At 39.9% G+C, this 57,671-nt stretch carries 49 protein-coding genes and 1 other annotated feature (1 of these 50 running past the window's edge); of the genes, 6 read left to right on the top strand and 43 right to left on the bottom strand.

Features of this window, described 5'->3' with window-relative positions; translation table 11 throughout:
• On the bottom strand, positions 1-1,848 hold the 5' portion of the coding sequence (locus HCB49_RS13745; protein ID WP_185605264.1) for a glycoside hydrolase family 94 protein. 1,413 nt of this gene lie to the left of the window's left edge; the window shows 1,848 of its 3,261 coding nt (coding positions 1-1,848); the start codon lies at positions 1,846-1,848; its stop codon lies off the left edge, out of view.
• The gene (gene bglX, locus HCB49_RS13740; protein WP_185605263.1) at positions 1,845-4,016 is read right to left on the bottom strand and encodes a beta-glucosidase BglX; all 2,172 of its coding nucleotides are present in this window, start codon (positions 4,014-4,016) and stop codon (positions 1,845-1,847) included. The genes HCB49_RS13745 and bglX overlap by 4 nt, the downstream gene beginning before the upstream one ends.
• Positions 4,017-4,445: 429 nt before the next feature.
• On the opposite strand from bglX, the gene HCB49_RS13735 reads away from it, so the two are divergent.
• From HCB49_RS13735 to HCB49_RS13725, 3 genes are all read left to right on the top strand, one after another.
• The gene (locus tag HCB49_RS13735) at positions 4,446-5,690 is read left to right on the top strand and encodes a sugar ABC transporter substrate-binding protein (RefSeq protein WP_185481447.1); all 1,245 of its coding nucleotides are present in this window, start codon (positions 4,446-4,448) and stop codon (positions 5,688-5,690) included.
• 61 nt (positions 5,691-5,751) lie between these two features.
• Entirely contained in the window at positions 5,752-6,645 is an 894-nt protein-coding gene (locus HCB49_RS13730; protein WP_185392668.1) for a carbohydrate ABC transporter permease, read from the top strand.
• A 16-nt stretch (positions 6,646-6,661) separates the two neighbouring features.
• Positions 6,662-7,492 carry a carbohydrate ABC transporter permease gene (locus tag HCB49_RS13725; RefSeq protein ID WP_003722209.1) on the top strand — a complete coding sequence of 277 codons (831 nt, stop codon included), beginning with the start codon at positions 6,662-6,664 and terminating at the stop codon, positions 7,490-7,492.
• A gap of 47 nt (positions 7,493-7,539) precedes the next feature.
• Here HCB49_RS13725 and HCB49_RS13720 read toward each other — a convergent pair whose 3' ends face one another.
• Both HCB49_RS13720 and gltB read right to left on the bottom strand, forming a co-directional pair.
• Positions 7,540-9,009 (bottom strand): glutamate synthase subunit beta, encoded by a 1,470-nt coding sequence (locus HCB49_RS13720; RefSeq protein ID WP_185605262.1) that lies wholly within the window; start codon positions 9,007-9,009, stop codon positions 7,540-7,542.
• Positions 9,010-9,023: 14 nt separating this feature from the next.
• Entirely contained in the window at positions 9,024-13,616 is a 4,593-nt protein-coding gene (gltB, locus tag HCB49_RS13715) for a glutamate synthase large subunit (RefSeq protein WP_185605261.1), read from the bottom strand.
• Between the two features lie 192 nt (positions 13,617-13,808).
• On the opposite strand from gltB, the gene gltC reads away from it, so the two are divergent.
• Positions 13,809-14,696, top strand: a complete 888-nt coding sequence (gene gltC / locus HCB49_RS13710) for a glutamate biosynthesis transcriptional regulator GltC (RefSeq protein WP_185503364.1) — start codon at positions 13,809-13,811, stop codon at positions 14,694-14,696.
• Here gltC and HCB49_RS13705 read toward each other — a convergent pair.
• The 13 genes from HCB49_RS13705 to HCB49_RS13645 all read right to left on the bottom strand — a co-directional run bounded on the left by HCB49_RS13705 (position 14,693) and on the right by HCB49_RS13645 (position 27,286).
• Entirely contained in the window at positions 14,693-15,211 is a 519-nt protein-coding gene (locus HCB49_RS13705; protein ID WP_185605260.1) for a GNAT family N-acetyltransferase, read from the bottom strand. The two genes, gltC and HCB49_RS13705, sit on opposite strands and share 4 nt — an antisense overlap.
• Positions 15,212-15,213: 2 nt before the next feature.
• Positions 15,214-16,320, bottom strand: coding sequence for an iron-containing alcohol dehydrogenase family protein (locus HCB49_RS13700; RefSeq protein ID WP_185605259.1), 1,107 nt, complete (start codon positions 16,318-16,320; stop codon positions 15,214-15,216).
• 91 nt (positions 16,321-16,411) lie between these two features.
• Positions 16,412-17,227, bottom strand: coding sequence for an amino acid ABC transporter substrate-binding protein (locus HCB49_RS13695; RefSeq protein WP_185605258.1), 816 nt, complete (start codon positions 17,225-17,227; stop codon positions 16,412-16,414).
• 1 nt (position 17,228) lies between these two features.
• The gene (locus HCB49_RS13690; RefSeq protein WP_185605257.1) at positions 17,229-17,876 is read right to left on the bottom strand and encodes an amino acid ABC transporter ATP-binding protein; all 648 of its coding nucleotides are present in this window, start codon (positions 17,874-17,876) and stop codon (positions 17,229-17,231) included.
• A gap of 10 nt (positions 17,877-17,886) precedes the next feature.
• Entirely contained in the window at positions 17,887-18,528 is a 642-nt protein-coding gene (locus HCB49_RS13685) for an amino acid ABC transporter permease (protein WP_003742371.1), read from the bottom strand.
• A gap of 57 nt (positions 18,529-18,585) precedes the next feature.
• Positions 18,586-18,826 (bottom strand) — a binding site (T-box leader).
• A 95-nt stretch (positions 18,827-18,921) separates the two neighbouring features.
• Positions 18,922-19,962, bottom strand: coding sequence for a sensor histidine kinase (locus HCB49_RS13680; protein ID WP_185605256.1), 1,041 nt, complete (start codon positions 19,960-19,962; stop codon positions 18,922-18,924).
• A 20-nt stretch (positions 19,963-19,982) separates the two neighbouring features.
• The gene (gene ade, locus HCB49_RS13675) at positions 19,983-21,725 is read right to left on the bottom strand and encodes an adenine deaminase (protein WP_185605255.1); all 1,743 of its coding nucleotides are present in this window, start codon (positions 21,723-21,725) and stop codon (positions 19,983-19,985) included.
• A 16-nt stretch (positions 21,726-21,741) separates the two neighbouring features.
• Positions 21,742-22,200, bottom strand: a complete 459-nt coding sequence (locus tag HCB49_RS13670) for a hypothetical protein (RefSeq protein WP_185605254.1) — start codon at positions 22,198-22,200, stop codon at positions 21,742-21,744.
• Positions 22,201-22,221: 21 nt separating this feature from the next.
• Entirely contained in the window at positions 22,222-23,097 is an 876-nt protein-coding gene (locus tag HCB49_RS13665) for an SDR family oxidoreductase (RefSeq protein ID WP_185605253.1), read from the bottom strand.
• Between the two features lie 70 nt (positions 23,098-23,167).
• Positions 23,168-23,845: a two-component system response regulator VirR gene (virR, locus tag HCB49_RS13660; protein WP_008948091.1), complete on the bottom strand. Its 678-nt coding sequence runs from the start codon at positions 23,843-23,845 to the stop codon at positions 23,168-23,170.
• A 61-nt stretch (positions 23,846-23,906) separates the two neighbouring features.
• The gene (locus HCB49_RS13655) at positions 23,907-25,886 is read right to left on the bottom strand and encodes an ABC transporter permease (protein ID WP_185481458.1); all 1,980 of its coding nucleotides are present in this window, start codon (positions 25,884-25,886) and stop codon (positions 23,907-23,909) included.
• Positions 25,876-26,643, bottom strand: a complete 768-nt coding sequence (virB, locus tag HCB49_RS13650; RefSeq protein ID WP_185605252.1) for an ABC transporter ATP-binding protein VirB — start codon at positions 26,641-26,643, stop codon at positions 25,876-25,878. Before virB ends, HCB49_RS13655 begins: the two co-directional genes overlap by 11 nt.
• A gap of 133 nt (positions 26,644-26,776) precedes the next feature.
• The gene (locus HCB49_RS13645) at positions 26,777-27,286 is read right to left on the bottom strand and encodes a hypothetical protein (RefSeq protein WP_185481460.1); all 510 of its coding nucleotides are present in this window, start codon (positions 27,284-27,286) and stop codon (positions 26,777-26,779) included.
• A 178-nt stretch (positions 27,287-27,464) separates the two neighbouring features.
• Here HCB49_RS13645 and HCB49_RS13640 point away from each other — a divergent pair, with 178 nt between their 5' ends.
• The gene (locus HCB49_RS13640) at positions 27,465-27,983 is read left to right on the top strand and encodes a shikimate kinase (protein ID WP_311174246.1); all 519 of its coding nucleotides are present in this window, start codon (positions 27,465-27,467) and stop codon (positions 27,981-27,983) included.
• Positions 27,984-28,016: 33 nt separating this feature from the next.
• Here HCB49_RS13640 and HCB49_RS13635 read toward each other — a convergent pair whose 3' ends face one another.
• From HCB49_RS13635 to pcrB, 11 genes are all read right to left on the bottom strand, one after another.
• Positions 28,017-28,571, bottom strand: coding sequence for a molybdate metabolism regulator (locus tag HCB49_RS13635; protein ID WP_185605290.1), 555 nt, complete (start codon positions 28,569-28,571; stop codon positions 28,017-28,019).
• A gap of 337 nt (positions 28,572-28,908) precedes the next feature.
• Positions 28,909-30,270: a 23S rRNA (uracil(1939)-C(5))-methyltransferase RlmD gene (gene rlmD / locus HCB49_RS13630; RefSeq protein ID WP_185605251.1), complete on the bottom strand. Its 1,362-nt coding sequence runs from the start codon at positions 30,268-30,270 to the stop codon at positions 28,909-28,911.
• Positions 30,271-30,293: 23 nt separating this feature from the next.
• Positions 30,294-31,049: a hypothetical protein gene (locus HCB49_RS13625; RefSeq protein ID WP_185605250.1), complete on the bottom strand. Its 756-nt coding sequence runs from the start codon at positions 31,047-31,049 to the stop codon at positions 30,294-30,296.
• Between the two features lie 148 nt (positions 31,050-31,197).
• Positions 31,198-32,130: a diacylglycerol kinase gene (locus HCB49_RS13620; protein WP_008948100.1), complete on the bottom strand. Its 933-nt coding sequence runs from the start codon at positions 32,128-32,130 to the stop codon at positions 31,198-31,200.
• A 142-nt stretch (positions 32,131-32,272) separates the two neighbouring features.
• Positions 32,273-33,703 (bottom strand): Asp-tRNA(Asn)/Glu-tRNA(Gln) amidotransferase subunit GatB, encoded by a 1,431-nt coding sequence (gene gatB, locus HCB49_RS13615; protein WP_185605249.1) that lies wholly within the window; start codon positions 33,701-33,703, stop codon positions 32,273-32,275.
• An 11-nt stretch (positions 33,704-33,714) separates the two neighbouring features.
• A complete protein-coding gene (gene gatA, locus HCB49_RS13610) occupies positions 33,715-35,166 on the bottom strand; it encodes an Asp-tRNA(Asn)/Glu-tRNA(Gln) amidotransferase subunit GatA (protein WP_185605248.1) in 1,452 nt (483 codons plus the stop codon).
• 24 nt (positions 35,167-35,190) lie between these two features.
• Entirely contained in the window at positions 35,191-35,484 is a 294-nt protein-coding gene (gene gatC, locus HCB49_RS13605) for an Asp-tRNA(Asn)/Glu-tRNA(Gln) amidotransferase subunit GatC (RefSeq protein ID WP_008948103.1), read from the bottom strand.
• A gap of 124 nt (positions 35,485-35,608) precedes the next feature.
• On the bottom strand, positions 35,609-36,724 hold the full coding sequence (locus tag HCB49_RS13600; protein WP_185392711.1) for a CamS family sex pheromone protein: 1,116 nt from the start codon (positions 36,722-36,724) through the stop codon (positions 35,609-35,611).
• Entirely contained in the window at positions 36,721-38,736 is a 2,016-nt protein-coding gene (gene ligA, locus HCB49_RS13595; protein ID WP_185605289.1) for an NAD-dependent DNA ligase LigA, read from the bottom strand. Before ligA ends, HCB49_RS13600 begins: the two co-directional genes overlap by 4 nt.
• Positions 38,737-38,761: 25 nt before the next feature.
• Complete coding sequence (gene pcrA, locus HCB49_RS13590) at positions 38,762-40,957, bottom strand: DNA helicase PcrA (RefSeq protein ID WP_185605247.1); 2,196 nt, start codon at positions 40,955-40,957, stop codon at positions 38,762-38,764.
• 64 nt (positions 40,958-41,021) lie between these two features.
• Positions 41,022-41,699: a heptaprenylglyceryl phosphate synthase gene (gene pcrB / locus HCB49_RS13585; protein WP_185605246.1), complete on the bottom strand. Its 678-nt coding sequence runs from the start codon at positions 41,697-41,699 to the stop codon at positions 41,022-41,024.
• A gap of 206 nt (positions 41,700-41,905) precedes the next feature.
• On the opposite strand from pcrB, the gene HCB49_RS13580 reads away from it, so the two are divergent.
• A complete protein-coding gene (locus HCB49_RS13580) occupies positions 41,906-43,261 on the top strand; it encodes a sodium-dependent transporter (protein ID WP_185605245.1) in 1,356 nt (451 codons plus the stop codon).
• Positions 43,262-43,301: 40 nt separating this feature from the next.
• On the opposite strand, the gene HCB49_RS13575 is transcribed toward HCB49_RS13580, so the two are convergent.
• From HCB49_RS13575 to HCB49_RS13505, 15 genes are all read right to left on the bottom strand, one after another.
• A complete protein-coding gene (locus tag HCB49_RS13575) occupies positions 43,302-43,556 on the bottom strand; it encodes a hypothetical protein (RefSeq protein ID WP_003722240.1) in 255 nt (84 codons plus the stop codon).
• A gap of 18 nt (positions 43,557-43,574) precedes the next feature.
• Entirely contained in the window at positions 43,575-43,871 is a 297-nt protein-coding gene (locus tag HCB49_RS13570; protein WP_003720075.1) for a YerC/YecD family TrpR-related protein, read from the bottom strand.
• 138 nt (positions 43,872-44,009) lie between these two features.
• The gene (gene purD / locus HCB49_RS13565) at positions 44,010-45,272 is read right to left on the bottom strand and encodes a phosphoribosylamine--glycine ligase (RefSeq protein ID WP_185481467.1); all 1,263 of its coding nucleotides are present in this window, start codon (positions 45,270-45,272) and stop codon (positions 44,010-44,012) included.
• Between the two features lie 26 nt (positions 45,273-45,298).
• Positions 45,299-46,828 carry a bifunctional phosphoribosylaminoimidazolecarboxamide formyltransferase/IMP cyclohydrolase gene (purH, locus tag HCB49_RS13560; RefSeq protein ID WP_185605244.1) on the bottom strand — a complete coding sequence of 510 codons (1,530 nt, stop codon included), beginning with the start codon at positions 46,826-46,828 and terminating at the stop codon, positions 45,299-45,301.
• A 5-nt stretch (positions 46,829-46,833) separates the two neighbouring features.
• Positions 46,834-47,400 (bottom strand): phosphoribosylglycinamide formyltransferase, encoded by a 567-nt coding sequence (purN, locus tag HCB49_RS13555; protein ID WP_185605243.1) that lies wholly within the window; start codon positions 47,398-47,400, stop codon positions 46,834-46,836.
• Positions 47,397-48,446 (bottom strand): phosphoribosylformylglycinamidine cyclo-ligase, encoded by a 1,050-nt coding sequence (gene purM / locus HCB49_RS13550; RefSeq protein ID WP_185605242.1) that lies wholly within the window; start codon positions 48,444-48,446, stop codon positions 47,397-47,399. The genes purN and purM overlap by 4 nt, the downstream gene beginning before the upstream one ends.
• 18 nt (positions 48,447-48,464) lie before the next feature.
• The gene (purF, locus tag HCB49_RS13545) at positions 48,465-49,892 is read right to left on the bottom strand and encodes an amidophosphoribosyltransferase (RefSeq protein ID WP_185392727.1); all 1,428 of its coding nucleotides are present in this window, start codon (positions 49,890-49,892) and stop codon (positions 48,465-48,467) included.
• On the bottom strand, positions 49,877-52,096 hold the full coding sequence (purL, locus tag HCB49_RS13540) for a phosphoribosylformylglycinamidine synthase subunit PurL (protein ID WP_185605241.1): 2,220 nt from the start codon (positions 52,094-52,096) through the stop codon (positions 49,877-49,879). The genes purF and purL overlap by 16 nt, the downstream gene beginning before the upstream one ends.
• Positions 52,089-52,772 carry a phosphoribosylformylglycinamidine synthase subunit PurQ gene (purQ, locus tag HCB49_RS13535; RefSeq protein ID WP_185605240.1) on the bottom strand — a complete coding sequence of 228 codons (684 nt, stop codon included), beginning with the start codon at positions 52,770-52,772 and terminating at the stop codon, positions 52,089-52,091. Before purQ ends, purL begins: the two co-directional genes overlap by 8 nt.
• Before the next feature lie 3 nt (positions 52,773-52,775).
• Complete coding sequence (gene purS / locus HCB49_RS13530) at positions 52,776-53,021, bottom strand: phosphoribosylformylglycinamidine synthase subunit PurS (protein WP_003722248.1); 246 nt, start codon at positions 53,019-53,021, stop codon at positions 52,776-52,778.
• Between the two features lie 11 nt (positions 53,022-53,032).
• Complete coding sequence (purC, locus tag HCB49_RS13525; protein WP_185605239.1) at positions 53,033-53,746, bottom strand: phosphoribosylaminoimidazolesuccinocarboxamide synthase; 714 nt, start codon at positions 53,744-53,746, stop codon at positions 53,033-53,035.
• An 80-nt stretch (positions 53,747-53,826) separates the two neighbouring features.
• On the bottom strand, positions 53,827-55,119 hold the full coding sequence (purB, locus tag HCB49_RS13520) for an adenylosuccinate lyase (protein ID WP_185554938.1): 1,293 nt from the start codon (positions 55,117-55,119) through the stop codon (positions 53,827-53,829).
• Between the two features lie 18 nt (positions 55,120-55,137).
• On the bottom strand, positions 55,138-56,262 hold the full coding sequence (purK, locus tag HCB49_RS13515) for a 5-(carboxyamino)imidazole ribonucleotide synthase (protein ID WP_185605238.1): 1,125 nt from the start codon (positions 56,260-56,262) through the stop codon (positions 55,138-55,140).
• Positions 56,255-56,743, bottom strand: a complete 489-nt coding sequence (gene purE, locus HCB49_RS13510) for a 5-(carboxyamino)imidazole ribonucleotide mutase (RefSeq protein WP_185392737.1) — start codon at positions 56,741-56,743, stop codon at positions 56,255-56,257. The genes purK and purE overlap by 8 nt, the downstream gene beginning before the upstream one ends.
• 205 nt (positions 56,744-56,948) lie before the next feature.
• The gene (locus HCB49_RS13505) at positions 56,949-57,473 is read right to left on the bottom strand and encodes a DUF2179 domain-containing protein (RefSeq protein ID WP_003762861.1); all 525 of its coding nucleotides are present in this window, start codon (positions 57,471-57,473) and stop codon (positions 56,949-56,951) included.
• Between the last annotated feature and the right edge of the window lie 198 nt (positions 57,474-57,671).

Here is a 57,671-nt window from a genome sequence, read left to right as displayed (position 1 = left end):
TGGTCCTTGACTTACGTCACGTGTTCCCCAAGCCGCCCCGCTATACTGTTCTAAACCGTGCGGCGATGCGTAATGAACGAGCATTTGGTGCGCATACCAATACACCGTTAAGTTTAGTTTTTCCGCCGTTGTACTTTGGTGGTTTAAATGAAATTGGGCGGTTAATTCGTCATAGCTAGTGCGAATTTCTTTTGTAGCTGCTTCTAAATCTGGCTGCTTTTCTGCAAATTCAGCGGTCAGTTTTGCTTGAACGTGGAATGTTGCGCTATCTGTTGGTTCAAATACGAAAACGTCTAATCCAGCTGTTCCGGCATAATCTTTCGCAAAATAACTTTCGTCTGTGATGTCGTTATAAGTACCGTCCACGCGGAATTGAAGTGCCGGGTAAGTATCTAAAATGGGTGAATCTGCTGATGGGAAATAAGTAACGACGCCAGCTTTTATTTCTTTTTTCACGGTTGTGTCGTATTCATTCGTGGCCATTGTGACTTGGTTAGTTAGTACCAATTTATATGGATGACCTTTTTTGGAATGGATGGTGACGAATGCCTCTTTGCTTGCAGCGGTTAAGGTCGTTTTGACAGTGATTAAATCATCATTCCACTGGTAATACCAAGTTGAATAGTTCGTGCTCGTTTCCCACACAGATGGTACGCCGAGTAGCCGTAGTTCACCATCTTCTTCAATATAAACTCTTACACCACTTGTTTGCAAAATGTTCAGCGGATTGCGCGCATGGCTATTCCATTTGTTCATATTTGTGTTCCCTGCAACCAATTGCGATAAAAATGCACCGTACATGTATGTTGTCGCCGAAAGAGTTGCTTCCGGGTTTAAAACATCCACTTTGTCTAGCAAAATGCTGCCATGTGGACGTTCTAATTCAGCCTCTTTTTCGCGCATCACAACATGTGCATAGCTTGGTGTGAAAAAGGATAGCAGTGCGCCGTTTTGTTTTTCTTCTTGAATTCTGTCTGGGAAGTTCGCTTGTAGCCATTTTTCGGAAATTGGTTCGCCCGTGATAGCTGTTCCGATGTTTTTGTCGCGGATCGCTTTTTTACTTGGCTGATAGGCTTGCTCCGGAATACTCGCTTTTATTTCGGCGATATTTTCAAATGGCGCGCCAGATGCTTTTGGTTGATTCTCGGTTGCATAGCCATAAAAAGTTGTTTCTGCGTGATTTGAAAATGCTTCTGTTTGTAAGGAGATTTGCGCGAATTCATATTGATATACACGATTTGGTAGTGATTTTTGCGCAAGTGCTGCTAGTTCACTCGTTATTTTATAATTGGTGCCATACATATCGAAACCATCTGTTGCATAGCCAATAATGTTCGTCAAAGCACCGATTTGGACTGCCGGAAAGCGATTGTTTTGTGGTTGATTTTGGCGAGCTTGAATCGTGAAACCAGTCGCACCTTCTGTCACATGATAATCAATGTATTGCGACATGTAAGCTTCATTTGTCCGCACTGCCGCTTGTTCTGCAAGGCCTAAATCTTGCAAATACACAAGATCAAAATTTCCTGCACCATCCACCGTTATATCATAAAACCAGCCACGCGAATGGAATTGCATTTGCACCGTGTATGCAAACGGCCCAACTGTCCCGCGATATTCAACCCCATGCTCATTAAAACCGACTTCTGCATCTGCGGTTAAAAGCGGATATGCCTTCACTTTATCAGCCAAATGCGCTCGTACATAGATTTGTGATAAGCGATTTTCTAACGGATTTTGAATGACTTGATTCAACATCAGATCCTTTAATTTCAACCAAGCAAGCTCCCCACTTGGATAAAACGCCGCCGATAAATCTGCTTTTTTAATTTCTTTTAATTTTGTCACAGATAGCCACCTACTTCCAGTTCAAAAACGTCTACATTTTCACTGCTCGTCCCAACAAAAACACGGTGAAGTCCCGGTTCCTGCACTTTTTCAAGTTGATGGTTGTAGAAAGAAAATGCTTCGCTCGTTAATTCAAATGAAACTGTTTTTTCTTCGCCAGCTAGAAGCGCCACTTTTTCAAAAGCTTTTAGTTCTTTGACAGGACGTGAAATGCTTGCTGTCACATCTTGCAAATACACTTGAATGACTTCTTTTCCAGCGATTTTACTCGTATTTTTAATTGTTACCTCCACATGAAGCGACTCACCTAGAGGCAATTCTTTCGGAATATCGGCCGTTGTTAATTCAAATTCGCTATAACTTTTTCCGTAACCAAATGGATAAAATGGTTCGTTCGGAATATCGAGATAATGCGATACATAGCGCTCACCTTTGTTTTCTGGTGTTTGTGGTCGACCAGTGCGTAAATGGTTATAGTAAACTGGAATTTGACCGGTCGTTTGCGGGAAGGACATCGCTAATTTTCCAGAAGGATTGCTCGCCCCACTTAATAAATCCGCAGTAACGCGGCCCGCTTCTGTACCCGGGAACCATAATTCGAGAAGCGCATCACTGGCTTCCGCTAATTCTTTAACTTCTAACGGTCTACCATTAAATAAAGTGATAACTACCGGTTTCCCAAGCGTTTGTACAAATTTGGCTAAGTCGTATTGTGCTTCTGGTAAACGAATGGTTGCGAGGCTTCCTGCTTCTCCGCCCCATTCATTTTTCTCACCTAGCGCAAGAACAATCACTTCTGCATGGCTCACGGCTTCCTCAATCGAAGCTTTATCTTCCTCGGTAAATTCTATATAATCCGTCGAGACAGTTGTGATTGTTTCAAACACCTCGCGTAAGCCCGTTTCCACATTGATGCCATCTTTCTCTTCGCCGTATACATTCCAACCACCGAGAATATCAGGTGATGTAGCAAGTGGACCAATTAGTGCCAATTTCGTCGTTTTAGCTAAAGGAAGTAAGTGATTTTTATTTTCTAATAAAACAGCTGACTCTACTCCAGCAGCGCGCGCTTTCAAGCGGCTTTCATCAGTTAAAATGTCTTCTGAACGATCGCTATTTTTCAAACCACGATACGGATCTTCAAAAAGTCCTAAATCATTTTTCAAATGCAACATCCGCAACACGGCTTCATCTAAAAGACTTTCAGCTAGTTTTCCTTCCTCAATCAAGCCTTTTAATTCATGAATATAGCAAGTCGTCATCATTTCCAAATCAACGCCTGCCTCCATCGAAAATTGCGCCGCCTCTTTCGGATTTCTGGCAGTTCCGTGGTTAATCACTTCAGCGACCGCACCCCAATCAGAAATAAGTACGCCATCGAAATTCATTTCACCGCGTAAAACATCACGATTCAGCCATTTGTTCATTGTCGCCGGAACCCCGTCCACCACATTAAATGCCGTCATAACTAATTTAGCTCCTGCTTGGATTGCTGCATTATAAGCAGGTAAATAATTTTGATATAGTTCGCGTGTAGACATATTGACCGTATTGTATTCCAGTCCAGCCTCCGCTGCCCCGTATGCCGCAAAATGTTTCACACAAGCAGCCATTCGCTCTTTGTTTTCAGCAAGTTCGCTCACATCACCTTGGTAACCAGCAACCATCGCTTTCCCAAGTTCGCTGTTTAAAAAGGGATCTTCACCAGTTGATTCCATTACACGACCCCATCTCGGATCCCGCACTAAATCAAGCATTGGGGAAAAAGTAACATGGTGCCCTTCCGCTGTTGCTTCAAATGCCGAAACTTCCGCCATCACTCGAACAGTTTCCCGGTCAAACGAACAACCGAGTGCAAGTGGAATTGGAAAAACAGTTTTATAACCATGTATAACGTCCGCCATAAAAACAAGCGGAATTCCTAGTCGATTTGTTTTTAAGTAAGCTTCTTGAATACCAATCATATCAAGCGCCGAACTTGATCCAAGTACCGAACCCGCATTTTCAGTCTGCGCATCCGTTAATTTCATTTCTTGAAGAAGTGGCCCTGTAAGTTCTGCATTTTTGTTTGTACCTTTAAAAAGAAAAGGGGAAAGTTGAAGACATTGGGCAATTTTTTCATCTAATGTCATTTGATTGACTAAATCTTGCACTTTTTCTTGTTTCATAGGAACCTCCTGAACACATTTTTCGAAACGTTTCTATTCAAATATAACAACAGTATAAGCGCTTTCTTTTCTTTAGTCAACCAAAAACGACATTCACATGGTTAAATGATTCGATTTCCACGTTTCTTCTATACTATCTCGTTTTCAATAAAATCCATTCAAAAAAAATTTATCAAGCATAAAGCGTTGATACATAACCAATAACCCTACTTATAAAAAAATAAAATTGCAATTCACTTGAAACCGATTACATAATATACTATAATAACCTTGTCGAAACGTTTCTATGAAATATTGTGTATGTGAATTAATTTTCACAATTTGCTTCATCCCGTACGGTGCACAAGTTCCGTACAACAGTTTTTATTCTTTAACAGCTTTTAGTTAGTCAAGTTGCTTTGAAAAAAACAAAAAAATGGAGGAAAAATCATGAAGAAAAAGATGTTTGTCGTTTTAGCTTTAGTGTTGTCGCTTAGTTTAGTATTAATGGCATGTGGCGGATCGAAGGATGATATGAATTCGAGCGATTCGAAAGTGTTAAACGTTTGGGCTATGGGAGATGAAGCCAAATCATTAAAAGAACTCGCACAAAAATTCACGAAAGACACTGGCATCGAAGTGAAAGTCCAAGTTATTCCTTGGGCAAATGCACATGATAAATTACTTACAGCAGTCGCTTCCAAATCCGGCCCCGATGTAGTCCAAATGGGAACTACTTGGATGCCTGAATTCGTCGAAGCTGGCGCATTACTTGATATTACAAAAGACGTAGAAAAAAGTAAAAATATGAACTCCGATTTATTTTTCCCTGGTTCGGTGAAAACAACGCAATTTGATGGTAAAACTTACGGTGTTCCGTGGTATGCAGAAACGCGCGTATTATTCTATCGTACCGATTTACTAAAAAAAGTTGGCTATAACGAAGCACCAAAAACATGGGATGAACTTTCCGATGCTGCGCTTAAACTTTCCAAACGCGGTAAAGACATGTACGGTTTTGCCATTGATCCAAATGAACAAACAACTGGTTTCATTTTCGGACGTCAAAATGGCTCCCCTCTTTTCGATAAAGATGGTACTCCTGTATTTAACAAAAAACCATTTGTTGATTCTGTCAGTTATTTAGAAAGCTTCATTAAAAACGGTTCTGCTCCAGACACTGACCTTGGTTTAGATGCGTCCCAAAGCTTTGGCGGCGACGGAATCGTGCCAATGTTCATGAGTGGTCCGTGGATGGTTAATACACTGAAAGACACTGCCCCTGATATTGACGGAAAATGGGCAACTGCAGTATTACCTAAAAAAGAAAATAACGAATCAAGTCTTGGTGGCGCTAACCTATCCATTTTCAAATATAGTAATAAAAAAGAGGATGCTCTGAAATTCATGGACTACATGAGCCAACCTGACGTGCAGTTATCTTGGTTGAAAGATACTAACTCGATGCCAGCTCGTATGGATGCTTGGGAAGATGATATGCTGAAAAACGATCCTTACTACAAAGTATTCGGCGAACAAATGAAAACGGCAGAACCAATGCCACTTATCCCGCAATTTGAAGAAATCGCTCAATTATACGGAAAATCTTGGGAACAAATTTATCGTGGTGGTGCAGATGTACAAACACAAATGGATACATTTAACGATCAAGTAGAAACCCTTCTTAAAAAATAACGAATAAAAAGGGCAAATGATTCTAGTCTGCCATTTGCCCTTTTAGAATGGAACTGATGTTATGAAACAATTTCTAAATAAAAACACGCCATATTTGTTTATTTCGCCAGCACTGTTTTTACTTCTTCTGTTTTCGTTACTTCCGATTTTGCTTGCTTTTGTTATTAGTTTTACAGATATCGATTTAGTCGGGCTTGCCGATTATTCTAAAATTAACTTTATTGGGATAGATAATTACGTCAATATTATGCAAGATCCGGTATTTTTAAAATCTATTTTTAACACCCTTTTCTATGTTATTATTGGCGTTCCACTTGTTATCGTTTGTTCGCTTGGGATTGCGCTGATGATTAACTTTTCGCAAGCGAAGATTTTCCAGTTTTTTCGGTTAATTTTCTATACGCCTTCGATTACAAACGTTGTCGCTGTGGCAGTTGTTTGGAGTTACTTATATAATCCACGGTTTGGTTTACTTAATTATTTACTTTCCTTTTTAGACCTTGGCCCTGTTCCTTGGCTACAAGATCCTACGATTGCGAAAATTTCACTGATTATCCTCGCTGTGTGGCGGGCTATCGGTGTGAATATGATTATTTTCTTAGCAGCTCTTCAAGGGATTCCGCGTGAATACTACGAAGCTGCATCGCTTGACGGTGCTAATAGTCGTCAACAATTGTTTAAAATTACTGTACCGATGCTTCGTTTTGCGATTTTCTTTGTAACTGTAACGACGATGATTGGTTGGTTGCAATTCTTCGAGGAACCGTTCGTCATGACGGAAGGCGGGCCGCTCGATAGCACGAACTCAGTCGCCCTCTTTATTTATCAAAACGGTTTCCAATTAAGTAAATTTGGTTATGCGGCGGCTGGATCATTTATCTTGTTTATCGCGATTATTATTATCACGATTATCCAATTCCGGATTCAGCGTAAAAATAATGGCGGGGATATTTAAGAGAGGAGTGTTATAAATGAATCAATATAGACAAAAATCACGTGGTGCTCAAATTGCCGTTATTACTATTTTAACGGTTGGCGGATTCTTTATGATTTTACCGTTCATTTGGATGGTTCTCTCCTCTTTGAAAACGGATGCTGAAATTTTAAAAATCCCACCTACTATTTGGCCAGAAACGTTCACACTAGATAATTTCACCAAACTATTCACTGAAATGGACTTTGCTATTTACTTAAAAAACACATTAATCATTGTATTCTTCTCGTTTTTCGGTTTATTTTTAAATGCGATGGCGGGTTACGGTTTTGCTAAATTTAAATTTAAAGGGAAAAACAAGTTGTTTTATCTCGTGCTTGCTACGATGATGATTCCCGGACAAGTAACGATGATTCCAGTTTATCTACTGCTTAATGCGGCCGGATTAACCAATACTATGACAGGGATTGTACTTCCAGGACTAGTTGGCGCCTTCGGGATTTTCTTATTCCGCCAATTTATGTCCACCATTTCCGACGATTTACTAGAAGCGGCAAGACTGGATGGCGCTAGCGAGTTTTACATTTTCTGGCGGATCGTTATTCCGATTTCCCGCCCAGTGCTTGCAGTCCAAGGAATTCTCACTTTTATCGCTGGTTGGAACTCATTCTTATGGCCGTTAATCATTGCCAACGACGAAAAATTCTACACCCTATCAGTAGGACTTCAACTTCTAAAAGGACAATACGGCAGCAACTACGCGTTACAAATGGCTGGTGCAACCTTTATGGTTATTCCAATTATCTTGATTTTTATGACTTTCCAAAAATACATTTTAAAAGGCTTCAATGTTTCAGGAATGAAATAATTGGTCAAAAAAAGAGCTTACCCTTTTGAGGATAAGCTCTTTTTCTATTAAGGTAAAAATGTTTCGCCCATCAAGTAAAAGTCTACTTCACGAGCCGCTTCTCTTCCTTCTGCAATTGCGGTTACGACTAAACTTTGACCGTGACGCGCATCTCCGCAAGCGAACACACCTTCTTCACTTGTACGATAGAATCCTTTAGCAGCATCAATCGTATGGCGGTCTGTTTTTCCTACGCCAAAATTTGTGAAAATATCTTCGGTTGTACCAGCAAAACCAATGGCGATTAAAACCATATCAACGTCAAAATACTTTTCGCTTCCTTCTACAGGTGTATACGTTCTAGCAGCCTTATCTTCCACTACTTCTACCGTATGAAGACCAACCAGATTCCCTGCTGCATCTTTTTCAAAAGAAGTAGTATTGATGAGATATTCACGTGGATCTCTTCCATAAACAGCCTCTGCTTCTTCGTGCGCATAATCCATTTTGAATACACGTGGATATTGTGGCCAAGGGTTTTCACCGTCGCGTAATTCTGGAAGTTTGTCTTGAATACCGAATTGATAAATACTCTTTGCACCTTGTCTTAATGCCGTTGCCACACAGTCAGCACCAGTATCACCGCCACCGATAATTACGACATTTTTGCCTTTAGCAGAAAGTGTTTGCACCCCGCCGTTGTCCAAATTGTCGCGCGTACTTTGTGTTAAATACGGCACAGCGAAGTGAATACCAGCTGCATCACGTCCAGCAAGTGGAATATCGCGTGCGTTACCAGCGCCTGTTGCAAGTACAATCGAATCATACTCTGTGCGTAGTTCTTCAAAAGTAATATCCGTACCAGCTGCAACGCCAGTCACAAATTCAACGCCTTCTTCTGCCATTAAATTCACTCGACGTGTTACTTGTTCTTTCTCGAGTTTCATTGTTGGAATGCCGTACATTAATAAGCCACCAACTCGGTCACTTTTTTCAATGACCGTTACGCTATGACCAGCTTTATTTAATTGATCGGCACAAGCAAGCCCCGCAGGACCAGAACCAATCACGGCAATTCGTTTACCTGTGCGCTTTTTAGGAGGAGCAGGTTTAATCCATCCCTCTTCAAAACCGCGGTCAATAATTGCTTTTTCAATTGATTTAATTCCTACTGCTGGTTCTGAAATTGCTACTGTACAGCCACCTTCACAAGGCGCTGGGCAAATACGACCAGTAAACTCTGGAAAGTTATTTGTTTTTAATAGTAGTTGTAACGCTTCATACCAGTCACCCCGATAAACTGCATCGTTCCACTCTGGAATTAAATTATGCAGCGGACAACCTGATACGCCATTTTTAATTTCCATCCCAACGCTACAAAACGGTACACCACAATCCATACAACGTGCAGCTTGTAACGTTAAGTCAGCTGCCGGCATTGGTAAACTATATTCATTCCAGTCACGCGTCCGACTTTTCGGATCGCGTCCGGGAGAAGGGATTCGGTCATATTCCATAAATCCAGTTGCTTTTCCCATGGTTTCACTCCTCTCTATTTCGCCGCTCCGGCAACTAATTTTCCATCTTTATGCTCATAAAAAGCTTGTAATTCTGCTTCATCGTGTGTTTTTCCAGTTTGTTCAAGCGTTGTGATTCTTGTTAGCATCATTTCATATTCATTTGGAATAACGAAAATGAAATTCGCTTGTTCCGCTTCCCAATTGCTGAGAATAGCTTGGGCAAACTCGCTTCCAGTAAGGCTTGCGTGTTGTTCGATTAGTTGCTTCAATTTAGCTAATTCAGATGCTTCTAATGTGGAACGACTATTAACAAGTTCATGATTGATTTTGGTAGTAGTTTCTTGTTTATTGTTCGTATAAATATAAGCCACTCCACCAGACATTCCGGCCGCAAAGTTCTCGCCAATTTCGCCGAGGATGACTACTGCACCACCTGTCATATATTCACAACCATTGTCGCCAATACCTTCAACAACCGCTGTCGCACCACTGTTACGAACGGCAAATCGTGCGCCAGCTTTTCCGTGCATATAAGCATATCCGCCAGTTGCACCGTATAACGTTACATTTCCGACAATCGCAGAATCATGTGGTTTGATTGGCGTTTTCGCATCTGGACTAACAATCAATTTACCACCAGAAAGCCCTTTGCCGAAGTAGTCATTGGCATCACCGTGAATTCGAAGTGTCATACCAAGTGGCGTATAAGCACCAAAGCTTTGACCCGCAGAACCAACAAAATCAAGTGAAATCGTATCTTCTGGCAAACCTTCTGCGCCGTACTTTTTACTAATAAAGGATCCAGCAATCGTCCCAATTGCACGGTCAATGTTGCGTACAGCGAAAGTTCCAGTTACTTTTTCGCCATTTTCAAGTGCTGGTTTAATTAATGGCACAATTTCACGCATATCGAGAGTTTGGTCAATTTTGTGGTCTTGTTGTTTTGTGCAGTATTGGACTTGATTTTTATAGAAATCATCACTGTAAAGCATATTCGAAAAATCGATGTATTTCGCTTTCCAATGTGCCTCTTTTTTCTCGTGAGTTGTTAGTAACTCTTTATGTCCAATAACTTCTGTCAAACTTCTGAAGCCAAGTTCCGCCATCATTTCACGCATTTCTGCCACGATAAAATGGAAGAAGTTTACAACATAGTCCGCAGAGCCGTTGAATTTTTTACGAAGTTCTGGATTTTGCGTTGCTACACCAACCGGACATGTATCTAAATGGCAAACGCGCATCATGACGCAACCAAGTGTTACAAGTGGTGCAGTAGCAAATCCGAATTCTTCCGCTCCTAGCATCGCGGCAACTAAGACATCTTTACCTGTCATAAGTTTTCCATCTGTTTCGACAACGACTTTATTTCTTAAGCCGTTTAAAAGTAATGTTTGGTGCGTTTCTGCTAAGCCGATTTCCCACGGTACACCCGCGTGACGGATACTCGTTCTTGCGGCAGCACCAGTTCCACCTTCATAACCACTTACCAAGATAACGTCGGCATTCCCTTTCGCAACCCCAGCTGCAATCGTACCAATACCAGTTTTCGAAACTAGCTTCACGTTAACGCGCGCATTTTGGTTCGCATTTTTTAAATCGAAAATCAGTTGCGATAAATCTTCAATCGAATAAATATCATGGTGTGGCGGTGGTGAAATCAGGCCGACACCTGTTGTTGAACCACGTGTTTTCGAAATCCATGGATACACTTTGTTCCCTGGCAAATGACCTCCCTCGCCTGGTTTTGCGCCTTGAGCCATTTTGATTTGCAATTCTTCTGCGTTAACCAAATAATGACTTGTTACGCCGAAACGACCAGAAGCGATTTGTTTGATTGCACTTCTGCGCCAGTCACCATTTTCGTCTGGAGTAAAGCGGTTCGGATTTTCTCCGCCCTCCCCACTATTACTTTTTCCGCCGATTCGATTCATCGCGATAGCAAGCGCCTCATGAGCTTCTTGGCTAATCGAACCATATGACATCGCACCTGACTTAAATCGTTTGAAAATAGCTTCTGCTGGCTCTACCTCGTCCAGTGGAATCGGCTTGCGATCACTTGTAAATGTTAGCAGCCCTCTTAAAAAGGCATTATTTTGATTTTGCATTAAATCTGAATATAAATTATATGTTTCGCGGTCATTTTCGCGCGTCGCTTGTTGTAAAGAATGAATTGCTAATGGATTGTACACATGGTATTCACCGTTTGAACGCCACTGATATTCGCCGCCAGTATTAAGCGTGAAACTTTGGTAGCCGATATCATGATAGGCTTCGCGGTGACGCAACCAAGCTTCTTGGGCAATTACTTCAAGTGGAATACCGCCAATTTGTGAAGCTGTACCTGGGAAATAGTTTTTAATCACATCATCGCCAATACCGATTGCTTCAAAAATCTGCGCACCACGGTAACTTTGGACAGTAGATATTCCCATTTTCGACATGATTTTCAAAATGCCGTCTGTAATTGCTTCAATATAACGACTTTCTGCCTCATCAAGCGTAAAACCTTTAATACGTCCTTCTTTAATTAAACCGTCAAATGTATCAATAGCTAGACTTGGGAATACGGCATCCGCCCCGTAGCCAATTAATAACGCACATTGGTGCACATCGCGCGCTTCCGCTGTTTTCACAATAATACTCACTTGTGTCCGCGTCCCCGCTTTAACTAAATGATGGTGCAAGCCACTTACAGCTAGCAATGAAGGAATGCCAATCCAATCCGCATCTACGCCATCATCTGTTAGCACAAGCAACTCGGCGCCACCTGCGATTTTTTTATCGGCTTCTATAAACAATGCTTCCAATCGCGCCTCTAAACTGTCACGTTCTTCTGCTTTAAATAAAATGGATAATGTTTCGGTTTGTTTCGCGAATTTCGTTTGCTGCGCAAGAGCCGCAAATTCTTTTCGTGATAAAATTGGTGTTTTCAAGCGAATTCGGTTCGCATTTTTCGCAGTAGGATTTAAAATATTCCCTTCATCCCCGAGCAGCGTCATCGCAGAAGTAACTGTTTCTTCGCGAATCCCATCAATCGGCGGGTTCGTAACTTGCGCAAAAAGTTGTTTGAAATAATTAAATAATACTTGCGGACGTTGACTTAAAACGGCAAGTGGCGCGTCATAACCCATTGCGCCCATTGGGTCTTTTTTCTCTGTTACCATCGGAATCAAAATTTTATTTAATTCATCTTGCGTGTAACCAAATGCACGTTGTTTTTTAAAGCGTTCGGACTTATCCATCGCTTCGTAATCTAAATCTGCTGATACTAAGTCAGCAATCTCCGTCATTTCCGCATTCAGCCATTCACGGTATGGTTTTTCGGTTGTCAGTTCTGCTTTTAACTCCGCGTCCGTCACAATGCGTCCTTCTTCTAAATCGATTAACAACATTGTTCCCGCGCCAACCGTTTCTTTGCGAATAATCTCACTCGAATCAACAGGTACAACGCCCGTTTCCGAAGAATAAATAATCGTATGGTCTTTCGTTTCATAATAACGCGCCGGACGTAAACCATTTCTATCCAAAATTGTCCCGATCACGCGACCATTCGTAAATGAAATCGAAGTCGGTCCATCCCAAGGCTCCATTAATGTACTATGATACTCGTAAAAAGCGCGTTTCGGGTCTGTCATGTGTGGATTTTTGTCCCAAGGTTCTGGAATAAGCATCATCGCCGCATGAGGTAACGAACGCCCTGCCTGCACTAAAAATTCTAGCGCATTATCTAAAGTCGCTGAATCACTACCACTTTCATCAATAATTGGTAGTAACTTCGCTAAATCGTCACCAAGTAAACCAGATTCTGCTCTTTTCTCCCGAGCTTTCATCCAGTTAACATTGCCTCGTTGCGTATTAATTTCACCGTTATGAATTAAATAACGATACGGATGCGCCCGCTCCCAACTCGGAAACGTATTCGTTGAAAAGCGCGAATGCACTAACGCAAAAGCCGATACATATGCTGGATCCGCTAAATCTAAATAATATTGATTGATTTGTTCTGGTAGTAACATTCCTTTAAAAATAACCGTTCGCGTTGATAAACTTGGAACGTAGAAAGTTTCTGTAATTTGTTCAGAAGTCTGAGCAAACTTTTCGACTTGTTTTCTAATTAAATAAAGTGCACGTTCAAATTCCGCTTCATCTAGCTCAGCATTTTTTTGAATAAATAGTTGATAAATTGCTGGTTCTGTTTCTCTTGCTCCCGCGCCAACTTTTGTTACATCGGTTGGTAATTCGCGCCAGCCAAGAAAAATTTGCCCTTCACTCGCAATCAATTTTTCTGTTTCTGCCATTAAGCATTCGCGTTCGGTTTTAGTTTGTGGGAAATTAAACATACCCACCGCATAATGATATTTTTCAGGCAAATTAATTCCTAATTTGCTACATTCACGTCGGAAGAACGAGTCAGAAATTTCAAGTAAAATACCAGCGCCATCGCCCGTATCCCCGCCAACTTCTCCGCCACGGTGCTTTAATTGGCAAAGCATATGAATACCTTGCTCAACAATTTTATGAGAAGAAATCTTTTTAATATTTGCTACGAAGCCAATTCCACAAGCATCGTGCTCATTTTCTGGATTGTATAGGCCATGTTTTTTTGGTAAATTAGTTTGTTTCATCCTAGTTCCTCCTCTTCAAAAACCGAATCTTTGTAGGTCTTTCTGGTAATTATTCAAATTAACTGATAATTAACCAGCGATTCAGCTTACCTTACATTTCTTGTAGTATCTATTTTATTCCTTTTCATTTATCGAAACAATATATATAATAGAATAAAACAATCTCATTTCGAGAACAATCGGAGGTAAGAAATGGAACTACGACAATTAAAGTATTTTATGGAAGTAGCCCGCGTCGAGCATATGACCAAAGCTAGTGAGAATTTGCACGTAGCCCAATCTGCCGTAAGTAGACAGATAACGAAACTAGAAGAAGAACTTGGTGTGCATTTATTTGATCGTGTTGGTAGAAATATGCAGCTCACAAGTGTCGGTCAAGAATTTCTTAAGCAATCCGCCATCGCTTTAAATGAATTGCAAAAAGCCGAAGCGCTCGTAACCGAATACACCGATCCTGCGAAAGGAACCGTCCGTGTTGGCTTGCCTAACTCACTTTCGACCAAAGTTTTGCCATCCGTCATTTCTACTTTTCGCGAAAAATACCCACAAATCACCTATAAATTTATGGAAGGAACCAATGAAGAGCTTACCGAAATGCTACTTAACGGCGCACTCGACATGACTTTCTTATCACCTGTTCCCGAATCTAGCGACCAAATCGAAGCCATTCGTTTCTTTGATGAAAAATTGAAGTTAATCGTTCCCGAGAACCATCCGCTTGCTGAAAACTTTAATGTTTCCTTAAAAGAACTTGCTTCCGAAAAATTCGTTCTTTACCCGGAAGACTTTGATTTATATAAAATTGTGACAAAAGCCGCCAATAAAAAAGGCTTCACGCCACAAATTGCTTTTCAAAGTAGAGATTTTTATACGATTCAAGGACTGGTCGGGGCTGGACTCGGTATTAGCATTTTGCCGGAAATGATTTTAGATGGGGCGATTTTTAAAGAAACGAAAAGTATTGCGCTACGTGACAAAGAGTTGCGCCGTTCGGTTGGGATTATTACGACAAAAAAACGGAACCTATCCCCTTCCGAGAATTTGTTCCGTTCATTTATTATTTCATTTTTTTCTAATTAAGCATTTACTGAAAAGGCTGCTGGATAATGAATAGTACCAGCTAAATTTTCTAAACTACCATCATACAGTTCTAAAAACATAAAGTATTCAGCCGGCACATCAAATGGTGCTGGAATCGCAAACTGCTCAGAAGGAATAAATCCAAATCGCGGATAATAATCAGCATGTCCAAGCACAGCAATGGCCGGATATGCTTTTTCGCGTGATAACCGGATACCTTCTTCCATTAGTCTGGAACCCACTCGCATCCCTTGATATTCAGGTAAAATAGCTAGTGGGGCAAGCGCCAAAATAAACCTACTGCGCCCAGCTGTCTCAAGCGAAATTTCGCTAAACATAATATAGCCAACAATGCGGCCATTCTCCGCTTCTGCTACAAGTGATAATCCCGGCTGATAATAATCAGATGCCCGAATGCTTTCAACTAAGTCGGCTTCCACACTACCTTTAAAAGCTTCCTCATTCACGTGACGAATCGCCTGATAATCTTGTGGTTGTTCTTTCCGAATAATCATTTTTACTTCGTCACTCGTTTCATTGCCATACTATCTTCCAGTTGTTTCATCGCATTTAACACGACTTCTGCCGTCATTTCACCTGGCATCATATGGATTGTTTCATGTGGTTCCGTGGCGCGCTTAGCAACTGCAATAAGCGTATCATCCGCAAGTGTCGCAAGCCCCATATCGTATAAACTCATTGGAAGACCTAGTTTGGAATAAAACGGTAATAGTTGTTCGATTTCATCCCAACGATTTTCAATAACTAATTGTACTAAAATTCCATACGCTACTTTATTACCATGCAATAAGTGATGCGTTTCTGGAACCATCGTTAGCGCGTCATGAATCGAATGCGCACCAGCACAACGACCATAATCGTCCCCAAAACCACCAACCATTCCACCAACTAAAATGTTTGTTTCGATAATTTTAACGAATGCTTCATTTAGCTCTTGTTTATCCATGGCAGCGAGTGCTTCTTCACTGAACTCTAACAAGTTATCACGACACATTTTCGCAGCAATGTGGGCAATTTCGATTTCAACAGATTTACTCGGTAAAGCGTTAATAATCACATCTGCTTCGTACCATTTTGCTAATGTATCACCAATTCCCGCAACAAGTAGTTCTTTTGGAGAATCTAAAATCATTTCTGGATCAATTAATAATAACGCATTGCTGCTAGCGAACACATCGTAACGAATCATCGCACCCGCTTCGTCATACATCACACTAAGCGGTGTATAGGCAGCGCAAGTAGATGCAAGTGTAGGTAAAATAATGACTGGCAACCGTAAAACTGCAGCAGTTGCTTTACATACATCGGCAATTTTTCCGCCACCAACTGCAATAATCGCATCCATCTTGTTTGTTTTCATTAGCGTTACCAGACGATCACGTTCCTCGTAGGTAGAACCACCATTATATACTTCAAAAGTAGATGTAACCGTTGATAATTCAGGGAATTTAAGTTTAGCAACTTCCCAAGAAGCATTTCCACGAACTACTAACACATTTTTCAAACCGCGGCGTTCTAAGTGAGTGGGTAACGTATCCCACGCGCCAACTTGGCAAAAATATTCTTGCGGAGCTCCGCGAACAATTAATTCTTTATTCAACAAAAATCATCCCTTCTGTCTGGCACGGTCGGATATTCGGCTGCGACATTTATAATTCAAATTGTATAGGAACTTAAACCTACTGTCAAACTAGCTATTGCTTAGCGATTTCGTCATCGCCAAACCATTTTTTGCTAATTTCTTGCATTTTGCCTGCTTTGTATAATTTTTCAAAAGCTTCATTGATTTTTGTTTGTAATTCTTTATCACTTTTACGCATTCCTACTGCAAAATCTGTTGCATCAAAACCGCCAGTTATAATGTTGTAATCGTCTTTATTTTTTTGTTTATCAATGTAATAACGCGCGTAAACTTCATCGATAATTAAACCGTCAATCCGTTTGTTATTCAAATCAATAAAAGCTGTATCAAATGTATCATATAATTCTGGCTCATTGTTATTAATAATATCTGTCAGCACTTCAGGTTTGTTCGCCATATCATCAATCGAACTTGCGCCGTTTTGAGCTCCGAGTGTTTTATCTTTCATATCGCTAAATTTATTAATATTGCTTGATTTCAACGTTACTAGCACTTGCTCGTTTTTCATGTAAGGGTTACTAAAAGCGACTTGTTTCTTTCTAGCATCCGTCACAGTATAGCCATTCCAAATTAAATCAATCGAGCCATTTTTCAATTCTGACTCTTTCATCGTCCAATCAATCGGCGTGAACTTCGCTTTAATGCCATATTCCGCAAAAACTGCTTTCGCCAAATCAATATCAAAACCGACTAAATTATCATCTTTATCTCGAAATCCCATTGGCACAAAACTATCATCCAAGCCAATCACGACTTCTTTATCTTTGTTAATTCGCTCCCACTGGTCTTCCTTCGATTCACTACTGGAACAAGCTCCCAGCGCTAACATCACAATTGCCATTACAGCTATTAATAATCCTTTTTTCATCTTAAATTGCCTCCTTTTTTAGTGGTTCGACTTCCATCATTTGATTCGCTACTTTTTCTGCAAAAGTGTGATCATGCGTGACGATAATCTGCGTAATTCCAACCTTCTTCAAACTTAAAATTAACGCTGCAACATGATCGCGTAAGTCAGGATCGAGTGCCGATGTTGGTTCATCAAACAGGAGTACTTTTGGGTTCATCGCAAGCGCACGGGCAATGGCTACGCGCTGTTTTTGTCCGCCTGACAATTGGAACGGCATGCTATCGGCTTTATCGGCTAAATCAAGCAACCCTAGTAATCGTGTTGCTTCTTTGATGGCTTCGTCTTTTTTCGTTTTCCGAGCAAGTGTTGGTGCCAAAATCAAATTATCGAGAACGCTTAAATGTGGAAACAAGTGGAATTCTTGGAACACAACACCAATCGTATTTTCGACATCTTTCCGCGACATTGGGTCAATTTTCTCTCCATCAATGAAAATTTCGCCAGCATCCATTTTTTCCAGTCCACTAATACAACGAAGTAAAGTCGTTTTTCCACCACCAGATGGCCCAACGATAGAAAGTATTTCGCCATTTTGAAGCGTTATGTTTACATTATCTAAAATCGTTTTTTGATCAAATTTTTTCGATAGATTTTTAATTTCCAACATTTTCTTCACCTCATTTATAATAACTAAAACGTTTTTCGAGTTGTTTAAATAGTATGGTTAGGATGGCAGTTAACGCCAAGTAGATTGCTGCTACTAATACGAGCGGGATTAGGGTAACGTCTCGACTCATGGCGATTTTCCCTGCTCGTAATAAGTCGCCAATTCCGAGGATATAAACTAAGGAAGAATCTTTCACTAAGTTGATGACTTCATTACCAATCGCTGGCAAGACGCGTTTAACAACTTGAGGTAAGACAATTTTCCGAAGTGTTTGTCCATAAGTAAGCCCAAGCACCTTCGCACTTTCATATTGTCCATTTTCGATAGATAGAAAGCCACCGCGGAAAATCTCTGCAAAATAAGCAGCATAATTTAAAATAAAAGCAATAAACACCGCGTCCATCCGGTCAAAAACTACGCCAATAATCGGTAAACCATAATAGATAAAAATTAATTGTAAAAGTAATGGCGTTCCTCGCATAATCCAAATGTAAATATTTAAAATGAATTTCAGCGGTGCTATTTTGCTAATGTTCCCAACCGCTACGACAGCCCCTAGCGGAATCGAACAAACGAGCGTCACTGCAAAAACGAGTAAAGTTGTTTTCGCCCCGTCGAGTAAAGCTGGTAAAATTTCCATAATATAATCCATATTTCTTCGCTCCTTTTTTAGCATAAAAAAATCTCGTCGCTCTTGGCACAAATTGGCCAAGAGGACGAGAATACTATTCACGTGGTTCCACCTCAATTTACTGATACTTCGCAGTACCAGCCTCTGTTAGTTCGTGACTAACAAGCTATAACGGGCTTACCCCGAGTTCACCTACTCACTTATGCTTCAGCAAACCAGCTCCGAGATGTGTTCGATGACGCTATCTTTATCCTTTCGCACCAACCAAGGACTCTCTTCTAAAGAATCACGCTCTACTTGTTCTACTCAACGCTTTTGCTTCTTCTTGCTAATACTCTACCACGATAAAGCGACAGAGTCAACCGTTTTTAATTACACAAAAAAAAGCGGTGCGCATTCGCACACCACTTTCTATTAATCTTTCGCAATTAGTAAATAATCATCCTTTTGCTCAAAATAAATATTCACTTCTGTTCCCACGCCACTCTGAGATTGAATGGAAATTTCGTGACCTAATTTTTTCGCCATTTGTTTAGCAAGATATAATCCCATTCCTGTGGCTTTTTTCTCTTGACGACCAATGTTACCAGTGAAACCTTGTTCAAATACACGAGGTAAGTCTTCTTCTTTAATCCCGCGTCCGTTGTCCCTAATGTGAAGTACTTTCTTTCCAGATTCTTCCGTATCACACCAAATCTTTACTTCGCCGCCGCTTTCTGTGTATTTCAGTGCATTGGACAAAATTTGGTCCAAAATAAATCCAAGCCATTTACTATCCGTCCGCACGTCGATATCCACATTTTGCAAATCTAACTTCATTTTCTTACCAATGAAAAGTTTAGAATGACGTTTGACAGACTCGCGCACCACTGCTCCAAGATTTTGTTCCTGTATAAAGTAATCTTTCGAGAACGTATCCAGCCTGGAAAAATAAAGTGCTTGCATAACCAGTTTATCAATCGTCGTTAATTCTTCATCGATTTGTTTAAAAATTGTTTCGGTATCGTTTAAATCTGGATTATTAATTAACATTTTACTTGCAACTACCGGGGTTTTCACTTCATGCACCCAGTATAAAATAAAATCATGGTATTCTTGTTGTTTATCTTGTAACTTGCTAATTGTTCGTAATTCTTCTTTATGCTTTTTCGCCATTAGCTGATTAAAAAATGCTTGTTCGCGAGTCCGCGGTTTTGGCAGTAATTCAATAATATTTTCTTCAATTTCCCCGCTAACTAGCTCTTTCATTTCGCGCCAATAACTATATTTAAAGAAATAGCCGAGCACGAGGTATGAAAGTAAGAAGACTAAAACAAATACATATAAATAAATGAAATTTCCGAGTGTTAATTTACTATTAGGATCAATCGAAATTAATACGCCTACAAAAAACATAATACTGCAAAAAAACAATAAGAAAAATCGTTTATCTTTTATATAACTCCACCAGTTCATATCGCACCTCCTCGCTATAGTTAGTTTACTTCATTTGGAATGATTTGAAACGTAGCAAAATCAAACAAACCTTGGTCTGTTAGTTTTAACTCTGGAATAACTGGTAAGGTTAAGAACGACAAGGTTAAAAATGGATCAAAACCTTTGGCGCTACTAATTTGGTTAAAGGCTTTTAATAGCCCGGCTAGGTCCGTTTCTACTTCTTCGTACGGTTTATCGCTCAGAAGCCCTGCAATCGGAAGCGCCAAATCATGAAGTACTTTTCCAGCACCATCAACGACCGCAATTCCGCCGCCCGTTTGAGTAATATGATCAATTGCCGCTTTCATGGCTTCATCACTGACACCAACCGCAACAATATTGTGGGAATCATGAGCAACAGTCGTAGCAATCGCGCCTTCTGTTAAACCAAATCCTTTTACGATACCAACGCCTACACAACCGGTATCATGATGACGCTCTACCACGGCCATTTTAAGTAAATCGTTTTCCACGTTAGGGACGAATTTCCCATTTTGAATAGTGACTTGTTCGATACGCTTTTCGGTAAATAAACTGTTTGGTTGCATCCCGATGACATAGCACGTTTCTTTTGTTAAAGGTAACGCTAAATCTTGTAACTGTAAATGATGATTGATGGGGGGGGACGCAAATGGCACTGCTGCTTGTTGTTTGAAAGCAGCTTCGTTACGCACACCATTTTCTACGACTACTTCACCGTTTTTTAAGACTTTGCTAATTTCTACAGTTTTTAGGTCTTTGAGGAAAACGATATCGGCTTGGTATCCCGCGGCAATCGCGCCGAGGTATGGTAAATTATGACAATTGGCGGCATTGATTGTTGCCATTTGGATAGCTGTAATTGGTTCTATGCCGTTATTGATTGCCAGCCTGATATTGTAATTAATCGAGCCTTCTGTAATTAAATCATTAATCAATTTATCATCCGTGCAAAAGCAAAAACGATGGCTGTTTTTTTCGGATACGGCGGGAATCGTTTGGAGTAAATCACGGCCGACCGTCCCCTCGCGTAACATTACAAACATGCCGGCACGTAAGCGGTCTGTCGCTTCTTTCGCCGTTGTACTCTCGTGGTCTGTTCGAATCCCAACTGCCAGATAATTATTCAAATCCGCGCTCGTTAAGCCCGCTCCGTGACCATCAATTCGACCGCCTTCTTTTTTAGCATCGATAATTTTGGTTAAAATATCCGAACTACCTTTTGCTACTGATGGAAAATCCATTACTTCTGCAAGGCCGATTACTTTTTCATGTCGATATAGTGGGTGGAGTTTTTCGGCATGTAGTGTTTCGCCGTTATGCTCGCCGTCGGTTGCTGGAACAGAGGATGGAAGCATCACAAACATATCTAGCGGTGCCCCTTTGGCATCTTCTAACATAAATTCAATTCCTTTTTCCCCGGCAACATTGGCAATTTCATGTGGATCTGTCACGATGGTTGTCACACCATTAGGTAGCAGCACACGGGCAAACTCAGCTGGTGTTACCATCGCACTTTCTACGTGAACATGAGCATCAATAAAACCAGGTGCAATAAACGCCCCTGCTGCATCGATGACTTTTTCTGCTTCCGGAAAATCACCAATTCCAGCGATATAGCCATTTTTAATCGCAATATCGCCATCCATGATTTCTCCAGAAAAAACATTGATAATTCGTCCGTTTGTAATAACCAAATCCGCTTTTGCACGACCATCACTGACCGCAACACGCTCTTGCAGTTGTTTTAAATTCTCCACCAAATTTCACCTCCGTCAATTAAGCTTCAAAAAAACCTTCATCAAGCAAATAACCTTCTGCAGCTTCAAGGGTAGGGAAAACTGCTTCTAAATTTTCACCTGTATAAATAACCCACATTTTATTTTCATATACGAGCGATAGTTTTTCACCGCTATTGTCTTTGTATATTTTTGTTAAGCCATCTTTATAGCCATCCTCGTCGCTGTCCATAAATTCTTTTGCTTCAAGTAGTAAAACGCGAATTTCATTTTCCGAGTAATCTTTTACATTGACATAGCCTTGTTTGTCGAGCGGCTCTACTTCTAAAAATGGCGCGTAGACAAAAGCATTGCCATTTGGATGAAGATGTTTGACGATGATTTTTTTGTCTCGTTTACTCGCTGGATAGTGCACATTGATGCGCCCCATAGAAATTTCATGTAGTTCAAAACCATCGATTGCTTCTATAAGTGCCTTTTTTTCTTCAAAGTTTAACATAGTGTATTTTTTCCTCCAAAATTAATTTTCTTTTAAAATGTCTGTCACTAAAGTCGGTAACCATTCTTGTAAATCGTTAAAAACGAAACCAGCTTCTTTTGCTTTCGTATTATCTAAGTAATAGGTTTTTTCGAAGCCAAATGGAGAATCATCCACATCGTCAGTTACTGATTCCACTAGCGCAACTTCACCTGTTTTCGCTTCGAGCATTTTGATAAAGCTATTTAACGCATACGTGCCGTCAGAAGCTGCATTGATTGGTCCAGTCAAATCAGACTCAACGCCAACCCACGCTAAAAAATGCGCTGCTTCATCCGAGGTAATAAAGCCAATTTCAGCTTGACCATTGCTAATCCCAATTTCTTCGTGGTTTTTAATATGATCGATATGAAAATGCAGTCGTTTCGTATAATCGTCGAGACCAAGCACTATCGGAAAGCGAACCGCCACAACTGGAAATGAAGCCTTTTGGAAAAAAACAGCTTCTGCTAGTCGTTTGCCTTCTCCGTAATCGAAATCTTCCTTGTCACCTATCACAATTTCATAATGTTTTGGATTAAAGTCATCCTCTACTAGTGCACGTCCTTTTTGGCTGTACACTGAAAGCGATGACGTATATATGTATCGTTTCACTTTTCCTTTGAAGGCATCTACTGCATAGAGTGCTTCTTTTGGAGAGAAACAAATATTATCGTAAATAACGTCCCATTCTTCTTTTGCTAATTGAAATAAATCATCTCTTGATTCCCGGTTTAAAACCACCCGTTTGACAGAATCGCCAAAATTATCTTCTGTTTTTCCTCGTGTACCAATAGTCACATCATGTCCGTCCGAAATGAGTCTTTCCACTAACTTCTTTCCAAAAAAGCGTGTGCCACCAAATACTAAAACTTTCATTTTGACTCCTCCTTAATTTACGAAAAACAGGAAGTTCGCGTTTTTTGGCGCTATCTTCCTGTTTTCTTTCTCATTCAATCATATAACCTTGGCCTTTTTTCGTTTTGATAAATTCACCTAAACCAATTTCGGCTAGTTTTTTACGAATGCGCACGACGTTAACTGTCAGCGTATTATCATCCACAAAACTTTCATCTTCCCAAAGTGCGCGCATAATTTCATCACGACTTACAATGCTACCTTTTTGTTTCATTAGTTCATATAAAATTAAAAATTCATTTTTAGTAAGCTCAATTTTATCTTCTAAATGTGTGAGAGTATTCGTATCGATGTGTAGGAAGACATTATTGTGCTCCATTACGTTAGCTTCTTCTAAATCTGCATAAGAATATGTTCGTCTTAAAAGTGCGTTAATCCGCGCCATTAGTACATCAAGATCGACTGGCTTCTCAATATAATAATCTGCACCCATATTCATGCCCATAATTTGGTCCATTCGTGAATTACGCGATGATAAAAAGATAATCGGTACATTTGATACTTCACGGATTTGATTGCACCAATAAAAACCATCAAAGAAAGGGAGATTGACATCTAAAATAACTAATTGGGGCTCAAAAGATAAGAACTCTTGTAAAATATTGTTAAAATCCTCTACTACACCAATCTCAAATCCCCATTTACTTAAATGTTTCCGGATTGTATCACGGATTACTTCATCATCTTCTACGATATATACCTTAACCATTTCTAGTACCCCCTCAGCAGAACTCTCTATTCATTTTAGCTGAATTAGCCGTAAAAGCCAATTACTTTTTATTACCCATCACAATTTTGGTAAAAGAATCAATACATAAGAAGTAATATGCGGTATAACACACAATATAAATGCCTGTTCCAATTAAAACGGGATACTTAATATTGTCCATTAAATTAACCGAAATACCCCATAAAGCAGCCATCGAATGCGCAATTCCGAAAAATAACGGAATAACAAAAATCGGCCACACTTGTTTGGAAATAATTTTTCGCACTTCTTTTTCTGTTACACCTAACTTAAATAAAATATCAAATTTGGCTTTTTCCGATACGGCATCTGTCACGAGTTTAAAGTAAATAATACTTCCTGTTGCTAAAAAGAAGACAACACCAATAAAAATACCAATAAATAATAACGACCCAACCAATGTGGAAATCAAATGATAATTCGTATAATACGAAGAAACATTTTCTGAGAATAATGAGGGCTCCCCGTCCACGATTGTTTGCACTTTTTTATCCAAACTTTCGCTATGATTCGGATTCGTGATATCAAACATCTCGACAGATTCCGGCGGGAAAAGTCGTTCCAAATCATCATAATAGTCATCGGATACGACGAGTGTTTCATAGGAAATCCCTGTATTAAAGATAGAAAACTCACGGAAATCCACGACTTTGATTGGCTTCATATTTTTAGCAGAAGGTTCATTTGACTGAACGACCATTTTACGTGTAAGCCATTTATCTTGAATTTCTGCTCGAGCATAATACGTATTTTTCCCGAGTAAAATGGCATCCCCGTATGCTAATTTTTTAGGTCTTTCAAAGTCATCTCGCTGCCGCTCGCCGATTCGGATATACTCCGATTCAGATACAACCGTATGGATCATGTTATCCATGCGCATCCTGTATTTTGGAATATCTTTATACTCAAGGACGGCGCTAACCATTTCCGCCTCCATCAAACTTTTCAACTTATGATCTTGATCATCATGGATGGTTTGAATAATCTCCGCTTCTTCTTTGGCAGAAATATCAAGCACCTGATAACTAGAAGGATTCTCAGCTGAAATATCATTGATTGTTCGCACATAAAAACTACTCATCGAGCCAATTATCGTCAGCGTCGTCGCACTCAACACAGCAATCATCGCAATCGTTCCAGCATTTTTCTTCAACCGAAAACGTAGCGAAGTCACCCCGATAATATTTGTCCCATTATAAAAGAAATGCTTATTATTATATAATTTTCGGATTAAATAAGGCGTACCAAATCTGACCATCAGCCAAGTTCCTAAAATCACTGCCCCAATAATCACTAAAATCAAATCAAAAAAATCATACTTTAGCCAAATTGGCGATTCTTCAATATTGCTCGTCGCTAAATAATAACCAAAAATAATTAAAGCTAGCCCGATTAGCATAAATAAGAAAGACCCCTTAGCCACTTTCTCCTCTTTTTCATCATTTTTGAATAGTTGGCTTAAATTGTAACGTAAGACAATAAAAATCGCATACACAGATGTAAAGAGCATGATAGCAAAGAAGACGAGCATCGTATCCAGAATCGCTTTAAACGAAATAATAAATTCCGCATCGATCGCCAATCCGACAATCCAAAATAAAACCATCGCAAACAATTTAGAGGAAAAAATACCAATTAAAACCCCAAACAAAGTCGCCAGCATATAAAGCATTGCATTTTCAAAAAATAATACTAAAACAACTTGCGATTTCCGCAAACCAAGTAATGAATAAAGCCCGATTTCCCGTTTTCGTCTTTTGAGAAAAAAACTATTAGAATAAAAGATAAAAAAGAAGATAAACAATATCAACATAATACTTGCAGAAGAAAACATCGCCGGCCCGAATAGCTCCCAGCGCTTAAATACCGTTTCAATGAGTGGATTATACGATAACGAAACAAATGTAAAAAACACTAACACACAGACAATCAGCGAAACAAAATAAACAATATATTGATTAAAATTCTTTCGCATATTAGTCAGCGCGACTTTAAATAACATCGTTTTCGCCACCTCCAAGAAGCGCCAACACATCTAACACCTTTTGGAAAAATTGCTTTCTCGAACTTGTTCCGCGGTAGATTTCAGTGAAAATTTCGCCGTCTTTAATAAACATAATTCTTTCACAGTAACTAGCCGCAAAAGCATCGTGCGTCACCATCAAAATCGTAGAATCGCGGACATCTTTTGCTTGGGAAAGCCCCTCTAACAAGTTTGTCGCGGCTTTAGAATCAAGCGCTCCTGTAGGTTCATCCGCAAAAATGAGTGTTGGTTCCGTAATCATGGCTCGACAAACCGCCGTTCTTTGCTTTTGTCCGCCAGATATTTCTGTAGGATATTTATTCCGCAGCTCAAAAATCCCAAACTGACGCGCAATAATTTCAAAACGCTCATCTATTTCTGCTTGTTTTACGTGAGCGAGCGCCAGCGGTAAAACAATATTATCTTTCACTGTCATAGTATCTAACAAATTATAATCTTGAAAAATAAAACCAAGCTGATCACGTCTAAAAACCGCTAGCTCTTTCCCGTTCATTTGAGAAATTAGTTTCCCGCCGATTTCAATTTCTCCAGAAGTCGGCTTATCGATGGAGGATAACACATTTAATAAAGTAGATTTCCCCGCACCAGAAGGACCCATGATGCCAACAAATGAGCCTTTTTGTATTTCTAAACTAATACTTCCAAGCGCAGAAAACAAATTTCCTTTGGAGCCGTATACTTTTCTAACTTTATGCGCCTTTAGCACTGTTTCCATTGTATTCCTCCCGTTACATTCATTATTTGGTTATTTTACCTTACTTTTAACCAAGATACTATGGGCTATAGTTGTATTTATCAAAAAAATCATCTCCCTATTTTAAATAAAAACAGACAAATGATTTTTCTTCTTATTTCTTTTCCACGAAGATTTCCGTACCAATTGTTTCGTCATCTGTATAAGTTTCTCGCATAGATTGAATGAGTTTTTCCAGTTCTTCTAAACTGATGGAAACATCCGCGGCAACGATATCCCAAGCTATCTCCGCTCTCCCATTAATTGATGTCATGATTTTTAATCTACCTTGCGAAAAAAGCATAATCGCTGGCTTTTTCAATTCTGTTGCTTTTATTTCATTCCATGCTTTAAAATCACCACGGTAAGCAACTCCCCGTTCTGTTAATTCTACTGTTGGATTAAGATTAATTAAACGAAGCAACGGACGTAACACGCACAGCCCGATAAACACGAGTAAAATGATTTCTTCTATGCCATTAACACCTTTGATATGACTAAAAATAACGTAAAGCAATAATCCTACTGCCATCCAAAGTAAACAACTAGAAAAAATCAAGCGTCGATTTACCCCAAATTCGATTTTCTCTGTTTTCTCTGCTTGTTCTAGCTCATCTTCTATCATTTTTTTCCTCCAGTTTCACAGCTCTATTATTTCTATTGTACTAGAAATATACTACAATGGAAAGGAGGCTTTCTTTTTTCTGTAGAATAGCTCTCCAAATAATAAATTTCGGTTGACCTTTTTAGCATTTGTGATATAATTTCTTTAATGCTTTTAAGTAGTAAAATGTAGTAATTAAATAAAGGAGGAGAACATCATCGATCAAGTTATCTTAATTGGCTTCATGGGAGCTGGAAAAACAACGGTTGGAAATATACTCGCAAACTTAGCTAATTTACCGTACATCGATATTGACGAAGTAATTACGAGCGAACAAGGAATGAGTGTATCGGACATTTTCGCTAAATATGGTGAAAAAGAATTCCGCCGTCTAGAACATGAAAAATTAAAAGAATTAGCTAATACCAAAGCCGTTATCGCAACAGGCGGTGGCATTGTTCTCAATCCTGAAAATAGAGAAGTTTTGAAAAATACATATCCGGTCATTTATTTAGAAACCGACCCTGAAGTATTTATGAATCGCTTAAAAGGTGACACTACGCGACCACTTGTACAACAAAAATCAGCCGAAGAAATTCGCGCTATTTTTGAACCAAGGATTGCTCATTACCAAGCCTCCGCAGATTTCATTGTTAACACCGATAACCGCAATCAGCAAGAAGTTGCTACAGCGATTTTGGCTATGTTAGATAAATAAAAAAAACAGCGCTAATTAATTAGCGCTGTTTTTTTATTCTGTACAGTGTCTGCACCACATATCCGGTAACACAGACGTATAGTCTTTTGTAAATGTTAATAAATCATAAAACATACTATCTGCATAACCCGCATCAATGCCTTCGATTTTGTTTAATTCGATTTCGCGATGGAGCGATTCTAGAGCCGCATCACGGAGCGCCGGTAAAACGTAGCCTGTGATTTTGATTTGTGCTAAAGCAGCCGAAACCGTAATTCTATCGGATGTCCGAACATCACTGCCAAACTCAGCTAACAATTGCTGCAAACGCTCTACCCCATCGTCTTTTGCTGGAACATAATTCGCTTTCTTCACTGTTTCCATCATGTATTTTGGAAAAGCAGCTAAATTAAGTCCTTGGTCACTTTTATCACTAAAATATTCTTCTAAACGACGCAACACATCGAGGCCATCGTCATAGCCAAACGGACCGTAAGTATCTTGTTCATCCAAATAAAAACTGGCTTTAAAGTGCTCCTTGAAATGCGGGTGTGTTGTTTCGCTGTTTAATACGGCATTCGGGTTGTCAATATACATCGTAATCGCCATTTTCATTTCCTCCATTCATGTGAAACTTCCTACATTCATCTTACCAAATTATGCTCTCATTTGAAAGGAGAAAAAAATATGTCAATTTTACAACAATTTTATGACCACTTTTCACCATTTTTGTATTTTAATTAACTTAAACGTGATAATATTGTTAAAAATTAATCAAATTATGCTATAAACGTTAAATTATACACCTTTGACCATTTTTTTATTTCGTGGTTAAATAAAAACTGGACTTGATTTTTGTTAATCTCGTCTGTTAATTTATTAGTCAACCACACACACTCGAAAACAAAAACCGCCATTTATCCCATTATGGCGGTTTTTGTATACATTAATTTAAATCTAAAACAGTGACTGCTTCAATGTGTGTCGTCATTGGGAACATATCTACTGGTTGGACTTTCTTCGCCACGTAGCCACCTTCTGTCAATATTTTCATATCACGAGCTAATGTCCCTGGATTACAAGAAACATAGACAACTTTCTTTGGTTTCATCGCTAAAATCGTTTCAAGCAGTTTCTCATCGCAGCCTTTTCTAGGTGGGTCAACCACTAAAACATCTGCCACGATTCCAGCTTTATACCATGCTGGAATGACCTCTTCTGCTTTCCCTGTTTCAAACGTTGTATTCGTAAGTTCGTTTAGTTCTGCATTTACCCGGGCATCTTGAATAGCTTGATCCACAATTTCAACCCCATACACATGCTTAGCTTTTTTCGCCAGGCAAAGGGAAATAGAGCCAATCCCACAATAGGCGTCAATCACTGTTTCTTCCCCAGTTAGCTCAGCCGCATCAATTGCTTGTTGATACAAGACCTCGGTTTGTAGTGGATTCACTTGGTAAAATGAACGAGCCGAAATGGCAAATCGAATACCATGAATCGTGTCTTCAATAATATCTTTCCCCCAAAGCGTCTTCGTGCGGTCGCCGAAAATGACATTCGTTTTATGTGGATTAATATTTTGAACGATAGATGTTAATTCCAGCTGTTCTGTCAAATCGCGAACTATTTCATCTTTAAAAGGTAAACGTTCTTTCGTTGTGACAAATACAATCATTAGTTGCCCAGTAGTGTGCGCAAAACGCGTCATAATATGACGGATATCGCCTTTTCCTGTTTTTTCATCGTATGGCTCTGTACCATATTTAGCAAGGATTTCCCGTGCTTTTTGGACAGCCAAATCGCCTTGCTCATTGTGAATCAGGCAGGTAGACATATCAATAATTGCGTGGCTTCTTTTTTGATAAAAGCCAGCTGTTAATTTGCCGTTCACGAAACCAACTGGCACTTGTGATTTGTTGCGATAACGCCACGGATTCTCCATGCCAAGTGCGGCTGGTACTTCTACATTTAGTTTACCAATTCGCTTCATCGTTTCTTCCACTTGATTTCGCTTGAATTCAAGTTGACCCTCGTAGCTTAAATGCTGTAAACTACAGCCGCCGCATTTCGAATAAACCGCACACGGTGGTTCCACGCGATTAGGGCTAACCGTTTCGATATTTTCCATCCGAGCAAAACCGTAATTTTTGTTTAGTTTAATTATTTTGGCTGTCACTTTTTCACCAGGTAATGTATTGGGAATGAAAAGTGGATACCCGTCGATTTTGCCAACTCCACTGCCATCATGCGTTAAATCCTCAATTGTTAGTTCAATGGATTGGTTCTTCTTTAAAAGGGATGCTTCCAAAGTCCCTTGCCCCTCTCTTTGCTTTACTTAATAATGTATTCAATGCCGATTGGTTCTTGAATTACAGCTTCTTCCTGCTCTTTAAAAACTAGCATCGTATTTTTCTGTAAGGTAAAATCGTATACAAATGATTTTGGATAAACCGTCACATTTTTACTGGTAATAAGCTCTTTTGTGTTATCCGTAATCGTCACTTTATCCGGAATGCTACTATTAAAAATGCCAGCTGCAACTTCTGCATCATCACTTGAAAAAGTGGTTTTCAGAGATGCTTTTATTTCGTTATTATCGGTTTCTTCCATTTTTAAAGGTGCTTTGTCTGTTTGGACAGATCGTTCACCATTTGTAATTTCATAGTTAGCCAATTTTTTCTGAATGGTAGTTGTTGGGTAACGATATTTGGTATTGGTGATGTACTCTGAAACTTTCTTTGCTTCAATACGAAGGCGATATGCTTTGATATCTTTATACCGATCGTTAGAAGCTGCTAATTCTTTTAAAATTTCTTCGTTTGTCGTTACTAAAATTAAATCTCCATTTGCGGCAATCGTTGTTTGTGTGTTTACTGCAGGAATGGATAAGATTATATTGTCTTGTATCGGAATTTGCATTTGGTTGTTTATCCATACTTTGTTACTTTCAATTAGCTCTGCCTTCGTTACTTTTGGAGCTTGCTCTTCTGCATCCACTTGCCAAAAGAAAAAAACAGCCGCTGCGATAGCAATGATAAGAACGATTATTATCATCGTGAATTTTTTAAATAAATGTTCACTTGTCATATCGCATTCACCTCATTTCTTGTCAGACTACTTATTATACTTGTTTTAAGCAAATAAGACAAATAACTAACAATAATTACATCCTTTTTACTATGTTGCAATTAGGACGTTTAGGCTAAAAGAAAAAAACTACCAAGCTGGGCAGTTTTTAGCTATTTTCTTTTATGAATAAATCGGTTGCAGGGATATCATCCACACTTGCGAAAAATTCAATATGTTGTTTTAAATTGCGGAATGCCATTGGGGTTTCCCCACCAAGCTCACCGTCAAGGTTAATTAACATTTTGTCCTCTGAGTGGACAATTACTTTTTCGGATTTAACATAGATGACATTTGGTTCTTTAATATGATCGCCTCTAAGCGCTAATGTGACTAAACGGATAAATTCTGCCAAATTAACTTTTTTTACAATAATAAGCGAAAATTTACCATCATCTAGCTTAGCATCTGGAGCAATTTTTTCGAAGCCTCCGATAGAATTCGTTAATCCTAATAGGAAAAACATTACTTCGCCTTCAAAAATACCTTGATCGTATTCTACTTTTACTTTAGTTGCTTTCAAGGAAGGTAACATTTCAATTCCTTTTAAATAATAAGCAAGTTGTCCAAGCATTGTTTTTAATCGGCTAGGAACGTCGTAGGTAAGTTCGGTTAACCGACCGCCGCCTCCAATATTAATAAAATACGTTTCATTTGCTTTACCTATATCCATTGCTACACTTTGACCAGCTGCTATAATCTTCGTTGCTTTTATCACGTCTCTAGGAACATGTAAGGCTCTTGCAAAATCATTGGTTGTCCCGGTTGGTATAATCCCTACTTTGGGGCGATATTCTTTTTCTGCAATCCCGTTAATGACTTCATTAATGGTTCCATCTCCACCAGCTGCTACGACTAAATCAAATCGATCTCTTACAGCTTCTTCGGCAGCGCGTTTGGCGTCATCTGGTTCTGCAGTAGTTGCGTGTGCAGACGTTACATAGCCCGCTTCCTCTAATATCGAAAGGACATCTGCAAGATTTTTCTTAATGATTTCTCTTCCAGATGTGGGATTATAAATAACTCGAGCGTGTTTTTGCATTATGTTCGTCCTCTCCTTCACTCAAACAGCGTTGTTCAAAAGAAAAGCGCGTTTTGACACATGATAGTAATATTATAGCAAATTTCGCCATAAATTCCTAATAAATACAAGCAGTGAAGCGAAATGCCTCACTGCTTGCTTTTTAGCGTTTGTTCATTTCTTCTAATAATAGTTTGTTCGCCATTGGTGGATTTGCTTGGCCTTTTGTTGCTTTCATTACCTGACCAATTAAGAATCCAACAGCACGGTCTTTACCATTTTTAAAGTCAACGATAGATTGTTCATTTTTATCTAAAATTTCACCAATGATTGTGCGTAAAGCTCCTTCATCGGAAATTTGAACAAGTCCTTTGTCTTTAACAACTTGCTCTGCATCGCCGCCATTTTGCGCTAATTCACGGAAAACTTTCTTGGCGATTTTAGAGGAAATTGTGCCGGCTTCGATTAATTTAATCATACCTGCTAAGTTTTCTGGTGTTAAGCCTGTTTCGTGCAGTTCTTTTTGTTCTGCATTTAAGTAAGCGGAAACTTCACCCATTAGCCAGTTAGACGCTTGTTTAGCATCCGCTCCAGCTGCAAGAGTTGCTTCAAAGAAATCAGACATTTCTTTTGTTAGGGTAAGCACCATTGCATCGTATGCAGGTAAACCAAGATCGTTAATATAACGAATTTGGCGTTTATCTGGAAGTTCAGGAATTTCTGCACGAATACGTTCTTTCCAAGCTTCATCAATAAATAAATCTACTAAGTCTGGCTCTGGGAAATAACGATAATCATCGGATCCTTCTTTGATACGCATCAAGGAAGTTTTTCCAGTTGCTTCTTCAAAACGACGTGTTTCTTGTTCGATAATGCCACCAGAAAGAAGTACCTCTGCTTGGCGTTTTTCTTCATATTCGATACCTTTACGCACGTTGTTAAATGAGTTGAGGTTTTTAAGTTCGGTTTTCACGCCAAATTCTTCGCGTCCAACTGGGCGGATAGAAATGTTGGCATCACAACGCATCGAACCTTCTTCCATTTTCACATCGGATACGCCAGTGTATTGAATGATTGATTTTAGTTTTTCCAAGTAGGCATAAGCTTCTTCTGCAGAGCGAATGTCTGGTTCAGAAACGATTTCGATGAGTGGTGTTCCTTGACGGTTAATATCCACCAATGAATAACCGTGAGAAGTATGGGTATTTTTACCAGCATCTTCTTCTAAATGAAGGCGAGTGATACCGATTTTTTTCTTTTTACCGCCAACTTCGATTTCAATCCAGCCGTGCTCCCCAATTGGTTTATCGAACTGGGAAATTTGGTATGCTTTGGGATTATCTGGATAGAAATAGTTTTTGCGATCGAATTTTGTATGTTCCGCAATTTCGCAGTTGATTGCCATCGCTGCTTTCATACCGAATTCTACAGCGCGTTTATTTAAAACTGGTAAAACACCTGGCATACCTAAGTCTACCACGGTTGTATTTGTATTTGGTTCTGCTCCAAAATGAGCTGGCGCAGAAGAAAATATTTTTGAATTGGTTTTTAACTCTACGTGAACCTCAAGTCCAATAACTGTTTCAAAATTCATTGCTACGCCTCCTATAAGTTTGGTTTTTCTTTATGGAATGTTGTTTCTTGTTCAAATGCATGTGCTACTTTGTATAATAATGATTCTTCAAAGTAGTTACCGATAATTTGTAAGCCTACTGGTAAGCCATCTGAGAATCCACAAGGAACAGAAATAGCTGGTACGCCGGCTAAGTTAATCGGAACAGTTAAAATATCATTGGAATACATTGTAATTGGATCATTAATCATGCCGTCAATTTTGAAAGCTGTTGTCGGAGAACTTGGTCCGATAATTACATCGTAGTTTTCAAATACGTTAACGAAATCTTGTTTAATTAATGTACGTGCTTGTTGCGCTTTTTTGTAGTATGCGTCGTAATAACCAGAGCTTAACGCATATGTTCCAAGCATAATACGACGTTTTACTTCATCGCCAAAGCCTTCAGAACGAGTTTTAGTATAAAGTTCTTCTAAAGTAGTCGCGTTTGGAGAACGATATCCGTAACGAACGCCGTCAAAGCGAGAAAGGTTAGAAGATGCTTCACTAGATGCTAAAATATAGTAACTTGCTACACCGTATTCAGAATGAGGTAAAGAAACTTCATCCCAAGTAGCGCCAAGTTTTTCGAGTGTTTTAAGGGCATCTAATACAGCTTGTTTAACGCCAGGGTCAACGCCTTCCGCAAGATATTCTTTTGGAACACCAATGCGTAAGCCTTTGATGTCGCCAGTTAAGCTATCTGAGAAACGTTCTACTGGTTGGTTAATAGACGTAGAATCGTTTGCATCTAAACCAGAAATCGCTTCTAGTAAATATGCATTATCTTCTACATTTTTAGTAATTGGGCCGATTTGGTCTAATGAAGATGCAAAGGCAATTAAACCAAAACGAGATACACGGCCATATGTAGGTTTCATTCCGACTACCCCACAAAAAGCTGCTGGTTGGCGAATTGATCCACCAGTATCACTACCAAGCGAGAATAACACTTCGCCGGCTGCAACTGCGGATGCACTACCACCTGAAGAACCACCAGGAACTCTTGATAAATCCCATGGGTTAAATGTTTTGTGGAAATACGATGTTTCTGTAGAGGAACCCATCGCGAATTCATCCATGTTTAATTTTCCGATATTGATTGTTTGCGCACTTTTCAATTTAGAAACAACTGTTGCATCGTAAATTGGATCGAAGTTTTCTAAAATTTTACTTGCTGCTGTTGTGCGCAGGCTTTTAGTAACGATATTATCTTTAATCCCGATTGGAAGTCCTGCAAGCATGTTGTTAGGATCTATGCCAGCATCTCCAAGCTCTTCCGCTACATCAAATGCTGCTTCTTTATTTAACGTGATAAAGGAGCCAACTTTGTCCTCTACGGATTCAATTCGGTTGAATGATTCTGATACTAAATCAAATGGTGTAATTTCTTTTTTTACTAATTTATCGTGTAGTTCTTTTACTGAAAAATCAAATAAACCCAAAATAAATTCCCTCCTTAGCTACTTTTATTGTTCCATAATTGTTGGTACTTTGAACATGCCGTCTTGCTCATCTGGCGCATTCTTTAGTACTTCTCTACGGTCAAGCCCTTTTGTTGCCACATCTTCTCGTAATACATTCGATACTTCAATTGCATGGCTGGTAGGTTCTACATTCGTTGTATCTAAAGTATTTAATTGCTCTACTAGCTCAATAATTTTACCAAGCTGACCAGCGAAAGCAGTTGCTTCTGTTTCTGATACTTCTAATTTGGCAAGATTTGCTACTTTTTCTACGGTTTCTTTTGATATATTTGACAAAATGCCATCCTCCTTTTTAGTGGTACTTTCTACGCGGTAGTACTTCCCGCCTGTTAAAAATGGGAAGAACTGTCCTCTCCTGCATAATTATACAACAGGAAAGAACAATTCGCATTGTTTTTTATTAATCGTAAATGTGGGCGGTTGCTGCATCTTCATTTGCTTTTCTTGTAATTAATGCTGCTGGACCATCTGAAGTCGAGATATTGACTTGTAAATCAGCTGTTTTCGAAAGATGCTGACCTACTAAATCTGTTACGTACTGCGTGAAGCCAATGATTTCTGCTTCGCCGTAAAATTGTAGTGGAATATCAATACTTAATGCTGCCAATTGGCCATCTTCGTAACGAGCACGTCCAACTACACCAGTGAAGTTCGGATAATAATCTTCAATCGATTTTTTGAAATTAAGGAAGTTATCATTATCTGTTTTGTGGTCTTTAGCAGATTCAGCAGATGGTAACACATAATTTTTTTCCTCTACATCTTTCCAGCTTGAAAGACTATCGCCGTTCGCTGTTGCATAAGCAATGAAATTACCTGGAGCGACAGCATCACGCGCGCCTTGTTTGTAAATAGCAATTGTTACGGGAACATTTTCTAATCCTTTTGTTTGGCGAATGCGATTTAAGACTGTAGCCGACATTTCTTTTCCTTGAGCTAAAAGGTCGCTATCGCTAATCGCTTGTTCATACGTGTCGCCGTATTGTTCTTTTTGGTAGTAATCGACCGAATTCATCGCAAGCGCAATCGAAATTCCGCCAAGCGCAACTGTATCTTTATCGGTTTGTTTTAAATAATCTTGTTCTAAAATGTGTGCTAGATAAATCGGATTACGGTCTTTGCCATCGCCATTGCTCTCTGGATTTAAGCCGTTGGGATTTTTCTCGCTTTTTCTGTCTAACCATTTTTGTAACGTTTCTTTATCCAAGTATTGTCCTTCTTGGAAAAGATAATTATCTGGTGAGTATTTATTTTGAGAAACACGCATTAAACCAGATTCTAATTCGTTGATATCGTATCTTGAATAAATATTCGATACGACCAGTCCACGAGATTTACTTGCTTTGTATGGTAGTACTGTTTTGTAATAATTGGATGAAATTTGGTTTTTTGTCATGATGCCCGTTTCAGCTTTTGTATCGTCTTTTTGCACCACTTTATCGTTTGAGTCGAGTTTTGGGGCACAGCCAGAGAGAACAAGCGTTAAACCGAGCGCTGCAATTATGAGTTTTTTCATTCGTTTAATCCACCTTCGTCTGGTAAGTACTCTATTAAGTCTTCTTCGGACCAAATAGGAATTGCTAGTTCTTCCGCTTTGGCTAATTTAGAACCAGCATCACTGCCAGCTACAACAACATCCGTTTTTTTACTGACGCTTCCAGAAACATTTCCGCCGAGTGATTCGATTAATGCTTTTGCATCATTACGCGTTAACTTCTCTAGTTTCCCAGTTAAGACAACGGTTTTGCCTGCGAAAACAAGTTCTTCCTCGGACATATCTTCTAGTTTTGGCCCTGTATAGGTCATATTGACGCCAGCCCTTTTTAGTTCTTCTAATAAATCATGTACTTCTTCATTCGCAAAATAGGTCACAATACTATCTGCCATTTTTTCTCCAATGTCGTTAATACTTGTCAGTGTTTCTTTGTCTGCTATTTTCAGTTTATCCATTGTGTCAAAATGAACCGCAAGCGATTTGGCTGCTTTGGCACCAACATGGCGAATTCCCAAGCCAAATAGTAATTTTTCCAGCGAATTCTCTTTACTTGCTTCGATGGATGCCAGTAAATTAGTTACTGATTTCTCACCCATTCTTTCTAATTCTAACAGTTTCTCCTTCGAAAGGAAAAACAAATCTGCTACATCTTTGATTAAATGTTGCGAAAATAGCTGGATAATCACTTTTTCGCCGAGGCCATCAATGTTCATCGCATTACGAGAAACAAAGTGGATAAGGCCTTCTTTAATTTGAGCTGGGCACTTAGGATTAATACACCTTAGTGCCACTTCTTCTTCCAAACGAACCAGTTCGCTACCACAAGTTGGGCATGTTTTTGGCATATGGAAAGGTTCTTCGCTTCCGCTACGTTCTTCGATGATACTTTTAATGACCTCGGGAATGATATCACCGGCTTTTTTTATTAAAACGGTATCGCCAATCCGGATATCTTTTTCCTTAATTAGATCTTCGTTATGGAGAGAAGCTCGACTCACAGTAGTTCCAGCGACTCTGACCGGTTCTAACACAGCGGTGGGAGTTATTACGCCAGTTCTGCCGACATTTAATTCGATATCGAGTAACTTAGTCGGTACTTCTTCTGCTGGGAATTTGTAGGCAATCGACCAACGTGGTGATTTGACAGTTGTTCCCATTTGGCGTTGTTGTTCTAAATTGTTTAGCTTTAATACAATGCCATCTATGTCGTATGCTAAGTCAGCACGTTTTTCTGTCCATTCTTCAATATAAGCATAAACTTCTTCTAAATTGTTACAAAGTCGGCGCTCTTTATTGACTTTCAGACCTAGTGTTTCAAGCATATCTAAGCCTTCGCTATGGGTTGTAACGCCCATTTCGCCAAAATCAGCTACGGCATAAAGGAAAATATCGAGATTTCTTGATGCCGCGATTTTTGTATCTAATTGGCGAAGTGATCCAGCCGCTGCATTTCGCGGATTCGCAAATAACATCTGGCCTTCTTCTTCGCGAATTTCATTTAATTTTTGGAAAGAACGTTTTGGCATGAAAGCCTCACCGCGAACTTCGATGGAATAGTCCTTATGAAGTTTCATTGGAATCGAGCGAATCGTACGCAAGTTAGCCGTAATGTCTTCCCCGATAGTACCATCGCCGCGGGTAGCGCCCTGTTTGTATTTACCCTTTTCGTATTGAAGTGATACTGCTAGCCCGTCAATTTTCAGTTCGCACATATAAGCAATATCATCGCCGACTTTATCGCGAATTCGGCGGTCAAAATCAGCCAAATCTTCTCGGTTAAAAGCATTGCCAAGACTTAACATTGGCGTGTCATGTGCTACTTTAGTAAAGCCATCTAAAACTTCTCCACCTACTCGTTTCGATGGAGACTCAGGTGTAACCCACTCGGGATGCGCTTCTTCTATTTTAAGTAATTCTTGCATCTTTTGATCGTATTCGGCATCTTCTACTGTTGGATTATCAATTACATAATAATCATAGCTGTATTGATCAAGTATGTTGATTAGTTCTTCATACCGTTTTTTATCAGCCATCATTCTTCACCTGCTTTTTCCAAATTTATACTTTTTCAATTGGCGCAAATTCTGCGAGCAATCGTTTGACGCCAGTTGGGCTTGGGAATGCAATATCAAGTTCCATTCCGCTGCCTTCCCCTTTGACGCTTACGACTGTTCCTACGCCCCATTTTTTATGACTTGCTTTATCGCCGACTGTCCAGCCAAGTGTTTCTGCTCCCGAGGATTTGTACGCAGTTGTTGCTTTTTGCGGCATCCGTGGTCTGGCATAAGGTTTGTCTGCTTTTAGTTTATTTTCGTTTCCTAATTCTAGTAAATCGCGTGGGATTTCTCCGATAAAACGAGATTCTTGGTTGGATGATGGGCGACCGTAAAGCATCCGTGAATACGCGCTCGTTAGGAAAAGTTCTTCTTCCGCTCTCGTAATACCAACATAAGCAAGACGGCGTTCCTCTTCCATTTCGTCCTCTTCATAAATCGCTCTGGAATGTGGGAAAATCCCTTCTTCCATACCAACTAAAAAGACAACTGGAAATTCTAGTCCTTTGGCAGAGTGAAGCGTCATCAGTGTAACTGCTCCGTTTTGCTCTTCATTATCTTCTTCTAGTTTATCTACGTCCGCAACAAGTGCCAAGTCTGTTAAAAAGGCAATCAATGTTTTATCGTCATTTTCCTTTTCAAAGTTTTGCGTTACGGATAAAAACTCATCGATATTTTCTAAGCGAGTTTGTGCTTCGATTGTTCGTTCGTTTTTCAACATGGCGCGGTAGCCTGTTTTTTCAAGGATTTCTTCTACGAGTTCCGTTACGGACAAGAAATCTTGCATTTGCGTGAAGCCGCGAACCAAATCATGGAAGGCAACTAAGTCTTTGCTTATTTTAGGAGAAATCCCCGCTAATTCGATGCGGTTAAGGACTTCAAATAAGCTTAAATCATAAGTGGTCGCAACATTATTCAGTTTTTCTAATGTGCCTGGTCCAACGCCGCGTTTTGGTACGTTAATGATACGTGTCAAACTAATATCATCTTCGTTATTACTAATCAGACGCAAATACGCTAAAATGTCTTTGATTTCTTTTCTGTCATAGAACTTCGTGCCACCGACCATCGTATAAGCCATATTCGACTTCATGAAATATTCTTCCATTACACGGGACTGCGCGTTAGTTCTATAAAGAATCGCAAAGTCAGAAAGTGGACGACTGGAATTATTTACTTCTTCTTGAATTTTCATAACAACGTAAGCTGCTTCTTCTTTTTCCGTGAGTGCTTTATGGTAAAAAATCTTTTTACCTTCTGCATTGCTAGTCCAAAGATTTTTCGGTTTACGATTACCGTTGTTTTCGATAACTCGGTTCGCCGCTTCTAAAATTCGTTTGGTCGAACGATAATTCTCTTCTAATAAAATGGTTTTCGCATTGGGGTAATCTTTTTCGAAGGACATAATATTACTAATGTCCGCCCCGCGCCAACCATAAATAGATTGATCCGAGTCACCTACGACACATAAATTTTTAAATCGAGAGGCAAGTTGTTTTACAAGTAAATATTGCGCGTGGTTAGTATCTTGGTACTCATCCACGTGAATGTACTGAAACTTGCGCTGATAATATTCTAAAACATCTGGTACGCGTTCAAATAATTGAATCGTCACCATGATTAAATCATCAAAATCGAGTGCTTGGTTCTTTTTGAGTTTCTTTTCGTATTTTTCATAGACTTCGCCGACCATTTTGTCATAGAAACCACTTGCTTCTTTGATGTATTCACTCGCAGAAATAAGTTCGTTCTTGGCATTACTAATCGAAGCCAAAATACCTCGGGGCTCAAACTTCTTCGGATCGACATTTTTTTCTTTAAGAATGCCTTTAATAACCGATAATTGGTCGCCGCCATCTAAAATGGTGAAATTACGTTCATAACCAATCCGGTCAATATCGCGACGTAAAATTCTTACGCACATCGAGTGGAATGTGGAAATCCAGATAGATTCCGCTTCTCCGCCCATTAAATTGCCAATCCGTGACTTCATTTCACGAGCTGCTTTGTTCGTAAACGTAATCGCTAAAATATTATAAGGATTCACGCCACGTTCTCGCACTAAATAAGCTATCCGGTGAGTCAAAACACGTGTTTTCCCACTCCCGGCGCCAGCCATAATTAATAAAGGTCCTTCTGTACTTTCTACTGCTCTGCGTTGTTCTGGATTTAATCCGTCAACTAATTCTTTTGCATTCAATTGCATTCTCCTATACACCACCATACAAACATTTGTTCTTATTTTATCATACTACACTTTATAATCAAACCGTTTTCTTTGTAAAAATACTGGCGGTTTCGAGTGCTTTTTCTAAATCTTCATAAATAATGTTGCCGACAATAATCGTATCCGCGTATTTCGTCATCTCAGCTGCTTGTTCTTTGGAACGAATCCCGCCGCCATACCAAAACTTTGTATCGCCTAAGACTGCACTTACTTTCCTAGCGACTTCAGGATCCCCGTACATGCCGCTATATTCAACATAAAAAATCGGCAGACGAAATATATTCTCTGCTAAACGCGCATATGCAACAATATCTTCATCGGTTAAATCCGTCTTAGCTTCCGTTAAATGGGCCACTTTGGCGTCTTTATTTAAAATAACATAACCTTCTGATGTGACTCGCTTCCAAGGAATAAAATCGCCTACTTCTTTGATTAGCTCCTTGTGTAAGCCATGTGTCCACTGACTATTTTCCGTATTTAACACAACAGGAATTAAAAAATGTTCTGCTTCCGGTAAAATCATGGATTCATCGCTTACTTCAAGGAAAATCGGCAAGTCTGTTTCGACTAATGCTTCATACAGATTTTGAACTGCTTCGATTTGTATATTATCTGTCCCGCCAATGATAAATCCATCGGTTCCAGAATGGATGAGCTTCGTGAGGTCATTCGTCGGTAAATTCTTTGCTGGGTCTAACTTGAATAAATGCTTCATTTGCTCCTCCAAGTCTCTATAATGGGATATCTTATTATAGCATTAGTTACATTTCATCGCACCCTTACGACCAAAATTTTTAACTTTTTTTAAGCTTTTTTTAGCAGTTGTTGTTGGGATAGCTTTTATTTTATGGTATGATGGGTAAAATTTGATTTTATGTTAACTTCTGAGTACTTACATAGAAAAAAGGAAATGGGGATATTATGCAAGAAAACAGAGAAGAATGGGGCTCAAAAATCGGATTTATTTTAGCATCCGCTGGGTCCGCAATAGGAATTGGTGCGATTTGGAAACTGCCTTATGTGGCTGCAACTGCAGGAGGTGGCGCATTTTTCTTATTGTTTTTAATTTTAACGCTCGTTGTTGTCATGCCACTTTTGATTGCAGAATTTGTGATTGGTCGAGGTTCTGGTGGGGATGCGGTTCAATCTTATAAAACGCTCGCTCCTGGAACAAAATGGAATTTACTTGGAAAATTAGGCGTAGTTGGCGCGAGTATTTTATTTTCATTTTACAGCGTCGTGGGTGGTTGGATTATCACTTACTTAATTAAAACGCTTGTTGGTGGGATTGCTGGGGAAAATCAAGTGAGTTTGCTTCATGACTTCCAAGTGACGACTGCTAATCCATGGATATCAGTGGGCGCGACGATTTTCTTTATTTTGCTGAACGTCCTAGTTATTAGTCGTGGGGTTGTTAGTGGGATTGAAAAAATGAGCAAGTTTATGATGCCGGCCTTATTTATTTTATTTATTGTTTTAATCATCCGGTCTTTGACACTTCCTGGTGCGATGGAAGGCGTCACATTTTTCTTACGACCAGATTTTAGTCATTTTACTGCTCAAACAGTTCTGATTACGCTTGGTCAGGCGTTTTTCTCCCTTAGTGTGGGGATTTCGGTCATGGTGACGTATAGTTCTTATTTGAATCGTTCGGTTAGTTTACCGCAGTCCGCGATTTCCGTTTCGCTTATGAATGTGTTTGTTTCACTTCTTGCTGGCTTAGCAATTTTCCCGGCTGCATTTTCGTTTCATATTACACCAGATGCAGGACCTGGATTGCTGTTTGTTATTTTACCGTCGATTTTTAATCAGTTGCCGTTTGGAATATTATTCTTTATTATTTTCTTGATTTTGTTTTTATTCGCCGCATTAACATCTAGTTTCTCGATGCTGGAGGCGACTGTTGCACCGCTCATGAATGCGGGTATGAGCCGCAAAAAAGCGAGCCTTTGGATGGGGCTTGTTATTGTTGTCCTAGCGATTCCAAGTGCGCTAAGTTTCGGTGTTTGGAGTGATGTTCAGATTTTCGGATTAAGCATTTTTGATACCGCAGATTTTCTTGTATCGAATATCATTTTACCAGTTGGTGCTTTGTTTATCGCTATTTTCGTTGGCTACCGGCTACCGCGCGAATTATTGTTAAAAGAATTTACAGCGAGCAGTCATTTTGGCAAAAAGGCCTTTATTATTTGGCTCTTTCTTATTAAATACATTGCGCCAATCGCGATTATCTTTGTCTTTCTTTCAGCAACTGGCTTAATCAAGTTCCTCTTTTAACAAAAAAAGCAATTCGCTTAAATTTAGCGAATTGCTTTTTTTAGATTGCCATAAGGACAATGCTTGTTACACAAATCAAAATTCCACTGAGGCCAATCGCCGTCCCAATCGCTCGTTTTTCTCTAACGTTAGCAAGTGTCGTAAAAATAAAACAAATGATAAAGACCCAGTGCCAAAGTAAAGAAAAATCAAGCCCGGTACCAGTGGAAATCATATTAATCACAAAATAAATAACTGCAAGTGCAAGAATAGAAATGATCACAATCTGATAGGTTTTACTATTAAATTTTTTCAACTTCCATCCCTACCAATCTTATTCCGGCTTTGTCATTCTTGAAAATACGACATCATACATATCATTGCCGTAATGAAGTGAACGTTTTACACGTGAAATAGTTGCTGTACTTGCCCCAGTTTCTGATTCAATTACATTGTATGTTTTTCCATCATGAAGCATTTTTGCTACTTGGAAACGTTGAGCCATGGACTGTATTTCATTCACTGTACATACATCATCAAAAAAAGCATAACATTCTTCTAAATTCTCGAGCGTTAAAATCCCTTGGAAGAATTCATCCAATCCTTGTCCACGCAACTTCTCTATTTGCATATCTTTACCTCCAAATAATCTCATATATCCTACTTTCATATTTTAACGTACCAACGCGTAAAACACAAACGTTTCTCTTCACTAAATGAACAAAAAAAGTACCATCTCCGCATTTTATGCAGAGATAGTACTTTTTTATTATTCCGCTTTCGTACCAATATCGATTCGATAAAAGAAGTTAGGATTGTCCAGTTTTTGCATTTCTGGATACAGTAATGTGCGCGCGTCGCTCATCGTTTCTGCCTCTTTTGCGAGTAGTAAGACGCGCCCGCCATTTGAGACGAATTCGCCCGTTTCATCTTTTTTTGTTCCAGCATGATAAATCGCCACATCTTCTGCAATATCATTCAAACCGGTTAGTTTATTGCCTTTATCATAATGCTCGGGGTAACCCGCACTCGCTAAGACAACACCGAGCGTAATTCCCGCTTTCTTAAAACGGACATCTGGTTTTTTATTATTAAGTAAAGCGTCAATCAGTGCCGCAAAATCACTTTCTAAGCGAGGTAAAACTACCTGTGTTTCTGGATCGCCGAATCGTGCGTTAAATTCGATTACTTTTGGTCCCTCTTCGGTTAAGATAAGCCCTGCATAAAGAATGCCGCGGAAATAACGACCTTCGTCCACCATTCCCTTGGCAGCTGGGCGAAGAATTGTTTGGACAGCTTCTTCGACAACGGCATCAGAAATGTGCGGTACTGGCGAATAAGCGCCCATTCCACCGGTATTTGGTCCTTTATCGCCTTCGTAGGCACGTTTATGATCTTGCGCAATCGCCATTGGGTAAACTTCTTCCCCGTTTACAAAAGCCATCAAGGAAAACTCTTCTCCTGCTAGAAAGTCCTCAATAACGACCTTGAGAGAAGCATCACCGAATTTTTCTTCTAATAGCATATCTTTTAATGTAAGAACTGCTTCTTCCATTTCTAGCGCTACTGTGACACCTTTTCCAGCGGCAAGTCCATCTGCTTTGATAACAATCGGCACGCCGCGCTCATCCAAATATGCTTTAGCTTCCGCATAATCAGTGAACGTTTTTGATGCCGCTGTTGGAATAGCATATTTCTTCATAAATTGTTTCGCGAAATCTTTGCTTCCTTCAATGAGAGCGGCATTTGCTTTTGGTCCAAACGCTTTGATCCCAGCTTCTTCCAGTGCATCGACCACCCCTTCTAAAAGAGGAACTTCAGGCCCAACGATAACAAAATTAATTTCCGCTTTCTTCGCAAAATCAATTAAGCCTGCTTTATCCGTTTCAGCAATAGCAACTAATTGAATACCGTCTAAACGCATTCCGTCGTTTCCCGGAGCGCAATATACGTTTTCAACCTCGTTTGATTCTAATAATTTTTTGCTAATGGCATGTTCTCTACCACCGCCGCCAACTACTAATAAGTTCATTTAATTACACGTCCTTTTTATGAGGATTAATGTTTGAAGTGTCGCACATGTGTTAGAACCATCGAAATACCATACTTATCGGCCATCGTAATTGATTCTTTGTCTTTTATCGAGCCACCTGGTTGAATAATCGCTGTAATTCCTGCTTTTGCAGCAGCCTCAACCGTATCATCCATTGGGAAAAAGGCATCTGATGCAAGGACTGCGCCTTTCGCTTTATCACCAGCTTGTTCGATGGCAATCAAAGCCGAACCAATTCGATTCATTTGCCCAGCGCCAATTCCAAGTGTCTGTTTATCCGAACCAATCACAATTGCATTCGATTTTACATGCTTCACAATTTTCCACTGTGCAAGAAGTGCTTTCATTTCAGCATCGGTTGGCTGTTTTTCGGTCACTATTTCATAGCTTGCCGTATCTTCTATAACTGAATCGTTCGCTTGGATAAGTAGCCCACCATTAACAGACGTTTTCTCAAACCCTGAAACAGCACCAGCAAACGGAACAGTTAACAAGCGAATATTTTTCTTTTTCGCTAAAATGGCGAACGCTTCTTCAGAGAAACTTGGCGCAATGATAATCTCCAAGAAAATTTTGCTCATATGTTCCGCTGTTTTCGCGTCGACTTCTTTATTTAAAGCAACAATACCACCAAAAATAGATGTTTCATCTGCTTCATAGGCTTTTAAATAAGCTTCTTCAATATTTTCACCAACGCCAACACCGCATGGATTCATATGTTTCACGGCAACAGCAACTGGTTCTGTAAACTCACTTGCGATTTTAAGCGCCGCATCTGCATCGCGAATGTTGTTGTAGGATAACTCTTTACCATGCAACTGTTTAGCAGCACTAATCGAGTTTTCTACGACGTGCGGTTCTGTATAAAAAGCTGCATCTTGATGAGGATTCTCACCGTAACGCAAGACTTGTTTTCGATTGTAAGTGAACGTTACTTTTTCTGGGAAAGCTTCTCCAGTAATGTCCGTTAAGTATTCAGCGATTAAAGCATCATAGGCCGCCGTGTGCCGAAATACTTTAGCTGCAAAGCGTTGTCTCGTTTCAAAAGTAGTTGCGCCGTGTTCTTCCACCTCTGCCAAAACGGTATCGTAATCCGCCGTATCAACCACAACAGTCACCGCCGCATAATTTTTCGCAGCGGAGCGCAACATCGAAGGTCCGCCAATATCAATATTTTCAATCGCTTCTTCTAAAGTAACACCAGGTTTTTGAATCGTTTCTTGGAAAGGATACAAATTAACGATCACTAAATCAATTGGCTGGATGTCATGTGCAGCAATAGCTTCCATATGCTCCGCTGTATCACGTCTCGCAAGCAACCCGCCATGAATCGCTGGATGAAGTGTTTTCACTCGGCCATCAAGCATTTCAGGAAATTCGGTGACGTCTTCAATCCCCGTCACTGGTACACCAGCTTGTTCAAATGTTGCTTTTGTTCCACCAGTCGAAATAATCTCTACACCAAGTTCTACTAATTGTTCTGCAAATGGCACGATGCCCTTTTTATCTGACACACTAATAAGCGCTCTTTTCATGATAATTAATCGTTCCCTCCATTTTGAATTAATCCTCGAATCACTTTTGGATAAAAAATATGTTCTACTTGATGAATTTTTTCAGCTAAAGTTTCTGCGGTTTCTGCTGCATCTATCGCTACTTTCACCTGATCAATCATCGGCCCGGTGTCCATTCCAGCATCCACAAAATGCGCGGTAACTCCCGTTTCAGAAACATTCGCCTGAATCGCCTGCCCAATCGCATCTTTCCCTTTGAATGCAGGTAATAGCGAAGGATGCAAGTTAACAATTTGCTCGGGAAATTCTGCTAGCAAAGTCGGCCCAATCAAACGCATATACCCCGCTAGCACTAATAAATCAATTTCCAAGCCACGCAGCTCTAATAAAATTTCCGTTTCAAATGCTTCCTTATCCGAATAATTTTTCGCTTCAAAAAGGAATACAGGAATTTTATGCTTGTTCGCGCGTTCTAAAACAAACGCATTTGGCTTATCACACACAAGTAATTTCACGTGCGGTTTAATGAATTCGTCATCTACTAAAGCCTGAAAATTCGAACCGTTACCAGAAGCAAAAATGGCTATGTTCATCCTTTTTTGCCTCCCGCGAAAATAACCGCTTCGCTTTCACGTGTTGTAACTTCACCAATAACATAAGCCGCTTCGCCGTTTTGCACGAGCACTTCTAACGTTTTTTCAACATCCTCGTTTGCCACTGCGAGTACCATACCAATGCCCATATTGAAAATCTCGTACATTTCAAGTTCCTTTAATTGACCATATTTCTTCATCACATCAAAAATTGGTAACATCGGCCATGATCCACGCTCCACTTTCACCGCTAAATCCGTCGTTAACATCCGTGGTAAATTTTCGACAAATCCGCCGCCAGTCACATGCGTAATCCCGTGAACATCCACTTGCTTTAACACCTCTAAAACTGGCTTCACATAAATACGTGTCGGTTTAAGCAGCTCTTCTACAAGTGGTACGCCTAATTCCGTAAGTTCCGCATCCAAAGTAAATTCGTTATCTTTAAAGAAAATTTTCCGCACGAGTGAATAGCCATTGCTATGAATTCCGCTAGAAGGAATGCCAATCAGTGTATCGCCAGCTTTAACTGCGCCCTCTGTAATCAGCTTCTGTTTCTCAACAGCACCAACAGTAAAACCAGCTAAATCATAATCGTCCGCGCCGTACATATCTGGCATTTCTGCTGTTTCGCCACCAATTAAAGCCGCACCGGCTTGTTCGCAACCATCAGCCACACCTTTCACAATTTGTTCCATTTTCACAGGATCTGTTTTCCCTGTTGCGATATAATCCAAGAAAAATAATGGCTCGGCACCTTGAGCTAAAATGTCATTCACGCACATTGCCACGCAGTCAATCCCGATAGTATCATGCTTATCTGCTTCAATAGCCAAAAGTAATTTTGTTCCCACCCCATCTGTACCAGAAACAAGAACAGGCTCTTTTAAATGTAAACTGCTTAAATCAAACATTCCGCCAAAAGAACCAAGCGCTCCCATTGCACCCATTCGCTCTGTTCTAGCCACATGTTTTTTGATGCGTTCTACTACTTGATAGCCAGCTTCTACGTCTACGCCTGCTTTACTATATGCATTCTCTGCCATTCGATTTGTCACTCCTCATTATTTTTCTGCTTCTAAGCTCGCTAAATATTCCGCTTCATAATCATATAAAGGGGTTGGATAATCGCCATTGAAATAAGCCATACAAAGTCCCCCGTAAGGTTCGTTCGGATAAGGTCTTCCAATCGAATCTACTAAACCTTCTTCACTCAAATACTCTAAAGAATCCGCGCCAATAATCCGGCAAATTTCATCGACAGAATAATTAGAGGCGATTAATTCATTTCGCGTTTGGATATCAATACCGTAAAAACAAGGATAGGCAAGTGGTGGTGAAGCAATTCGCACATGAACTTCCGCCGCCCCAGCTTCACGTAAAAGTTGTACAATTCGTTTACTCGTCGTCCCGCGCACAATCGAATCATCAATCATCACAACTCGTTTACCTTCCACAACCCCGCGCACCGCTGAAAGCTTCATTCTAACTCCTTGCTCACGGAGTTCTTGCGATGGTTGAATAAAAGTTCTTGCCACGTACCTATTTTTGATCAGGCCAAGCTCGTATGGAAGTCCTGCTTCTTCCGCATAACCAATCGCCGCAGAAATACTCGAATCCGGCACACCAGTCACAACATCAGCATCAATAAAAGCTTCTTTTGCGAGTCTTTTCCCAGAACGTTTTCTAGCTGAGTGAACGTTAATCCCAGCAATATTAGAGTCTGGTCTTGCAAAATAAATATATTCCATACTACAAATCGAATGCGTCACATTTTCTGTGAATTTTTCAATTCGCAGTCCATCATTATTAATAATAATCAGTTCGCCGGGTTCCACATCACGGACAAATTCAGCGCCGACCGTTTCGAAAGCACAGGTTTCCGAAGCAACTACATATGAATCACCAATCCGGCCAATCGAAAGGGGTCTAAAACCATTCGGATCAAGCGCGGCGTACATCGTATCTTCCGTTAGAAGCATATACGCAAAGCCACCTTTGACCTTATTTAAAGCCACTTTCAAATCTTCTACAAAATCGCCCGTATGGCTACGTTTAATTAAATGCGCTAACACTTCTGTGTCCGAACTCGTTTGGAAAATAGCGCCTTCTTCTTCTAGTTCACGGCGTAAACTTTTGGCATTAACCAAATTCCCGTTATGCGCAAGTGCCAAAGAAGAACTATGAAAATGAAATAAAAATGGTTGTACGTTGCCTAAGTTTTTTTGACCAGCTGTCGCGTATCGAACGTGCCCGATTGCGGCCTTACCTTTTAAATCGTCTAGTTCACCGTGTTTAAATACGTCTGCTAAAAGGCCGAGATTTCGGTGACCTTTCAGCGTTTCCCCGTCTGTTGAAACAATTCCGGCCCCTTCTTGCCCGCGATGTTGTAAACTATGCAACCCATAATAGGTGATTTCCGCTGCATTAGGATGATCCCAAATACCAAAAATACCACATTCTTCATTAAGTCCTTTTACTTCAGCAAGCATGGAATAGCCCCTTCCCAAATGGATCGTAATTCCGTTGTTTTCGCTGTTACTAGGTCTTCCTTATGTTTCACACGAATCGTTTCATCCGCAGTTACCACCCCAAGGCGATACACTTTTTCTAGTTCCATTAATTGCGCAAAAGCTGCTTCATTTTCCGGTTTTACCGATACTAAGAAACGCGATTGTGATTCACTGAAAAGCTGATTTAAAGCAAATGGTACTTCTACATCCGCACCAAGTCCCGCTTTAAAAGTCGCCTCCGCAAGCGCAACACCAAATCCACCTTCTGCTAAATCGTGACTGGAAGCAACTAAACCTTCACGAATTGCTGTTAAAAGTAATTGTTGGTATTTTTTCTCTGTCGCTAAATCTAATTCTGGCGCGCGTCCGCTAATTTTTCCTTGTTGAATTTTTTGTAATTCCGAGCCACTATATTCGGCTTTAGTTTCACCAATTAAGAAAATCACATCGCCGCTATTTTTGAAATCTTGTGTCGTAATATGCGCCAAATCTTCTACTAAACCAACCATCCCGATAACCGGCGTTGGATAAATACCCGTACCATCTGTTTCATTATAAAGCGACACATTCCCAGAAATAACAGGCGTATCAAGCTCTAAACATGCTGCGCTAATCCCATCTGCCGCTTTTTCAATTTCCCAAAAGATTTCTGGTTTTTCTGGATTACCAAAATTAAGTCCATCTGTAATCGCCAGTGGTTTCCCGCCAGAACATACGATATTGCGCGCCGCTTCCGCAACCGCTATCGCTCCGCCCACTTCAGGATCAAGATACAGATAACGCGAGTTACAATCTGTTGTCATCGCAATCGCTTTCTCTGTTCCACGTACACGGACAATCGCCGCATCCGAGCCAGGAACAACCGCCGTATCCGTCCGCACTTGGTAATCATATTGCTCATAAATATGTCGTTTACTAGCAATTGTCGGCTGAGCAAGCAGTTCCTTCCAAACTCCCACCACGTCATCAATAACTGGCACAAACGCTTCCTCTTCTTGGAATTTTTGATAACGAGCTGGTTCTTTCGAAGGCTTGTGATAAACCGGCGCATCTTCCGCAAGTGCATCCACAGGAACGTTCGCAACCACTTCCCCATGATGAATAATTTTGTACATTTTATCATCAGTTACTTGACCAATTACAACAGCCTCTAAACCATAACGTTCAAATAGCGCTTGGATTTCTTCCACATGTCCTTTTTTCACACATAGAAGCATTCGTTCTTGAGATTCAGAAAGCAACATTTCATACGGCGTCATATTTAATTCACGCTGCGGCACATCATCCATAATTAATTCTAGGCCAGCGCCAGCTTTTGACGCCATTTCCGAACTCGAGCTTACGAGACCAGCAGCCCCCATATCTTGAATCCCTACTAAAATATCCGAATGATCACGAATCACATCCAAACAAGCTTCAAGCAACAATTTCTCCATAAAAGGATCGCCCACCTGTACAGCAGAACGTTGTTGTTCGCCTTCTTCACTAAACTCTACAGAAGCAAAAGTAGCACCATGAATCCCGTCACGACCAGTTTTAGCACCAACGTACATCACCGGGTTGCCAATTCCTTTTGCTTGGCCTTTTTGAATATCTTTCGCTTCGATTAAACCAACGCACATCGCATTGACTAGTGGATTTTTCGTATAACAAGGATCAAATTGGATTTCGCCACCAACCGTTGGAATCCCAATCGAGTTACCATAACCAGCAATACCAGCAACGACTTCACTCACCAAGTATTTCGCATGAGGCGTATCTAGCTCACCAAAACGAAGCGAATTAAGCATTGCAATCGGTCTAGCCCCCATCGAAAACACGTCGCGAATAATTCCGCCAACCCCAGTTGCTGCTCCTTGATAAGGCTCTACGTAGGATGGATGATTATGACTTTCAACTTTAAAAGCAACACCTAAACCATCGCCAATATCGACAATCCCAGCACCTTCACCAGGTCCTTGCAATACTTGTTTTCCTTCTGTAGGAAATTTCCGAAGTACTGGTTTAGAATTTTTATAACTACAATGTTCGGACCACATAACGGAGAAAAGTCCAGTTTCTGTATAATTAGGCTCACGTCCAAGAATCGAACAAACAAGCTCATATTCACTATCCGTTAAGCCCATTTCTTGATAAATCTTTTGTTCTTTAATTTCTTTTGTCGTTGGCTCCATGTTAGGCATTTACTTGTTCCTCCTTCCAAGCTTTTACAACCGATTCGAAAAGTCTTAAACCATCTGTCCCACCAATAATTTCTTCTACTGCGCGTTCCGGATGCGGCATCATTCCAAGCACATTCCCACGTTCATTTACAATGCCAGCAATATCCGCACGACTTCCATTCGGATTAACGCTATCATATGTAAAAACAATTTGATTCTTTTCTTTTAAATTTAAAAGCGTTTCATCATCACAGTAATAATTACCTTCCCCATGAGCAACCGGCACTTGAATAATTTCGCCTTCTTCATAAAGTTCCGTAAACATCGTACTCGCATTTGCCACACGAAGCGGCACCGTCTTACAAATAAAATGCAGATTATTATTTCTAATTAAAGCACCCGGCAGCAAACCAATCTCCGTTAAAATTTGGAATCCGTTACACACACCAAGCACTGGTTTTCCCATTTCAGCAAAGCGCAAAACTTCTGGCATAATACTTGAAAATTTTGCAATCGCACCAGTTCGCAAGTAATCTCCGTAAGAAAATCCACCTGGAAGTAATACCCCGTCAAAGCCTGCAAGACTTGTTTCCGCATGCCATACATATTCCGCCTCCTCGCCAAGAGAATCGCGAATCGCATGTAGCATATCAAGATCACAATTAGAACCTGGGAACTGAATGACAGCAAATTTCATCGTTTACGCCTCCTCAATTTCATATCGGTAATCTTCCATCACCGGATTTGTTAGCAGTTTGTCGCACATTTCATTCAACACTTCATGAATATCTCTATCCGACTTCGCTACTTTAAGTTCCATAAATTTACCAATACGAACATCTTCTACTTCTTCGTAACCCATGCTTTTCGCTGCATCTTTTACTGCAACCCCTTGTGGATCTAATACGCTTTTCTTTAAAGTGACATAAACTTTGACATTATACATTTTGTGGCCTCCTAGTTTTGAACTTGCTTTAATCTATTCAATACTTCTGTATACACATCTGTTAAATTGCCAATATTCCGACGAAAGACATCCTTATCGAGCTTTTGATTTGTTTCCTTGTCCCAAAGTCTGCATGTATCAGGCGAAATCTCATCTGCTAACAAAATTCCTCCAGCAGCATCCCGACCAAATTCTAATTTAAAATCGATCAGCGTAATATTCATTTGATTGAATAATTCTTGTAGAACCTTATTAATCGAACGAGCCGCCTGACGAATCGTATCCATCTCACTCGTTGACGCAACCTCTAAATAAAGCACATGGTCATCATTAATAAACGGGTCATCTAGCGCATCCTCTTTATAGTAAAATTCTACAATCGCATTCGGAATTTGCTCGCCTTCTTCTTTCCCAAGCCGTTTCGCAAGACTCCCTGCCATCACATTACGAACAACCACTTCAAGCGGAATAATTGATACTTCTTTCACCAATTGTTCCGTTTCCGAAATCGATCGAACAAAATGACTCTGAATCCCTTCTTTCGCCAAATAAGAAAAAATAAGCGATGTAATTTGGTTATTAAGCTCACCCTTCCCAGCAAAAGATTCCTTTCGCACCCCATTTAGCGCTGTCGCATCGTCCTTATAAGCAACACGCAAGACACCAGCTTCTTCTGTTTTAAAAAGTCGTTTTGCCTTACCTTCATAAACCAGTTCATTAGTCACGATAATTTATCTCCTTATAAAGTACTTAACCTCTTTGAACAAATAAATATCAAAGAGGTTAGGTTGTATTCTGCCCGTAATTATAATCCTAAACGATCAAAAATTAAGTCGACATTCTTCAGGTGATAGTTGTAATCAAAGCAATCTGCAATTTCTTCCGCAGATAGGTTTTCAGTAATTGTTGCATCTTGTTCTACTAATTCACGGAAAGGTACTTGTTTTTCCCAAGCTTCCATTGCTCTTGGTTGCACGACATCATACGCCGCCTCACGAGCTAAACCTTTATCAATAAGCGCAAGTAATACACGTTGCGAATAAATAAGTCCCAGCGTTCTGTCCATATTGCGCTTCATGTTTTCCGGGAAGACCGTCAAGTTTTTCACAATATTACCAAAACGATTCAAAATATAATCAAGTAAAATAGTGGAATCTGGCAGAATAATCCGTTCCGCTGAGCTATGAGAAATATCGCGTTCATGCCAAAGCGGCACATTTTCATACGCAGTAACCATGTGACCACGAATAACACGCGCTAGTCCAGTAACATTTTCAGAACCAATTGGATTACGTTTATGTGGCATTGCGGACGAACCTTTTTGTCCTTTTGCAAAGAATTCTTCCACTTCACGCACTTCACTTTTTTGTAAAGCACGTACTTCAACTGCAAATTTTTCCACAGAAGTCGCAATTAATGCAAGTGTTGCCAAATACTCCGCATGACGATCACGTTGCAACGTTTGTGTAGAAATCGGCGCAGGAGTTGTCCCTAATTTTTCACATACGTAAGCTTCCACAAAAGGATCAATGTTCGCATACGTTCCAACCGCACCAGAAATTTTCCCGAATTCCACGCCGTCAGCCGCAAAATTAAAGCGTTCTAAATTACGTTTCATTTCTTCGTACCATAAAGCCAGTTTTAGACCAAAAGTAGTTGGCTCCGCGTGAACCCCGTGCGTACGTCCCATCGTTACCGTGTATTTATGTTCTTTTGCTTTTTCACCAATAATCGCAATGAAATTTTCCAAATCCTTGCGCAAAATCTCATTGGCTTGTTTTAGTAAATAAGAATTAGCTGTATCCACTACGTCTGTTGAAGTTAGTCCATAATGAACCCATTTACGTTCCGCACCAAGCGACTCAGAAACCGAACGAGTAAAAGCCACAACATCATGCCTAGTTTCTAGCTCAATCTCATGAATACGCTCTACATCAAACTTTGCATTAGCACGAATCTTCGCAACGTCTTCTTTCGGAATATCACCAAGCTCTGCCCAAGCTTCACAAGCCAAAATCTCCACTTCTAGCCAAGCTTGATAACGATTTTGTTCTGTCCAAATGTTGCCCATTTCTTTACGCGTATAACGTTCTAACATCCTTTTAAATTCCTCCAGTTACTTCCAAATTTGCGTTTCTTCTAAATCTTCTAATACCGCAGTCGGGTTATTCGTTAGCACAGTGACGTGGCCCATTTTGCGATTAATTTTTGCTTCTTTTTTACCATAATAATGTACGAACCACTTAGGATAATCAGCCATTTGCTCATTCACAGCATCCACATGTTGCCCTAAAATATTAATCATCACAGCCGGTTTCAATAGTTCGGGTTTCACTAATGGCAACCCAACAATCGCCCGAATATGCTGCGTAAACTGCGAAATCGAACAAGCTTCAATCGTATAGTGTCCGGAATTATGTGGTCTCGGCGCAAGTTCATTAACATAGATTGCACCCGAACTTGTCACAAACATTTCTACTGCTAAAACGCCACACAACTGAAGAACATCCGCTAATTTTCTCGCAATCTCTTCCGCTTCTTCATGTACATCTTCCGCCACGTTTGCCGGAGCTGTCGATGTATGCAAGATATTATTTAGATGCACATTTTCAGCAACCGGAAAAGTTTCAATTTGCCCATCCAAATTACGAGCAACCACCACAGAAATCTCTTTCTCAAATGGAATCCAAGCTTCTAATACACAAGAACCGTAACGCAACAATCTCGCCGCTGTTTCAATATCACTTGCATCATGAAGGACAACCTGCCCTTTCCCATCGTAGCCACCTTGTGCCGTTTTTAAAACCGCTGGGTAACCAATACTTTTAATTTCACTTTCGATCTCTTCTTGCTCAACAATCACCGCATAAGGCGCAATATTAATATTGGCAGATTCCAAATACGCTTTTTCTAAAATTCTATCCTGTGTGATCGAAAGTAATTCTGATCCTTGTGGGACAGAGACTAAGTTTTGCGTCATTTTTAAAGCTTCATAGTCAATATTTTCAAATTCATACGTCACTACATCCGCTTTTTCGGAAAGTTCGCGTAAAGCGACTTTATCATCATAGTCCGCGATAATTTGCTCATCACTTACTTGAGCTGCTGGACAATCTGCGGTAGGATCAAGAACAACAATACGGTACCCCATCGCTTTCGCTGCAAGAGCAAGCATCCGCCCAAGTTGACCACCACCAATGATACCAATCGTACTATTTGTTAGTAAAAATTTTTTATCCAAGAGAATCACTACTTTCTAGAACAGTTTCTTCTAGTGTAGCACGTCTTTTTTGTAATCTGTTAGTAATTGCATCGTCCGTTATCGATAAAATTTGCGCGGCTAGGAGTCCAGCGTTCACTGCACCACTTTCCCCAATCGCAACTGTTGCTACTGGAACTCCTCCAGGCATCTGCACAATGGATAATAATGAATCCATACCATTCAACGCTTTAGATTTGATCGGCACACCAATAACAGGTAAAGTCGTCTTTGCTGCAACCATACCTGGCAAGTGAGCTGCACCTCCAGCTCCAGCAATAATAATTTTCAAACCACGTTCCCGCGCTTGTTCTGCATATTGAAACATTAAATCTGGTGTACGATGAGCTGAAACTACTTTTTTCTCATAAGCTATTTCTAATTCATCCAATACATCACATGCTTTTTTCATTGTATCCCAATCTGAGGTACTCCCCATAATGACACCAATTACAGCAGGCATTACGTGATCAACTCCTTAATAATCTCTTTTCGACTCCTTCATTCTAACAAGAGGTACGATAAAAGTCAACGAAAAATCGAACATTTAATTGTTACGTTTTGTTAACGTTCGTGTTTAGGGCGTATTTGTTGTATTTCACCACTTTATGTACTCATTTTCACTAAATAAATAAAAAAAGAAGCTACCATTATAGGTAAGCTTCTCTTTATTTCCGAACTTGTTTAATCCAAAAACCACCGTGAATTTGCTTAGGCTCTGACGAAACAATAAATGCACCATTATCAATTTCAATAATTTGTTTATATAATTTCCGCTCATTCTTCCTTTGCGTCAAAATTTCCAGCATCATTCGCTCGCCGTCCCGACCACTTGCAAGCCAACTAGTGACACCATAGCCTAAATCGCGAATTTGATTCGGCAAATCTAAGTTGTACTCTTTCGTAATAACATTCACCGTAATATATCCTAAAGCAATTCTTTCTTCAATTTTCATACCAACAATAATCCCTACACCAAATCCAACCGCATATGCTAACACATTGGCAATATTATTGAGGTTATCTAAAACCAAACTAAGAGCCACCACATAAATAATCATTTCAAATACACTAGAAAGCGCCGCTAAATAGCGATACCCTTTCATCGTCAATAATAACCTCACCGTATAAATCGTTACATACAAAATATTTACAACAAAAATAGTAGCTACTATAAAAATACCATTATCCACTAAACTAATCCCTCCAGTTAAAAACGACATATTACTTTCTAATTAAGAGTCTTTCCCTAATATAACATTCCACAAGATAGCTTACAAAAGAAACACTTCAACAAAAAAAGCCCTAAATAACTAGGACTTTTTCAAATTGCCCGGCAGCGACCTACTCTCGCAGGGGGAAGCCCCCAACTACCATTGGCGCGGAGAAGC

Origin of the sequence: Listeria cossartiae subsp. cayugensis (assembly GCF_014229095.1) — a bacterium.
In the GTDB taxonomy this organism is placed as follows: Bacteria; Bacillota; Bacilli; order Lactobacillales; family Listeriaceae; genus Listeria; species Listeria cayugensis.
This window is presented reverse-complemented; position numbering and strand designations above follow the sequence as displayed.

Bases quoted from the DNA above. Each gene is read 5' to 3' on its own strand.
- bglX (WP_185605263.1), bottom strand. From the start codon at position 4,016: ATGAAACAAGAAAAAGTGCAAGATTTAGTCAATCAAATGACATTAGAT.
- HCB49_RS13735 (WP_185481447.1), top strand. From the start codon at position 4,446: ATGAAGAAAAAGATGTTTGTCGTTTTAGCTTTAGTGTTGTCGCTTAGT.
- HCB49_RS13730 (WP_185392668.1), top strand. From the start codon at position 5,752: ATGAAACAATTTCTAAATAAAAACACGCCATATTTGTTTATTTCGCCA.
- HCB49_RS13725 (WP_003722209.1), top strand. From the start codon at position 6,662: ATGAATCAATATAGACAAAAATCACGTGGTGCTCAAATTGCCGTTATT.
- HCB49_RS13720 (WP_185605262.1), bottom strand. From the start codon at position 9,009: ATGGGAAAAGCAACTGGATTTATGGAATATGACCGAATCCCTTCTCCC.
- gltB (WP_185605261.1), bottom strand. From the start codon at position 13,616: ATGAAACAAACTAATTTACCAAAAAAACATGGCCTATACAATCCAGAA.
- gltC (WP_185503364.1), top strand. From the start codon at position 13,809: ATGGAACTACGACAATTAAAGTATTTTATGGAAGTAGCCCGCGTCGAG.
- HCB49_RS13705 (WP_185605260.1), bottom strand. From the start codon at position 15,211: ATGATTATTCGGAAAGAACAACCACAAGATTATCAGGCGATTCGTCAC.
- HCB49_RS13695 (WP_185605258.1), bottom strand. From the start codon at position 17,227: ATGAAAAAAGGATTATTAATAGCTGTAATGGCAATTGTGATGTTAGCG.
- HCB49_RS13690 (WP_185605257.1), bottom strand. From the start codon at position 17,876: ATGTTGGAAATTAAAAATCTATCGAAAAAATTTGATCAAAAAACGATT.
- HCB49_RS13685 (WP_003742371.1), bottom strand. From the start codon at position 18,528: ATGGATTATATTATGGAAATTTTACCAGCTTTACTCGACGGGGCGAAA.
- HCB49_RS13680 (WP_185605256.1), bottom strand. From the start codon at position 19,962: ATGAACTGGTGGAGTTATATAAAAGATAAACGATTTTTCTTATTGTTT.
- HCB49_RS13670 (WP_185605254.1), bottom strand. From the start codon at position 22,200: ATGTTAAACTTTGAAGAAAAAAAGGCACTTATAGAAGCAATCGATGGT.
- HCB49_RS13665 (WP_185605253.1), bottom strand. From the start codon at position 23,097: ATGAAAGTTTTAGTATTTGGTGGCACACGCTTTTTTGGAAAGAAGTTA.
- virR (WP_008948091.1), bottom strand. From the start codon at position 23,845: ATGGTTAAGGTATATATCGTAGAAGATGATGAAGTAATCCGTGATACA.
- HCB49_RS13655 (WP_185481458.1), bottom strand. From the start codon at position 25,886: ATGTTATTTAAAGTCGCGCTGACTAATATGCGAAAGAATTTTAATCAA.
- virB (WP_185605252.1), bottom strand. From the start codon at position 26,643: ATGGAAACAGTGCTAAAGGCGCATAAAGTTAGAAAAGTATACGGCTCC.
- HCB49_RS13645 (WP_185481460.1), bottom strand. From the start codon at position 27,286: ATGATAGAAGATGAGCTAGAACAAGCAGAGAAAACAGAGAAAATCGAA.
- HCB49_RS13635 (WP_185605290.1), bottom strand. From the start codon at position 28,571: ATGGCGATTACGATGTATATTGACAACCCGAATGCCGTATTAAACAGC.
- HCB49_RS13625 (WP_185605250.1), bottom strand. From the start codon at position 31,049: ATGACAAGTGAACATTTATTTAAAAAATTCACGATGATAATAATCGTT.
- HCB49_RS13620 (WP_008948100.1), bottom strand. From the start codon at position 32,130: ATGCAAAAACACGCTCGAGTTATTTATAATCCCACATCTGGAAGAGAA.
- gatB (WP_185605249.1), bottom strand. From the start codon at position 33,703: ATGAATTTTGAAACAGTTATTGGACTTGAGGTTCACGTAGAGTTAAAA.
- HCB49_RS13600 (WP_185392711.1), bottom strand. From the start codon at position 36,724: ATGAAAAAACTCATAATTGCAGCGCTCGGTTTAACGCTTGTTCTCTCT.
- ligA (WP_185605289.1), bottom strand. From the start codon at position 38,736: ATGGCTGATAAAAAACGGTATGAAGAACTAATCAACATACTTGATCAA.
- pcrB (WP_185605246.1), bottom strand. From the start codon at position 41,699: ATGAAGCATTTATTCAAGTTAGACCCAGCAAAGAATTTACCGACGAAT.
- HCB49_RS13580 (WP_185605245.1), top strand. From the start codon at position 41,906: ATGCAAGAAAACAGAGAAGAATGGGGCTCAAAAATCGGATTTATTTTA.
- HCB49_RS13570 (WP_003720075.1), bottom strand. From the start codon at position 43,871: ATGCAAATAGAGAAGTTGCGTGGACAAGGATTGGATGAATTCTTCCAA.
- purD (WP_185481467.1), bottom strand. From the start codon at position 45,272: ATGAACTTATTAGTAGTTGGCGGCGGTGGTAGAGAACATGCCATTAGC.
- purH (WP_185605244.1), bottom strand. From the start codon at position 46,828: ATGAAAAGAGCGCTTATTAGTGTGTCAGATAAAAAGGGCATCGTGCCA.
- purN (WP_185605243.1), bottom strand. From the start codon at position 47,400: ATGAACATAGCCATTTTTGCTTCTGGTAACGGTTCGAATTTTCAGGCT.
- purM (WP_185605242.1), bottom strand. From the start codon at position 48,446: ATGGCAGAGAATGCATATAGTAAAGCAGGCGTAGACGTAGAAGCTGGC.
- purF (WP_185392727.1), bottom strand. From the start codon at position 49,892: ATGCTTGCTGAAGTAAAAGGACTTAATGAAGAATGTGGTATTTTTGGT.
- purL (WP_185605241.1), bottom strand. From the start codon at position 52,096: ATGCCTAACATGGAGCCAACGACAAAAGAAATTAAAGAACAAAAGATT.
- purQ (WP_185605240.1), bottom strand. From the start codon at position 52,772: ATGAAATTTGCTGTCATTCAGTTCCCAGGTTCTAATTGTGATCTTGAT.
- purS (WP_003722248.1), bottom strand. From the start codon at position 53,021: ATGTATAATGTCAAAGTTTATGTCACTTTAAAGAAAAGCGTATTAGAT.
- purB (WP_185554938.1), bottom strand. From the start codon at position 55,119: ATGTTAGAACGTTATACGCGTAAAGAAATGGGCAACATTTGGACAGAA.
- purE (WP_185392737.1), bottom strand. From the start codon at position 56,743: ATGCCTGCTGTAATTGGTGTCATTATGGGGAGTACCTCAGATTGGGAT.